The organism is Haloarcula rubripromontorii (assembly GCF_001280425.1).
GTDB lineage: Archaea > Halobacteriota > Halobacteria > Halobacteriales > Haloarculaceae > Haloarcula > Haloarcula rubripromontorii.
On sequence record NZ_LIUF01000006.1, the window covers coordinates 111,054 to 166,811 of the forward strand.

The 55,758-nt window shown below is 63.3% G+C and carries 55 protein-coding genes, 1 tRNA gene and 3 rRNA genes (2 of these 59 running past the window's edge); 26 read left to right on the top strand and 33 right to left on the bottom strand.

The genetic code is table 11. The features are described 5' to 3' along the window. Positions 1 to 579, top strand: partial view of an extracellular solute-binding protein gene (locus AMS69_RS16930; protein ID WP_053969235.1) — the 3' portion only. The gene continues 303 nt to the left of window position 1, outside the view; 579 of the gene's 882 nt are visible here — the last part of the coding sequence; its start codon lies beyond the left edge, outside the window; the stop codon is at positions 577 to 579. After that, positions 554 to 1,354 (top strand): ABC transporter permease, encoded by an 801-nt coding sequence (locus AMS69_RS16935; RefSeq protein ID WP_053969236.1) that lies wholly within the window; start codon positions 554 to 556, stop codon positions 1,352 to 1,354. The genes AMS69_RS16930 and AMS69_RS16935 overlap by 26 nt, the downstream gene beginning before the upstream one ends. Before the next feature lie 31 nt (positions 1,355 to 1,385). On the opposite strand, the gene AMS69_RS16940 is transcribed toward AMS69_RS16935, so the two are convergent. The 7 genes from AMS69_RS16940 to AMS69_RS16970 form a co-directional block, all read right to left on the bottom strand. After that, complete coding sequence (locus AMS69_RS16940; protein ID WP_053969237.1) at positions 1,386 to 2,213, bottom strand: molybdopterin synthase; 828 nt, start codon at positions 2,211 to 2,213, stop codon at positions 1,386 to 1,388. Positions 2,214 to 2,286: 73 nt separating this feature from the next. After that, positions 2,287 to 2,760: a cyclic pyranopterin monophosphate synthase MoaC gene (moaC, locus tag AMS69_RS16945; protein ID WP_053969238.1), complete on the bottom strand. Its 474-nt coding sequence runs from the start codon at positions 2,758 to 2,760 to the stop codon at positions 2,287 to 2,289. 44 nt (positions 2,761 to 2,804) lie between these two features. Beyond that, positions 2,805 to 3,419, bottom strand: a complete 615-nt coding sequence (locus AMS69_RS16950) for a MogA/MoaB family molybdenum cofactor biosynthesis protein (RefSeq protein ID WP_053969239.1) — start codon at positions 3,417 to 3,419, stop codon at positions 2,805 to 2,807. A 106-nt stretch (positions 3,420 to 3,525) separates the two neighbouring features. Beyond that, positions 3,526 to 4,038, bottom strand: a complete 513-nt coding sequence (locus AMS69_RS16955; RefSeq protein WP_053969240.1) for a TRAM domain-containing protein — start codon at positions 4,036 to 4,038, stop codon at positions 3,526 to 3,528. Between the two features lie 136 nt (positions 4,039 to 4,174). Then, entirely contained in the window at positions 4,175 to 4,492 is a 318-nt protein-coding gene (locus AMS69_RS16960) for a DUF5783 family protein (RefSeq protein ID WP_053969241.1), read from the bottom strand. A gap of 139 nt (positions 4,493 to 4,631) precedes the next feature. Then, positions 4,632 to 5,297 (bottom strand): HD domain-containing protein, encoded by a 666-nt coding sequence (locus AMS69_RS16965; protein ID WP_053969242.1) that lies wholly within the window; start codon positions 5,295 to 5,297, stop codon positions 4,632 to 4,634. A gap of 85 nt (positions 5,298 to 5,382) precedes the next feature. Continuing rightward, the gene (locus tag AMS69_RS16970; protein WP_053969243.1) at positions 5,383 to 6,042 is read right to left on the bottom strand and encodes a helix-turn-helix domain-containing protein; all 660 of its coding nucleotides are present in this window, start codon (positions 6,040 to 6,042) and stop codon (positions 5,383 to 5,385) included. 179 nt (positions 6,043 to 6,221) lie between these two features. Here AMS69_RS16970 and AMS69_RS16975 point away from each other — a divergent pair, with 179 nt between their 5' ends. The 12 genes from AMS69_RS16975 to AMS69_RS17030 all read left to right on the top strand — a co-directional run bounded on the left by AMS69_RS16975 (position 6,222) and on the right by AMS69_RS17030 (position 18,186). Continuing rightward, positions 6,222 to 6,797, top strand: coding sequence for a hypothetical protein (locus AMS69_RS16975; protein ID WP_053969244.1), 576 nt, complete (start codon positions 6,222 to 6,224; stop codon positions 6,795 to 6,797). Further along, positions 6,794 to 7,444 (top strand): QcrA and Rieske domain-containing protein, encoded by a 651-nt coding sequence (locus AMS69_RS16980; protein WP_053969245.1) that lies wholly within the window; start codon positions 6,794 to 6,796, stop codon positions 7,442 to 7,444. The genes AMS69_RS16975 and AMS69_RS16980 overlap by 4 nt, the downstream gene beginning before the upstream one ends. Next, the gene (locus tag AMS69_RS16985; RefSeq protein ID WP_053969246.1) at positions 7,444 to 8,838 is read left to right on the top strand and encodes a cytochrome b; all 1,395 of its coding nucleotides are present in this window, start codon (positions 7,444 to 7,446) and stop codon (positions 8,836 to 8,838) included. The genes AMS69_RS16980 and AMS69_RS16985 overlap by 1 nt, the downstream gene beginning before the upstream one ends. Then, entirely contained in the window at positions 8,835 to 9,017 is a 183-nt protein-coding gene (locus tag AMS69_RS16990) for a hypothetical protein (RefSeq protein ID WP_053969247.1), read from the top strand. The genes AMS69_RS16985 and AMS69_RS16990 overlap by 4 nt, the downstream gene beginning before the upstream one ends. Continuing rightward, positions 9,010 to 11,868 carry a nitrate reductase subunit alpha gene (locus tag AMS69_RS16995; RefSeq protein WP_053969248.1) on the top strand — a complete coding sequence of 953 codons (2,859 nt, stop codon included), beginning with the start codon at positions 9,010 to 9,012 and terminating at the stop codon, positions 11,866 to 11,868. The genes AMS69_RS16990 and AMS69_RS16995 overlap by 8 nt, the downstream gene beginning before the upstream one ends. Further along, the gene (locus tag AMS69_RS17000) at positions 11,865 to 12,938 is read left to right on the top strand and encodes a selenate reductase subunit beta (RefSeq protein WP_053969249.1); all 1,074 of its coding nucleotides are present in this window, start codon (positions 11,865 to 11,867) and stop codon (positions 12,936 to 12,938) included. The genes AMS69_RS16995 and AMS69_RS17000 overlap by 4 nt, the downstream gene beginning before the upstream one ends. Then, positions 12,931 to 13,764, top strand: a complete 834-nt coding sequence (locus AMS69_RS17005; protein WP_053969250.1) for an ethylbenzene dehydrogenase-related protein — start codon at positions 12,931 to 12,933, stop codon at positions 13,762 to 13,764. Before AMS69_RS17000 ends, AMS69_RS17005 begins: the two co-directional genes overlap by 8 nt. After that, the gene (locus AMS69_RS17010; RefSeq protein ID WP_053969251.1) at positions 13,764 to 14,444 is read left to right on the top strand and encodes a molecular chaperone TorD family protein; all 681 of its coding nucleotides are present in this window, start codon (positions 13,764 to 13,766) and stop codon (positions 14,442 to 14,444) included. The genes AMS69_RS17005 and AMS69_RS17010 overlap by 1 nt, the downstream gene beginning before the upstream one ends. Continuing rightward, positions 14,441 to 15,292, top strand: a complete 852-nt coding sequence (locus AMS69_RS17015) for a hypothetical protein (protein ID WP_053969252.1) — start codon at positions 14,441 to 14,443, stop codon at positions 15,290 to 15,292. The genes AMS69_RS17010 and AMS69_RS17015 overlap by 4 nt, the downstream gene beginning before the upstream one ends. Beyond that, positions 15,289 to 16,140: a HEAT repeat domain-containing protein gene (locus tag AMS69_RS17020; RefSeq protein WP_053969253.1), complete on the top strand. Its 852-nt coding sequence runs from the start codon at positions 15,289 to 15,291 to the stop codon at positions 16,138 to 16,140. Before AMS69_RS17015 ends, AMS69_RS17020 begins: the two co-directional genes overlap by 4 nt. Positions 16,141 to 16,142: 2 nt before the next feature. Beyond that, entirely contained in the window at positions 16,143 to 17,381 is a 1,239-nt protein-coding gene (locus tag AMS69_RS17025) for a P-loop NTPase (RefSeq protein ID WP_053969254.1), read from the top strand. Positions 17,382 to 17,574: 193 nt separating this feature from the next. After that, a complete protein-coding gene (locus AMS69_RS17030; protein ID WP_053969255.1) occupies positions 17,575 to 18,186 on the top strand; it encodes a trimeric intracellular cation channel family protein in 612 nt (203 codons plus the stop codon). 7 nt (positions 18,187 to 18,193) lie between these two features. Here AMS69_RS17030 and AMS69_RS17035 read toward each other — a convergent pair whose 3' ends face one another. From AMS69_RS17035 to AMS69_RS17065, 7 genes are all read right to left on the bottom strand, one after another. Further along, the gene (locus tag AMS69_RS17035) at positions 18,194 to 19,231 is read right to left on the bottom strand and encodes a YhjD/YihY/BrkB family envelope integrity protein (RefSeq protein ID WP_053969256.1); all 1,038 of its coding nucleotides are present in this window, start codon (positions 19,229 to 19,231) and stop codon (positions 18,194 to 18,196) included. A gap of 216 nt (positions 19,232 to 19,447) precedes the next feature. Then, positions 19,448 to 20,035: a TorD/DmsD family molecular chaperone gene (locus tag AMS69_RS17040; protein WP_053969257.1), complete on the bottom strand. Its 588-nt coding sequence runs from the start codon at positions 20,033 to 20,035 to the stop codon at positions 19,448 to 19,450. Continuing rightward, a complete protein-coding gene (gene nrfD, locus AMS69_RS17045; protein ID WP_053969258.1) occupies positions 20,032 to 21,327 on the bottom strand; it encodes an NrfD/PsrC family molybdoenzyme membrane anchor subunit in 1,296 nt (431 codons plus the stop codon). The genes AMS69_RS17040 and nrfD overlap by 4 nt, the downstream gene beginning before the upstream one ends. Then, positions 21,327 to 22,157, bottom strand: a complete 831-nt coding sequence (gene dsrO, locus AMS69_RS17050; protein ID WP_053969259.1) for a sulfate reduction electron transfer complex DsrMKJOP subunit DsrO — start codon at positions 22,155 to 22,157, stop codon at positions 21,327 to 21,329. The genes nrfD and dsrO overlap by 1 nt, the downstream gene beginning before the upstream one ends. Positions 22,158 to 22,159: 2 nt before the next feature. Next, positions 22,160 to 24,655 carry a molybdopterin-dependent oxidoreductase gene (locus tag AMS69_RS17055; protein ID WP_053969260.1) on the bottom strand — a complete coding sequence of 832 codons (2,496 nt, stop codon included), beginning with the start codon at positions 24,653 to 24,655 and terminating at the stop codon, positions 22,160 to 22,162. After that, on the bottom strand, positions 24,648 to 24,890 hold the full coding sequence (locus tag AMS69_RS17060) for a 4Fe-4S ferredoxin N-terminal domain-containing protein (protein WP_053969261.1): 243 nt from the start codon (positions 24,888 to 24,890) through the stop codon (positions 24,648 to 24,650). Before AMS69_RS17060 ends, AMS69_RS17055 begins: the two co-directional genes overlap by 8 nt. A gap of 229 nt (positions 24,891 to 25,119) precedes the next feature. Continuing rightward, entirely contained in the window at positions 25,120 to 25,758 is a 639-nt protein-coding gene (locus AMS69_RS17065) for a helix-turn-helix domain-containing protein (protein ID WP_053969262.1), read from the bottom strand. 305 nt (positions 25,759 to 26,063) lie between these two features. Between AMS69_RS17065 and AMS69_RS17070 the strand changes: the two genes are divergently transcribed. From AMS69_RS17070 to AMS69_RS17095, 6 genes are read left to right on the top strand one after another with little or no spacing between them, the layout of a single operon-like run. Beyond that, the gene (locus tag AMS69_RS17070; RefSeq protein ID WP_053969263.1) at positions 26,064 to 27,857 is read left to right on the top strand and encodes a vWA domain-containing protein; all 1,794 of its coding nucleotides are present in this window, start codon (positions 26,064 to 26,066) and stop codon (positions 27,855 to 27,857) included. Beyond that, positions 27,857 to 30,223 (top strand): VWA domain-containing protein, encoded by a 2,367-nt coding sequence (locus tag AMS69_RS17075; RefSeq protein WP_053969264.1) that lies wholly within the window; start codon positions 27,857 to 27,859, stop codon positions 30,221 to 30,223. Before AMS69_RS17070 ends, AMS69_RS17075 begins: the two co-directional genes overlap by 1 nt. Then, positions 30,220 to 30,882, top strand: coding sequence for a chromosome partitioning protein (locus AMS69_RS17080; protein WP_053969265.1), 663 nt, complete (start codon positions 30,220 to 30,222; stop codon positions 30,880 to 30,882). The genes AMS69_RS17075 and AMS69_RS17080 overlap by 4 nt, the downstream gene beginning before the upstream one ends. Continuing rightward, a complete protein-coding gene (locus tag AMS69_RS17085; RefSeq protein ID WP_053969266.1) occupies positions 30,882 to 31,838 on the top strand; it encodes a DUF7502 family protein in 957 nt (318 codons plus the stop codon). Before AMS69_RS17080 ends, AMS69_RS17085 begins: the two co-directional genes overlap by 1 nt. Then, positions 31,835 to 32,770, top strand: coding sequence for an AAA family ATPase (locus tag AMS69_RS17090; protein ID WP_053969267.1), 936 nt, complete (start codon positions 31,835 to 31,837; stop codon positions 32,768 to 32,770). The genes AMS69_RS17085 and AMS69_RS17090 overlap by 4 nt, the downstream gene beginning before the upstream one ends. 58 nt (positions 32,771 to 32,828) lie before the next feature. Beyond that, on the top strand, positions 32,829 to 33,695 hold the full coding sequence (locus tag AMS69_RS17095; protein ID WP_053969268.1) for a DUF58 domain-containing protein: 867 nt from the start codon (positions 32,829 to 32,831) through the stop codon (positions 33,693 to 33,695). Between the two features lie 21 nt (positions 33,696 to 33,716). On the opposite strand, the gene pyrI is transcribed toward AMS69_RS17095, so the two are convergent. The 4 genes from pyrI to AMS69_RS17115 all read right to left on the bottom strand — a co-directional run bounded on the left by pyrI (position 33,717) and on the right by AMS69_RS17115 (position 37,373). After that, entirely contained in the window at positions 33,717 to 34,184 is a 468-nt protein-coding gene (gene pyrI / locus AMS69_RS17100; protein ID WP_053969269.1) for an aspartate carbamoyltransferase regulatory subunit, read from the bottom strand. Next, complete coding sequence (gene pyrB, locus AMS69_RS17105) at positions 34,181 to 35,095, bottom strand: aspartate carbamoyltransferase (protein ID WP_053969270.1); 915 nt, start codon at positions 35,093 to 35,095, stop codon at positions 34,181 to 34,183. The genes pyrI and pyrB overlap by 4 nt, the downstream gene beginning before the upstream one ends. Positions 35,096 to 35,243: 148 nt before the next feature. Beyond that, the gene (locus AMS69_RS17110) at positions 35,244 to 36,401 is read right to left on the bottom strand and encodes an FG-GAP repeat domain-containing protein (protein WP_053969271.1); all 1,158 of its coding nucleotides are present in this window, start codon (positions 36,399 to 36,401) and stop codon (positions 35,244 to 35,246) included. 39 nt (positions 36,402 to 36,440) lie between these two features. After that, positions 36,441 to 37,373, bottom strand: coding sequence for a sugar phosphate isomerase/epimerase family protein (locus AMS69_RS17115; RefSeq protein ID WP_053969272.1), 933 nt, complete (start codon positions 37,371 to 37,373; stop codon positions 36,441 to 36,443). A gap of 258 nt (positions 37,374 to 37,631) precedes the next feature. On the opposite strand from AMS69_RS17115, the gene AMS69_RS17120 reads away from it, so the two are divergent. Continuing rightward, entirely contained in the window at positions 37,632 to 38,258 is a 627-nt protein-coding gene (locus AMS69_RS17120) for a MinD/ParA family ATP-binding protein (protein ID WP_053969273.1), read from the top strand. Positions 38,259 to 38,286: 28 nt separating this feature from the next. After that, positions 38,287 to 38,916: an RAD55 family ATPase gene (locus tag AMS69_RS17125; RefSeq protein WP_004515458.1), complete on the top strand. Its 630-nt coding sequence runs from the start codon at positions 38,287 to 38,289 to the stop codon at positions 38,914 to 38,916. Between the two features lie 2 nt (positions 38,917 to 38,918). On the opposite strand, the gene AMS69_RS17130 is transcribed toward AMS69_RS17125, so the two are convergent. From AMS69_RS17130 to AMS69_RS17140, 3 genes are all read right to left on the bottom strand, one after another. Then, positions 38,919 to 39,119: a hypothetical protein gene (locus tag AMS69_RS17130; RefSeq protein ID WP_053969274.1), complete on the bottom strand. Its 201-nt coding sequence runs from the start codon at positions 39,117 to 39,119 to the stop codon at positions 38,919 to 38,921. Positions 39,120 to 39,251: 132 nt separating this feature from the next. After that, positions 39,252 to 40,199 (bottom strand): FKBP-type peptidyl-prolyl cis-trans isomerase, encoded by a 948-nt coding sequence (locus tag AMS69_RS17135; protein ID WP_053969275.1) that lies wholly within the window; start codon positions 40,197 to 40,199, stop codon positions 39,252 to 39,254. A gap of 79 nt (positions 40,200 to 40,278) precedes the next feature. Next, a complete protein-coding gene (locus AMS69_RS17140) occupies positions 40,279 to 41,307 on the bottom strand; it encodes a threonine ammonia-lyase (protein WP_053969276.1) in 1,029 nt (342 codons plus the stop codon). 80 nt (positions 41,308 to 41,387) lie between these two features. On the opposite strand from AMS69_RS17140, the gene cyaB reads away from it, so the two are divergent. From cyaB to AMS69_RS17160, 4 genes are read left to right on the top strand one after another with little or no spacing between them, the layout of a single operon-like run. After that, positions 41,388 to 41,930: a class IV adenylate cyclase gene (cyaB, locus tag AMS69_RS17145; RefSeq protein WP_053969277.1), complete on the top strand. Its 543-nt coding sequence runs from the start codon at positions 41,388 to 41,390 to the stop codon at positions 41,928 to 41,930. 59 nt (positions 41,931 to 41,989) lie between these two features. After that, positions 41,990 to 43,192, top strand: coding sequence for a methionine adenosyltransferase (locus AMS69_RS17150; protein ID WP_053969278.1), 1,203 nt, complete (start codon positions 41,990 to 41,992; stop codon positions 43,190 to 43,192). Positions 43,193 to 43,239: 47 nt separating this feature from the next. Beyond that, positions 43,240 to 44,427: a tRNA sulfurtransferase gene (locus tag AMS69_RS17155; RefSeq protein WP_053969279.1), complete on the top strand. Its 1,188-nt coding sequence runs from the start codon at positions 43,240 to 43,242 to the stop codon at positions 44,425 to 44,427. A 27-nt stretch (positions 44,428 to 44,454) separates the two neighbouring features. Beyond that, on the top strand, positions 44,455 to 44,994 hold the full coding sequence (locus AMS69_RS17160; RefSeq protein ID WP_053969280.1) for a DUF5804 family protein: 540 nt from the start codon (positions 44,455 to 44,457) through the stop codon (positions 44,992 to 44,994). Between the two features lie 28 nt (positions 44,995 to 45,022). Here AMS69_RS17160 and AMS69_RS17165 read toward each other — a convergent pair whose 3' ends face one another. From AMS69_RS17165 to AMS69_RS17220, 12 genes are all read right to left on the bottom strand, one after another. Then, positions 45,023 to 45,934, bottom strand: a complete 912-nt coding sequence (locus AMS69_RS17165) for a PLP-dependent cysteine synthase family protein (protein WP_053969281.1) — start codon at positions 45,932 to 45,934, stop codon at positions 45,023 to 45,025. A 100-nt stretch (positions 45,935 to 46,034) separates the two neighbouring features. After that, entirely contained in the window at positions 46,035 to 46,454 is a 420-nt protein-coding gene (locus tag AMS69_RS17170) for a CopG family ribbon-helix-helix protein (protein WP_053969282.1), read from the bottom strand. A gap of 189 nt (positions 46,455 to 46,643) precedes the next feature. Continuing rightward, a 5S ribosomal RNA gene (gene rrf / locus AMS69_RS17175) occupies positions 46,644 to 46,766 on the bottom strand. 130 nt (positions 46,767 to 46,896) lie between these two features. Beyond that, a 23S ribosomal RNA gene (locus AMS69_RS17180) occupies positions 46,897 to 49,826 on the bottom strand. Positions 49,827 to 50,027: 201 nt separating this feature from the next. After that, positions 50,028 to 50,099, bottom strand: a tRNA-Ala gene (locus AMS69_RS17185). 105 nt (positions 50,100 to 50,204) lie between these two features. Beyond that, positions 50,205 to 51,676: ribosomal RNA gene (locus tag AMS69_RS17190) — 16S ribosomal RNA — on the bottom strand. The 16S, 23S and 5S rRNA genes sit together here with 1 tRNA gene alongside, the layout of an rRNA operon. 634 nt (positions 51,677 to 52,310) lie before the next feature. Then, positions 52,311 to 52,607: a translation initiation factor eIF-1A gene (locus AMS69_RS17195; protein WP_049919665.1), complete on the bottom strand. Its 297-nt coding sequence runs from the start codon at positions 52,605 to 52,607 to the stop codon at positions 52,311 to 52,313. 140 nt (positions 52,608 to 52,747) lie between these two features. Continuing rightward, positions 52,748 to 52,984 (bottom strand): UPF0058 family protein, encoded by a 237-nt coding sequence (locus tag AMS69_RS17200; RefSeq protein ID WP_053969283.1) that lies wholly within the window; start codon positions 52,982 to 52,984, stop codon positions 52,748 to 52,750. A 518-nt stretch (positions 52,985 to 53,502) separates the two neighbouring features. Next, complete coding sequence (locus AMS69_RS17205) at positions 53,503 to 54,252, bottom strand: DUF7289 family protein (RefSeq protein WP_053969284.1); 750 nt, start codon at positions 54,250 to 54,252, stop codon at positions 53,503 to 53,505. Continuing rightward, positions 54,249 to 54,713: a DUF7266 family protein gene (locus tag AMS69_RS17210; RefSeq protein WP_053969285.1), complete on the bottom strand. Its 465-nt coding sequence runs from the start codon at positions 54,711 to 54,713 to the stop codon at positions 54,249 to 54,251. Before AMS69_RS17210 ends, AMS69_RS17205 begins: the two co-directional genes overlap by 4 nt. After that, a complete protein-coding gene (locus AMS69_RS17215) occupies positions 54,710 to 55,600 on the bottom strand; it encodes a hypothetical protein (protein ID WP_053969286.1) in 891 nt (296 codons plus the stop codon). The genes AMS69_RS17210 and AMS69_RS17215 overlap by 4 nt, the downstream gene beginning before the upstream one ends. Next, positions 55,594 to 55,758: the end of a DUF7288 family protein gene (locus AMS69_RS17220; RefSeq protein WP_053969287.1), read on the bottom strand. 408 nt of this gene lie beyond the right edge of the window; only the last 165 of its 573 coding nucleotides appear in the window; its start codon lies beyond the right edge, outside the window; it ends in the stop codon at positions 55,594 to 55,596. The genes AMS69_RS17215 and AMS69_RS17220 overlap by 7 nt, the downstream gene beginning before the upstream one ends.

The following is a 55,758-nucleotide window of genomic DNA, read 5'->3' on the forward strand; positions in this document are numbered from 1 at the left end:
AACGAGATGGTGCTCGCGTACAACCCGGAGACGGACGGCGGAACACGCGTCGCCGCCGCGGAACCATGGTACGGTCCGCTCCGGACTGGCAGTGTTTCCCTGGGCCGCACCGACCCGAGGCTGGACCCACTCGGCTACCGGACGCTGTTTACGCTCGACCTGGCTGCCGACTACTACGACGAACCGGATCTAGCCGACGCGGTTCTCTCGCCAGACCAGACCTACCCCGAGACGCAACTGCTCGCGCAGTTCGAGACAGGAGCCGTCAACGCCGCGTTTGTCTACCGGAGCATGGCAATGGAGCGGGACTACCCGTTCCGGGAGTTCCCAGCCGAGATACACCTTGGCGACCCCGCACACGCGGAGCGGTATCGGACCACCAGCTACGAACTGCCAAACGGCACGGCAGTCGCCGGCAACCCAATCGAATACGGAGCCGTCCGCCGTGACGAACAAGAAGCGACACGTACAGCTTTCGAGACAGTCCTGTCCGGTGACTGGCTCGCACCACACGGATTTACCGTCCGTCAGACGTATCCTCGACTGGTGGGAGATGTCCCGAGCACTGTCACGCGGTGAGACCAGAGCCGGCCATACGGTCGGCGTGCGAGAGCTCGTTCCCGTTCTGGGAGCGGTGCTGCTCTTGTATTTCGTCGTTCCGGTGCTAGTGCTCGTTCTCACGTACTCCCCGACGGCGCTGCTGACGAGTCTGACAGAGACGTACGTCATTAACGCCGCAGTCACGTCTCTCGTTGCCGCACTCGGCAGTACGGCCATCGCTGTCGTGTTCGGCCTGCCGCTTGCCTACTGGCTCTCGCGGAACACGAGTGTGCTGGCGACCGTAGCGATGGGTGCCGTCGTCCTCCCGCTCGTCCTCCCGCCAGTCGTCAGCGGGATGTTGCTGTTGACAGTCGTCGGCCCGAACGGACTCGGCGGTCTCACCGACCTGGCGCTGACGCGGTCGCTACTTGGCGTCATCGCCGCCCAGACGTTCGTCGCGTCGCCGTTTTTCGTCGTTACTGCCAAAGCCGCCTTCGATGGCATTGACGACCGGCTCGAAGAAGCCTCACGGTCACTCGGGCGCGACTGGGTCGGGACGATGCGCTCGGTGACGGTCCCACTCGCAAAGCCCGGACTCCTTGCCGGCCTCGTCCTGACGTTTGCCCGCGCGATGGGCGAGTTCGGCGCGACGATGATGCTGGCGTACTACCCGCGGACACTCCCGGTCCAGATCTGGGCCTCGTTCATCTCTGACGGGCTGGACGCGGCGCTGCCCGTGGCAGTGATGCTACTCGGCGTTGCGCTCGGAACACTGCTGGTGGTGCATGCACTGCGGGCGACGCCGTGGCGGTAGCGGTCACTGCGGAACAAGTCCCACGGCCGACTTACCGCTCGTGAGCCCAGAACTCCTCGTCGACGGTGACCTCTTTCTTGAACAGCGGCACTTCCTCTTTCAGTCGGTTGATGCCGTCCTCGACCGCGCGGAACGCCTCGCCGCGGTGGCCGGCCAGAACAACGACGAAAACGATGTCCTCGCCGGCCTCGACCACGCCGGTCTTGTGGTGCAATCGGACCGCATAGACGCCGTCGCGGGCTTCGAGGTCCCGCCGGAGCGCGGCCATCTTCTCGGCGGCGACCTCGTCGTAGCGCTCGAACTCCAGCAGTTCCGTCGGCGGGTCCTCGGGCCCCTCCTGTGCGCGGACGCGCCCGGTGAAGGTCGCTATCGCGCCGGAGTAAACCTCGTCCGGTTCCCGCTTTACGTCCGCGACGAGTGTTTCCAGCGTGATGTATGGGTCTCGCTCCTCCAAGGCCGTGACAATCTCGTCAAGGTCGGCATCCGCGCCGTGGGACGCACGGTGGAGGACCGGGTCGGTGGCCTCGCGGTCGCCGAGGGCGACCTTCGGTATCGCCGCGTCCGAGTACCCCTCGACGAGCGCGTAGTCGTAATCGGGCGCAAGGGCGTCCAGCGTCTCTGTGAGCGTCCGCGACTGCCCTGTCGCGTACCATTCGCCGTCGTCGGTGAGCGCGACCGTCTCGGCCGCCCCGGCGTCGCGGTGTCTCGCGGTGTCCTTGCCCGCCGTGTCCACGTCCGGCGGGTGCGTACAGTGTTTCACCGTCGCGACGCGGCCGGTCCCGGAGAGCCGCTGTGTCAACCGCTCGACCAGCGTGGTCTTCCCCGACTCGGAGTGGCCGACGATACCGAGGACTTGCATGTATGCCAGTAACAGGGCGATGTAGATAGACCTTGTTCATAGCAGCGGTGCGGCTGGCGTCAGTCACCCCCTCTCAGCGTTCGACCGTTTTCTCGACGACGCGGATGTCCTCGATTGCCGTCGTCGGATACTCGCCGTCCGCGTCTTTCTCGTTTGCCTTCACCATGTCCCAGACGACGTTGAGGCCGGTCGTCACGCCCTCCAGCGCTTCCATCTCGCAGCCGGTTTTGCCGACCGTTTCGACGGCGACCGTAATTTCGACGGCCTCGTCGCCGACGGTGAATTCGACTTCGACGTTCGTGATGGGGATCTGGTGGCACATCGGCACCGTCTCCCACGTGTGTTTCACCGCCTGAATCGCGCCGATGCGGGCCGTCGTCAGCACGTCGCCTTTCTCCACCTCGTCGGCGTCGATGGCCGCAAGCGTGGATGCAGAAAGTCGAATCTGTCCGCGCGCGACTGCGCGGCGCTCGCTCTCGGTCTTGTCGCCCACATCGACCATCTGTGCGTCCCCTTCCTCATCGACGTGCGTGAACTCCTCGGGCATACCTCCCTGTAGCCGATGCCGGCCCAAAACCGTGCGGGTCCGTGCTACCGACGGACGAGGCCGAGCAGGTGGCCCACGGCTGGCGCGACGAGTTTCTCCGCACCCGTCCGAGCGGCGTTCTCGCTGCCGGGGAGACAGAACACCAGGCGGTCGTCGACGACGCCGGCGGTCGCCCGGGAGGCCATCGCCATCGGCCCGACTTCCTCGTAGGAGAGCCAGCGGAACAGTTCGCCGAAACCGGGGACCGGCCGGTCGAACAGCGGTTCGATAGCGTCGACGGTCACGTCGTCGGGCGTGAGGCCGGTCCCGCCGGTCGTCAGAACCACGTCGACACCGTCATCTAACAGGGCGGCGACAGCGTCTTCGATAGCGTCCATCTCGTCCGCAACGAGTCGGCGTTCGGCGATTTCGTGGCCCGCGTCCTCGCAGGCCGCGGCGATGATGTCGCCCGCGGGGTCATCATCGAGTGTTCTGGAGGTGGAAACTGTGAGAACCCCTATTTCAACCCCTTCGGCGTCGTGAGCGTGATGGCCATCGTGAGTGTGTTCCGCGTGGCTCTGGCCGTGGTCACTGTCGTGTTCGTGCTCTCCGTGTTCATGCTCGCCGTGGCTGTGACCCGCCTCGTCGTGGCCGGTCGTTTCGTCGTGGTCGTGTCCCATACAGGAGATGACAGTCGGCGGGAAAATATACCCTCGGCTGCGTGGCCGGCGGTCGCGCTAACTCCGGCAGCGTGCCACGGCAGGTGTCGGTCGACAGGCGCTGTGCTTATTCGTAGTAGGGGAGCCGTTCGACGATCTCAGCGAAGGCCACGTTCTCGCGGACCTGATTCATTTTGACACGGAGGCGCTCCCCCACATCAGCGTCGGAGACGATAACGACGTACCCGCCGTCGATGCGTGCGACGCCGTCGCCCTTGTCGCCGATGTTGTCGATCTCGACGACACGCGTTTCACCCTCGGCAACGGGCGGGGACGACGGTTCGAACTCCGGCTCCGGGCCCGGTTCGCCGGACCGCGAATCGGACCGCGGCTTGGATCGGGACTGTTGCTCTGACTTGGAGCTGGAACTGGGCTCCGGGTCGGGCCTGGTTCGGGACCCGGACTGTGACTGTGGTGTGGGTGCCTCGGCCGCCGACTGGAACAGTGCGATCCGGTACAGCGTCTCTGTGTCCAGTGTTCCCAGCTCGACTTCCTGTTTCGGAATCTCGATCACGTACGAGTCGTCCTGCTCCTCAACAAGTCCGGTAAAGAGACAGTGAAGATCTGAATCGGTCGCCATTAGTATAATTGATTCGGCTAGGATCGGAACTGCATTGATTCTGGTGTTTTCGATCCGCCGGGCCGGGCGCTGCTAGAGAGTGGCAAACTGGCTGTGTACGTCCGCTATTGAGCGAGCCATCGAGAGACTGCGGCGATTACTCGAATTCGAACAGCCGACGGAGTTCGCGCTCGATGGCGTCGGTAAACGCAGACAGCACTGTGTCGAACGTCTCTTCGTCACCCGGTAGCGATTGCGCACGCGCCTCGGTGTCGTCGGGCAGTCGGACGCTGAACGTGCCCTCGCCCTCGTACACCGGCTCGCTCTCGCTGAGAATCTGCCGGTCGATTCCGCGAAGGACTTCGGAGTCGTACTGCCCGTGCAGCTCCTGATACGCGTTCGAGTACGCCGTTTCGAGCTCCTCGAAGTAGTGGACGTACTTCTCGTCGAACTTGTCGGCGTCGAACTCGGTCATGAATCCAGTGTTGCCGGGGTGAGAGTAAAGGGTTCTGTGACGCCGGGGGAAGCAGACCCGGTCACGACCGCCGGTCTCAGTCGACACCGACGCGCTCGAAGCCGGGTTTCGCTGCCCATCGGCTCCGGCCGGACACCGTCTATCGCTCCCCCGTCACTCCGATTTCACCGGCGAATTGCGTGAAGAACTCGTCCATGAATTCCCGACGCCGCCGACCAAGACGCCGGCCGGGGTGGGTGTACAACATATCTACGCGTTCCTGCGCCCAGTTCCGGAGGAGTCCGATGTCCGGATAATCCGACGTTTCGAGGTCTGTGGCTGACGCATCATCGATAACGGCATACTTCTCGTCGGTCCGTCCAGACCGTTCGCCGACGATACAGGCCAGTCGGATGAGTCCGCGCGCGCCGGCAGCGTCCAGCTTGTCCGCGTCGAAGAGGAGTTTCGCCTCCAGCGTTTCCGGTTCCGGGGAGCTCGCCCGGATACTGTGTGCTCGGATACAGTGTTTCAGACGGCTGATTCGGTCGGATTCCACACCTTCGGCCGTGAGTAGCTGCGCGGCTTCCGCTGTGGCCCATTCGTCGTGATCATCGATTGCACCGGCCCGCTCCCGGGGCCGACCGATATCGTGGAGCCACGCCGACGCGGCGAGGACATCCCGGTCGACCGAGCCGTCGCAGTCGCCCGCGAGCCGAAGCGCGATGTCTCTGACTCGCTTGGCGTGAAACTGGTCGTGGGCTGGGAGGGCGTCTTCGTAGTACGGCACCGACAGTGTTCGAGCGAGCGGACCCAGTTCCTGTGTCATTGGCGGCGGTGGCACCTCGCGTTCCGGCTGAAATAACTGCTGTGAAATGCGTCCGCATCGCTGACATGTATCGGAGGCGTGCCACTCAACGGGCGTCGAGCAGGTCGTCGAGGAGCTTCCGCTGGGCGGCAGCAAGGTGCTCGGTGAACGTCGAAGTGGAGATGTCCAGCGCGTCGGCCACGTCGCCGGCGGTCGCCTCGCGCGGGTGTTCGAAGTACCCCATCTCGTGGGCCCGGGTCAGCACCTCATGCTGGCGGCCAGTCAGTTTTGCGCGGTCGAGGACGACCGGCTGGTCCGTCTCTGTGGACGTGTCCTCCAGTAGCCGCCGGAGTTTGACCGTCTCACCTTCCGACTGGAGGTCAGCGACGATCTCTCGCAGGGTTGGAACATCGTCAACGAGGAACGTGACGACGATGGAGTCGGTGTCCGCTGTGAACTTCTGGACGACACAGCCGGCCGCTTCGATGCGTTCACAGACACAGCCCTGCCCGGCCGCTCTGGACAGCTGGAACACGTGTCGCTGGTCGTAGGCGAACACGTGTTCGACGGTCGCGCTCTTGCCCTGAAGCGCGACCGGCGGCTCGTCGCCGCCCTTGAGCGTGAACTCTTCAACAACGCGACCAGCACCGCCACTCGTTGCGCTCCGGGAGACCTCCGACACCGACCACTCCTCGTCAGCGTGCGGTTGCACCTGACACGACCGAGGACCGAACACTTCGACCTCGGCAAGCATTCGGCCCGACATGTGTGGGGAATCCCCCGGCTGGCATAAAAGAGTCTGTGCGAACATGTTCGTATAAAAAACCGCCATATAATGGGCCTAAGATGTCGGGCTGGCAGTTCATCGGGGTGCTGGAACAAACCCCGAATACAGCGACGCAGATAGCCGTTCGAATCGCTGGCGAACCGAGATGACACAAGATTATGAGACGCAACACGATACTCATCGGTCTGTTGATAACGGCGGTGCTGCTGCCGATGTGGTACGTCGCCTTGCACGGCGAGCCACCGTCGGAGGAGATAGCCATCGACGAGAGCGTCAGCGACATCCGACCGCTGGATGGCCCGGTCGAGACGCCGAACAAGCTGTCGCCGAGCCAGGTCGGCGTCGTCGTCTGGGTCGCCCTGTTCGGCCTCGTGGGCGTGCTGACGGCCGCTCACCAGTTCATGAACAGAGCGGTCCGGCCGCCCGACGAGGCCGAGCCGGTCACTGACGGCGGGATGGTCTCGCTACCGTGGCTCAACACAGAGCACCGCTGGGTCGTCGAGTACCACGACGCCTCGGACGCGATAGAGGGGCTCGTCGCCATGAGCGGGCTAACGGTCCTCTCTATCGTCTTCGCGGCGCTGTTCACCGGCGAGTATCTCACGCTCGCCCGCACCCAGTACTTCGGGCTGTACGCGACCGGGATGTTCCTCTCGCTCGCGCTCTCGACGGTCACGTACTACGCCTGGTTCATGCCACACGTCGAAGTCGCCGAACTCAGGGGGCACGAATGATAGAGTATCCGAAACCGGACGACGACGAGGAACAGGGCGACGACTGCTCGTGTGACGAGGCCGGCACGTCCCCCACGCTGTACGGGGACGCCCGCGCGGAGCTTCGCCGCCGGGACTTCGCGAAGTTCCTCGCGACTGTCGGCGGCCTGACCGCCGTCGCCAGCCTCACCGCACCCCTTGCAAGCACCACGCAGGTGTTCGAGCGAGGGTACAAGGGGCCGGTGTACTCCGACGGCATCCACCTCGTCGACAGCGAAGGCGAGCGAATCACGGAAAGTCGGCTCTCTGAAGGCGAACACATGACCGTGTTCCCGGAGCCCCGGCCCGGCATCGAAGACGCACCGACGCTGCTGGTGCGCTACGCCGAGTCGGACTACGGGAGTGACATCTCGGAGGGGTTCACTGTCAACGGCTACGCCGCCTTCTCGAAGGTGTGTACCCACGCCGGCTGTATGGTATCAGATCGGGAGGAAGACCTGGTCGTCTGTCCCTGCCACTTCGGGAAATTCAACGTTCTGGAAGGGGCGGCGGTCAGCGGCGGCCCGCCGGGCCGCGCGCTCCCGCAGCTCCCGATTACGGTGACCAGCGACGGATTCCTCGTCGCCACGGGTGACTTCGAGGGGCCAGTCGGCCCCGGAGGTGGATAATGTCCCGCGCCAAAGCCGTCTACGACTGGTTCGACACCCGCCTCGATCTGGAGAACGGCCAGAAATTCCTCGGGAAAGCGTTCCCGGCCGAGGACTCGTTCCTGCTGGGGGAGGTGGCGCTGTTCTGTTTCCTCCTCTTGATTCTATCGGGGGTCTTCCTCGGGTTCTTCTTCGAACCCTCCACGTCCGACGTGGAGTACGACGGCAGCGTCCAGAAGTTCCAGGGCGAGGAGATGCCCGAGGCGTTCGTCTCGGTGTTGCACATCACCTACGACGTGCCCTTCGGGATGTTCATCCGCCGGCTCCACCACTGGGCGGCTCACCTCTTTGTCGCCTCGATAGGGTTGCACATGTTACGGGTGTTCTTTACCGGCGCGTACCGCAATCCGCGGGAGCCAAACTGGGTCGTCGGCACGGGCCTCGCGGCCCTGTCGATGGGCGCGGCCTACACCGGCTACGCCCTGCCGTTCGACGAGTTCGCCGCCACCGCCACGAGCATCGGCTACAACCTCACGATATCGATACCGCTGTTGGGTGATTTCCTCGGCCAAGTGGTGTTCGGGGGGGAGTTCCCCTCCAGCGCCACCATCCCGCGGCTGTACTTCCTGCACGTCCTCGTGATACCGGCGGCCATCGCCGTGGGGCTGGCCGTCCACATGGCCATCCTCATCCGGCAGAAACACACCGAGGCCCCGCGGGACGAGGACGTGACGGGCGGTCGCCAGCCCGTTGACGAGGAGGACGACGACATCATCATCGGCCTGCCCGCGTTCCCGAACCAGGCCGCGGTGTCGGCCGTCGTGTTCTTCGTCACGGCGGCGACGCTATCGGCGCTCGCGGGGCTACTGCCGGTCCACAACGTCGCCGAGTACGGCCCGAACGACCCCGCGTCAACGCCGGAACTCATCATGCCGGACTGGTTCCTGATGTGGGTGTACGGCTTCCTGAAGCTCCTTCCACAGATCAGCTTCAACGTCGGCCCCGCCCACATCAACGGGGAGTTCGTCGGCGGCATCGTCCTCCCGGGACTCGTGTTCGCCGCGGTTGCCGTCTGGCCCTTTATCGACCGGTCGGAGCCGACCCACTTCACCGCGGACCCGCTAGACCGGGCCTGGCAGACCGGCGTCGGCGTGGCCGCCGTCGCGTTCATCATGATCGCCTCCATCGCTGGGATGAACAATATCCTCGCGGGCCAGGTGCTTGGAACGACGACCGGCGTGGTCAACCCCATCCTGACGGCCGCGCTACTGGTCGTGCCGCCGGTGTTCGGCGGCATTACGTACCTGCTGTTGCGCGACGGCGAGCCGACGCCGTCACAGGAAGGCGACGTGGCCGCGGACGGCGGCGCTGTCGACGGCGACACAGACCGTACCGAATCGGAGGGAGACGGATGACAGCGAACGTCGAACTGACTGAGCGACAGTATCGGCTGCTGGATACGACGAGCAAGCTGGTCGGCCTCGTGCTAGTCGCCGCCGGCCTCGACGTCGGCGGCAGCACGCTCGCCGGCATCGCGCTGGCCGTGGCCGGCACTGCCTGCGCGACTGCGACAGTGTTCATCACCAATGAGTAGACACGACCTGACCGACGACGAAACGGACAGTGCGGGAATCAGTCGCCGCGACTTCGTGCGCGGCCTCGGAGCCGCGTCGCTGCTGGGCGCGACGGGGCTGTCCTTCGCTGACGACGGCATGGACGGCCTGCAAGCGGTCGACGACCCCATCGGCAACTACCCCTACCGGGACTGGGAAGACCTCTACCGCGACGAGTGGGACTGGGACTCCGTCGCCCGGTCGACCCACAGCGTCAACTGCACCGGCTCCTGTTCCTGGAACGTTTACGTCAAGGACGGGCAGGTCTGGCGCGAGGAGCAGGCCGGCGACTACCCCACCTTCGACGAGAGCCTCCCGGACCCGAACCCGCGGGGCTGTCAGAAGGGGGCCTGTTACACCGACTACGTCAACGCCGACCAGCGGGTCCTGCACCCGCTCCGTCGCACCGGCGAGCGCGGCGAGGGCCAGTGGGAGCGCATCTCCTGGGACGAGGCGTTGACCGAAATCGCCGACCACGTCATCGACGAGGTGCAGGCGGGCCGGTACGACGCCATCTCCGGGTTCACGCCGATTCCGGCGATGTCGCCCGTGAGCTTCGCCTCCGGCTCCCGGCTCGTAAACCTGCTCGGCGGCGTCTCGCACAGCTTCTACGACTGGTACTCGGACCTGCCGCCGGGCCAGCCCATCACCTGGGGCACCCAGACGGACAACGCCGAGTCCGCCGACTGGCACAACGCCGACTACATCATCGCCTGGGGGTCGAACATCAACGTCACGCGCATCCCCGACGCGAAGTACTTCCTCGACGCCGGCTACGAGGGGGCGAAGCGGGTCGGTATCTTCACCGACTACTCCCAGACAGCCATCCACACCGACGAGTGGCTCTCGCCCCACGGCGGCAGCGACACCGCCCTCGCGCTGGGCATGGCCCAGACCATCGTCGACGAGGGGCTGTACGACGAGGACCACCTCAAAGAGCAGACCGACATGCCGCTGCTGGTGCGAGAGGACACCGGGAAGTTCCTCCGGGCCAGCGAGGTCGGCCTCGCCGAGGACGCCGACGACCCCGAGAAAGTGTTCGTCATGGTCGACGCCGACGGGAACCTCCGTCGTGCGCCCGGCTCGCTCGGCGAGCGGGACGGCCAGAAGGACTACTCGGCGAGCATCGAACTCGACTTCGACCCGCAGTTGTCGGTCGAGCGCAGCGTCGACACCGACGAGGGCAGCGTCCCGGTCCGGTCGGTCTGGGAGAACCTCACCGACGAACTCAGCCAGTACACGCCGGAGTTCGTCCACGAGGAGACCGGCGTCGGCGAGAACACATACCAGCGGGTCGCCCGCGAGTTCGCCGAGGCCGACGCGGCCAAGATAATCCACGGCAAGGGGGTCAACGACTGGTACCACAACGACCTGGGCAACCGCGCCATCCAGTTGCTCGTGACGCTGACGGGCAACCTCGGCGACCCCGGGACCGGCCTGGACCACTACGTCGGCCAGGAGAAGATATGGTCGTTCCACGGCTGGAAGGTGCTGTCGTTCCCGACCGGCAGCGTCCGCGGCGTCCCGACGACGCTGTGGACGTACTTCCACGCCGGCATCCTCGACAACACCGACCCCGACACCGCCAAGAAGATACGCGAGTCCATCGACGAAGGGTGGATGCCGGTCTATCCCGAGGAACGGGACGACGGCGGCCGACCGGACCCGTCGACGATGTTCGTCTGGCGGGGGAACTACTTCAACCAGGCCAAGGGCAACGTCGCCGTCGAGGAACAGCTCTGGCCCAAACTCGACCTCGTGGTCGACATCAACTTCCGGATGGACTCGACGGCGATGTACTCCGACATCGTCCTGCCGGCGGCCAGTCACTACGAGAAACACGACCTCTCGGAGACGGACATGCACACCTACGTCCACCCGTTCACGCCCGCCGTCGAGCCGCTGGGCGAGGCCAAGACCGACTGGGAAATCTTCCGCCTGCTCGCCGAGAAGATACAGGAGCGGGCCCGTGAACGCGGTGTCGAGCCGGTCGAGGACCGGAAGTTCGACCGGACCATCGACCTCACGACCATCCACGACGACTACGTCCGCGACTGGGAGACCGGCGAGGACGGGGCGCTGGAAGAGGACCGGGCCGCCGCGGAGTTCATCCTCGAACACTCCGAGGAGACCAACCCCGAGGACAGCGACGAGCAGATTACCTTCGACGACATCGACGACCAGCCCCAGCGGTTCCTCGAAGCTGGCGACCACTGGAGCTCCGACATCAAGGACGGGGAGGCCTACGTCCCGTGGCAGGACTACGTCCACGACAAGAACCCCTGGCCGACCTTCACCGGCCGCCAGCAGTACTACATCGACCACGACTGGTACCTCGAACTCGGCGAGGAACTGCCGACCCACAAGGAGGGGCCGGAGAACACCGGCGGCGACTACCCGCTGTCGTACAACACGCCCCACGGCCGGTGGTCCATCCACTCGACGTGGCGCGACGACCCCAAGATGCTCAGGCTCCAACGCGGCGAGCCGGTGGTGTACATCAACCCCGAGGACGCCGACGAGCGCGGCATCGAGGACGGGGACACCGTGGAGGTGTACAACGACCTCGGGAGCGTCGAGGTGCAGGCCAAAATCTACCCGTCCAGCGAACCGGGGACTGTCAGGCACTTCTTCTCCTGGGAGAAGTTCCAGTACCCTGACCGGGACAACTTCAACACGCTCGTCCCGATGTACATGAAGCCGACCCAGCTGGTACAGTACCCGGAAGACACCGGCGAGCACCTGCACTTCTTCCCGAACTACTGGGGGCCGACGGGGGTCAACAGCGACGTCCGCGTGGACGTGCGACCGACCGGAGGTGACAGCGAATGAGCACCGACCAACAGGACGAGGGAGAGGAGGACACGCTGGTCAACGTCGCCGACGGCGTCGACCACCAGGTCGCCATGGTGATGGACCTGAACAAGTGCATCGGCTGCCAGACGTGTACCATCGCCTGCAAGAGCCTCTGGACGGAGGACGGCGGGTCGGAGTACATGTACTGGAACAACGTCGAGACCAAGCCCGGCGAGGGTTACCCGCGGGGCTGGGAGGACTCCGGCGGCGGCTGGGAGTCGAGCGAGCACAAAGAGCGCTCGCCCGGCGAGATTCCGGACGAGGAGGACTACGGCCGCGCCTGGGAGTTCAACCACAGCGAGATAATGTACGAGGGCAGCGACGAGCCGCTCCGGCCCCGCGAGGGCGCGGAGTGGGGCCCCAACTGGGACGAAGACCAGGGGGCCGGCGAGTACCCCAACAGCTACTACTTCTACCTCCCGCGCATCTGCAACCACTGCACCCACCCCTCCTGTGTCGAGGCCTGCCCGCGCTCGGCGCTGTACAAGCGCGAGGAGGACGGCATCGTCCTCGTCGACCAGGACCGCTGTCGGGGCTACCGCTACTGCGTCGAGGGGTGTCCCTACAAGAAGGTGTACTACAACACCGTCTCGAAGAAATCGGAGAAGTGCATCTTCTGTTACCCCCGCATCGAGGGCGAGGGCCCCGAGGGGGAGACGTTCGCCCCAGCCTGTGCCGAGGAGTGTCCGCCACAGCTCCGGCTTGTCGGCTTCCTCGACGACGAGGAGGGCCCGATTCACAAGCTCGTCAACGAGTACGAGGTGGCGCTGCCGCTGCACCCGGAGTTTCAGACCCAGCCGAACGTCTACTACATCCCGCCGTTCGCGCCCGGCCAGCACACGGAGAACGGGGAGACGGTCGACATCGACCGCATCCCGCGGCAGTACCTCCGGGAGCTGTTCGGCGACGGCGTCGACGAGGCGCTCGACACCATCGAACGGGAGCGCCAGCGGGCCCGACAGGGCGAGGACAGCGAGCTGATGGAACTGCTCCAGGACAAGAACCCGGCGAAACAGTACCGGTTGGAGGTCTTTGACGATGACTGACCACCGACGCACGCTCGCACTCACGGCGGTGCTGGCGGGGCTCATCGTCGTTTCGACGGTGGCCGCGCCGATGGCCAGCGCCCGGCCAGCACACGAGATTCCGGTCGCGGAGGTATCGACAGCCGACCTCGCACAGCCGAACGCCGACGGCTGGACGGAGGTCCCGGCCTCGGACGTGCCACTCGCGAGCGCCCCGAGTAGCGTCCCGAACGCCGACGACACGTCCGTCGAGACGGTCGACGTGCAGGCGGCCCGCACCGAGCAGCGGCTGTACGTCCGTCTGCAGTGGCACGACGCGACACGGGACACGAACGCCAGCGCAACGCGGGCGTTCGCTGACGCGGTTGCGGTCCAGTTCCCGGCCAACACGAGTTCCCGGCCGCCGATAGCGATGGGCGGCCCGGACAACCGAGTCAACGTCTGGTACTGGAGCGGGGCGACCGGGACGCAGGAGCTGCTGGCCGGCGGTGCCGGCTCCACGACGGCGTTCGAGAACCCAACCGTCTCGGCCAACGCGAGCCACACCGGGACCGGCGGCAACGCCACCTGGACGGTGGTCTACTCGCGCCAGCTTGACGCCCCGAGCGAGAACCGGACTGACCTGCGGACCGACGGTGACCTCGACGTGGCCTTCGCTGTCTGGAACGGCTCCAACGGCGAGCGGTCCGGCCAGAAAGCGGTCAGCGAGTGGCACTACTACCCGTTCAGCGGTGGCCCGCAGGGGCCGCCCTACGAGACGCTGCTGTGGACCGTCGCCGGCATTGCCATCGTCGCCGTCGTCGGCGTCACCAGCTTCGGCATCTACCGCACGCGGGGGGTCGAGTGATGGCGACCACGCCGACCGACCCAGTCGACGACGTAGACGAGGACGCGGCCGCCCGCGGCGCGGTGTACGCGACGCTGGCGAAGGCGTTCGAGTACCCCGGGGAGTCGTTCCACGAGGCCGCCGCGAACGGCTCGCTCGAAGCCGACCTCCGGGCCTGTCTCGACCGCACCGCGCTGGACGTGGCCGTCCCGTCGCTGACCACCGACGACGACTACGAGACGCTCGCGGCCCGCTACAACGACATCTTCGAACTCGGCTACAGCGAGTACACGGACCGGACCGACGGCTCGCTGGAGGCGGAGGGGCCGCCGGTCCCGCTGTACGAGTCCAAATACCGGCCGGACCACTCCTGGAACGACGTGAACCTCGACCTCGCGCGGGCCTACAGCCACTACGGCCTGGAAATCGACCAGGACGAACGTGACAACCACGACGCCGTGACCTACGAACTGGAGTTCGCGGGGTACCTGGCCCGCCGGGAGGCCGCCGTCGGTGACGACGCCGCGACGGCCCGGCTGGACTTCCACGACCGCCACCTCGGCCACGCGGCGGCCGGCGTCGCGGACCGACTGGCCGACGAGCCGGGAACCGACGTCTACGGCGGCTTCGGCGAACTGCTGGAGGCGTTCGTCCGGGCCGACCGCAACGACCTCGCGGCGCGTCTGGAGGGGCAGCGATGACAGCCACGCTCCAACAACGGCTCCGACCACTGATACGCGGCGGCGACCACTCGCTCGCAGACCTCGCGGTCGGCACGGCGGCCGTCGCAGTTGCCGCCCGCTACCTCGCCGTTCTGTTCGTCAACGCGCCGGGGTACGGGGCCCCGGTCGCGCCCGGCCTGGCGACGGGCGTGTCCACGGCCGTCGTCGCCGTCGCGGCAATCGCCGTCGCCGTCACCGACGCCGACCCCCTGACCGGCGTCGGCCTGCTGTTCGTCGGCGTGTTCGGCCTGCTGTCGCTGGTCAGTAGCGCGGCAGCGCTCCCAGCGGCCACCGCGGTCGTCCTCGGGACGGCGACCGTCGCCGCCGTCGCAGGCCGGCGGCTGGACCTCGTCTCGGCCGGCGCGACCGCCCTGCTCGTCGCGGCCCTGAGCGTCGGCCTGGCCAGCGGCGTCGGCGGCTGGACCGGCCTCCGACCGGCGGCCTCGACCGTCGCGCTGCTCGGGGTCGCGTCGACGCCGGCCTTCGCGGCGACGGACTGGCGGTCGCTGTCGACGGCGGACTGGGGCGCGGTTCTGGGCGGCCTCGCCGCCTTCGCGGTCGTCCTCGCGGTCGGCCGCGCCGTCCCGTTCGTCGCGGGCGCGGTCACGCTCACCGGCAGCGGCGTCGTCGGGACGAGCCTGCCGGTCGTCGCGCTCGCGGCCGCCGGCGCGGTGACGACGGCCAGCGCCGCGAGCCGAACCCGCCGATGGACGCTACTGGCCGGGGTCGCGCTCGTCGCGTTCGCCGGCGTCCCGGCCACGCTCCCGCGGGCGCTGCCGTTCGCGCTCGGGGTCGCGGCACTCACCGCACGGGAGGGGCAACCATGACCGGCTGTCACGACGACGACGAGTTCGAGAAGCACCTCGAAGAGGACCCGGACCCGCAACTGGACCCCGAGCGCAGTCCGGGCCTGCACACCGACATCGAGGCGCTGGAGGACATCGAGGTGAGCCGTGAGGACGTGACCATCGGCGAGGCCACGCCGGAGGAACTGGCCGCCAGCGACACCGAGCCTGTCGAGGACGACGCGGTGGCGTCGCTGCTGGCCGACATCGAACACGGTTCGAAGACCGACCGACGCCGTGCTGCGCTCGAACTCAAAGACCGCGCGTCCACCGACGAAATCGTGGCGGCGCTGGCCCGCGCCGCGACGACCGACGACGACAGCGACGTGCGTCAGTTCGCCGTCGAGGCGCTGACGGCCCACGGCGGCGAGCGGGCCGCGGCGGTCGCGGTGGAACTACTCGACGACCCCGACCCCTGGGTCCGGGCGGAGGCCGTCGTCACGCTGGACAACGTCGACCGCGAGGCCCACGAGGACGACATCGAAGACGCGGTCCACGACGACCACCACGCCGTCCGGCGCAACGCGGCCATCTCGCTGTTCAAACTCCGCGGTGAGGCGATGGCCGATCTGCTGTTGGAACAGAGCCGCGACGACAGCGAGCGGGTCCGCGAGTGGGCCGCCCACATGCTCGGCGGCGTCGACGAAGACCGTGCCTGCGAGCGACTGCGTGAACTCACCGACGACCCCGCGACCGTGGTCCGCCAGACCGCCGAGCGGTCCCTCGACGCGGACCCCGGAACCTTCCGCCGTCAGTTCGGCAGCGCGCTGGAGAACGACGCCCGACTGCTGCCCGGCGAAGACAGACTCAACCGGATGCCCGACCTCTGACGATGACTGATGGAACGTCCACCACACTGACCGACCGCATCGAAGCCGCACTGCGAGACGTGCGCGACCCGAACGCCGACCTCTCCGTGTTCGACGCGGGCTTCGTCGAGAACATCGACGCGGCCGACGGCGAGGTGACAATCGAAGCGGACCTGACCGCACTGGACGGCCAGACGAGCACGCAGGTCGTGCAGGCGATGCTCCGCGCGGTCGACGAGGTAGACGGTGTCGAGAGCGTCCACGTCGAGCGGACGACACCGACGAGTGAGGACCACGCAAGCGTCGAGTCGTTCGACCACGTGATCGCCGTCGCCAGCGCGAAAGGCGGCGTCGGCAAGTCGACGGTCGCCACGCATCTGGCCTGTGCGCTGGCCGCTGACAACGATGTGGCGCTGTTCGACGCCGACATCCACGGGCCGAACGTCCCCGAGCTGCTGGACGTGAGCGGGCCGGTCCACTCCAGCGAAGAGGGTGACCCGCTCCCGGTCCGGGCGGGCGACATGGACGTGATGAGCGTCGGCCTGATGGAAAGCGGCGCACCGCTGGCCTGGCGCGGCGCGATGGCCCACGACGCGCTCGACGATTTGTTCGAGAACACCGCCTGGCGCAACGACGACGTGCTGGTGCTCGACCTGCCGCCGGGAACGGGCGACGTGGTGCTGACGACGCTTCAGGAGGTCCCCGTCGACGGCGTGGTCGTCGTGACGACGCCGTTTCACGCGAGCGTCAGCGACACCAGCCGAACGGTCGAACTGTTCCGGGACAACGACGTGCCGGTGCTGGGCACCGTCGTCAACATGGCCGAATACGTCTGTGACTGCTGTGGCGAGCCAAACGACCTGTTCACGGGGGACGCGCTGTCGGACCTCGACGCCGAAGTGCTGGCCGAACTGCCGTTCTCACACGACCTGCAAGGGACGCCAGCGCCCGGCAGCGTGCCCGACGCTGTCAGCAGTTTGGGAGACGCTGTCGAATCCGCCCTCGACACCGCCGGCGTGGTGTCAGTCGATCCCACGGTCGACATCCGCGACTTGCCGCCACAGGAGCGCAAAGACCGGGTTCGGGAACGGTTCACCGCACTGGACAGTGGCGAGCCGTTCGTCCTCGTCAGCGACCGCGACCCGACCCCCGTCGGACAGTTCCTGGGCCGGCTCGCAGAGGCCCCACGAGAGGCCTTCGACCCGTTCGAGGTCCGACGGGAAACGCCCGAGGCCTGGGTACTGGAGACGGCCAAGCCGTGAGTACGGTCGCTGGCAACCAACAGTGACAGCCGGTAACAGGCCACCGGAGCAGGACTAAAGGCATAATTGTCCGCAGCCGTAGGAGTACGATAATGACCCCTATACTCGTGACAGCGGGTCGACTCGCCCGCGGTCGCGCACGCGGCAGGTCCCGGCGGGCCGGAGGGACAGCGTGACCGACGCGTTTGCGGTGATGAACGCTATCGGGCTGGTCGGGTTCGCGTTCGTCGGCGCGGCGAAAGCCATCGAAGAGCGATACGACGTGTTCGGCGTCACGGTCGTCGGCGTGATGACGGCACTGGGTGGCGGGACGACGCGGGATCTGCTGTTGAACAGCGTTCCGAACTCCCTGCAGTCACCCGGCGAGGTCGCTCTCTCGCTTCTCGGCGTCACCGCCGCTGTGCTGTTCGTACATTTCCTCGACGACGGCCACCAGCACCCGGTCGTCCTGACGGCCGACGCCATCGGGCTGGCGGCATTTACGACCACTGGTGCGCTGCTGGGCCAGCAGGCCGGCCTTCCGGTGTTTGCCGTCGTCGCGCTGGCGACCGTCAACGCAGCCGGCGGCGGTGCCATCTCGGACCTGCTGTTGGGCCGAACGCCGTTTATCCTCCGCGAAGACTTCTACGCGTCCTGTGCCGTTATCGGCGGCCTCGCCTTCTGGGCGCTGGCACAGATGGGCGTGCCGCTCAGCGTAGCATCGGCCGGGTGCGCGCTCGCGGTGCTGTTGGCCCGAGGACTGGGCCTCGGCCGTGGGTGGTCGCTTCCGACGGTGCAGGCATGGGAGCGACGCGACGCACAGTAAAACGGCGCTATTTTTCGGTTGGCCACCATCTGAGCGTGAGCGCGACCGACTGGTCCAGACCGAACACGTCCGACGAACGGTCGACGGCCGCGGTTTCCGGGCAGTCGATTTCGGTGCGCTCGTCGGCGACCTCGATGGTTATTACATCTTGCCCGTGCCGGAGGTGGGCAGCCAGCGTATCAAGTTCGGCCAGCAACGCCTCGCGGGACATCGTCGTCTCGCGCGCGGTGTTCTGCTGGGAGTGGTCGCCGACGACGGGGTCGATATCGACATCCTCTGAACGATTCGATAGAACGGCGTTGATCGCCGCCCCGAGCAAGATCAGCAGGCCGATGATGTACAGCCAGCTCAGCAGGACGAGGATGCTGGCGATAATGTTCCCGCCCGTCGAGCCGGATTTGAACGCCGTAAAGAGAACCTGTGCAATCGTCAGACCAACGGCAGCGAAGGCGACACCCGGGACGACCTCAAGCGGCGAGACATCCGTGTCCGGAAAAACGTAGTACATCGGGTAGAAGACGATAAACAGGCCAGCGGCCCGGACCAGCCCGCTTGCGACCGTCCACGGGAGGCCGCTCCCGGACTCGGGCAGGACGCTGCCGAGCGCGCTGGCGCTGAGTATCGCCACGGCGACGGTCACGAGCAGTAACAGGCCGTCGCCGAGCTGGTCGAGGAACGTGTTCGACGCGCCAGTCTCGTAGATATCGGAGAAGGCGGTGTCCAGCCCTCGAAAGATTCGTAGCGACCCCCAGAGGAGAAATCCCACACCCAGCGCCGACACGGACGCGTCGGCTTCGGTCAGCCCCTGCTGGATGATGCCGCTGGCCTGTGCGGTCAGGACAGCTTCCATGATACCGACGACGGAGGCCCGTAGCGGGGCGTTTTCCGTCCGCTGGACGAACGTCAACACAAGCAGTAACAGCGGGAGAATCGACAGGAACGCGTGGTAGGCTATCGAGCCAGCCATGAACGTGAGCCGTTCCGCCCGGATTTCGTGAACGAGAGCCCGCAGAACCTCCTCCGTGCGAGCGCGACTGAAACGCATACGGAGCGTTCAACGCCGGGACTCATATAGACGACCCCGTTGTGGACACCCCTGACATCGTCTGCGAGGCGGGCGTCGGCCCAACTGCTGAGAGTTGCGGGTCGCCACCACGGACCCGGCGACACGGTCTGTCAGCCCGAGTGAGCATAGTAGTTCCCGAGCGTGGAGAACCCGTCTGGTCGCGACGACAACTCCAGGGAGCGCTCCAGGAAACCGCTACTGATAGAGTACCTCCCGGGTCGTCGTTGCCAGCGACGCGTAGAACGCGTCGCGTGACTCTGTCTCGACTTGCTCGAGGAACTCCTCGGCCCAGACAGCGAGGTGCTCCTCGAAGAACTGGTCAAGCTGTTCGTCGAGGCCTTCTTCTGCGAGGTAGGCGGCGAACTCCAGTTCCGTGGCGATGTGGTCCGGGAGGTCCGAATGGGCAGCCGCGGGCTGGACGCCGAACTCTCGGTACCAGCGCACGACAGCCGTCGTGGCTGGGCCCTTGACTGGCCCAAGCGCATCCGGGTCGTCGCCGTCGCGATAGACGCTCTCGTAGGGCGGACACGGTGGTCCCGCCGGACCGATGAACAGTCGGGTGTACTCGGTCCTGAGGCGATCCCGGCCGACCGAGCCGATGTCGCCGACCACCGGGGCCAGCTCGCCGGCCTCGATAGCCTCGACCAGCTGCTCGGTCGGTTCCCGCCAGCATTCGGCGAGGACGGCATAGGTCGCTGCGGCGTCCGACCGAAACCCGTCACTCTCGGTGTCGCGCTCGGATGCTTGCTCACGCACGGTAGAGGTGTCAGTCTGTCCAGTCATTGTCGTTCCTGGGTCCCGCCGTCAGTCGCGTACTGTCCGTCGACTCGCTGAATCGGGACGTATTTCAGGCCGAGCGTGACGATGAGCGCACCGAAGGCGACGATACCGAGGGTGACAACCACCTCGACCAGCGTCGGGGTGTAGGCCCCCGCAGTCGCCCAGATATCGGTCGTGACGCCGGCATACTCGCCACCGACCGAGATGCCCGGTGGGAGGTCGATGTTAGCGACTTCGTAGCCCGTAAACACCAGTCGAACCCCTTCGAACATCGTGCCGAAGACCGCGAGGAGGCTCGCGGTGAAGATGGCCGACACGCGCTTGCGGAGCGACGGAATCATCAGCATGACAAGCGGGACTGCGCCGCCGACAACAGTCCAGAGCCAGAAGTAAACGGACTCCCCGATGAGGAAGCCACTGGTGATGGCCCAGAACTCGAAGTGGCTCGCCCAGGCGTGTGGCAGTCGTTCGGCCGCGAGCAGGTACACCACGTGAAGCGCGAGGAAGACGCCGAGTATCTTCCCGAGACTCGCGAGTTCCTCGCGGTCGACCTCGTAGTTCGTGAGCCGGTCTGCGAGTATCGACACGACCAGCAGCAATCCGAGGCCGGAGACGAGCGCCTTGGCGATGAACACCGGTGCAACGAGGGGGCTGAACCAGTCGCCACGTCCGATCTGCGTCGCGAAGATCCACCCGGTCACCGAGTGGAGGGCGACTGCGGTCGGGAGCGCGAGCGCTGCAGTCCAGAACATGAGCGTGCGGTCACGCTCGCGCCCGGCGTCAGTGTCATCGACGCCCAGTGCGAGCGGCGACCCGCGCGCAGCCAGATCGCGGCGGGTCAGCAGCCACAGATACCAGAGGTTTAGCACGCCATAGAGGATGACGATGCCGAAGTCCCACACCATCGGCGAGCGGAAGTCCGGCGACGTGACAAACTGGTAGAGTCGCTCGGGCCGACCGATGTCCGGGAGGATGAGCAGGCCTGCGACGGTGATACACGCGAGACTGACCAGCACTCCGAGCCGTGCGAACCCTTCGTAGCGGTGTGAGTGGAAGAACTTCGGTGCGCTGGAGATGATGAGCCCCCCAGCAGACAGCCCGACGAACAGGACGAACATCATGATGTACAGTCCCCACGAGAAGACGTTACGCATCCCTGTGGCGACAAGCCCCGTGGTGAGTTGGTAGCCCCAGGCTGCCAACCCAGCGACTATCAGGGTCGCGAGCAGCCCGAGCCACAGCCGACCTTTCGTCCCGAAGGCCGGAATCGCGATCCGGGAGGAGTCAGCAGCCATCAGTCGTCACCTCCAGACCCCACTGCTGGGACGTGTGGAACGGCATCACCCTCGATGGAATGATGGCCTCCACCCGAGTCACTACTGTCGCTGCCACTGGCCTCAGATGGCACGTCCTCGGTCCCATCGGACCACGGAGAAACATCGTCGAGCTCACTCTCCAGTTTATCCGACGTTTGCGGCCGACCGGGACTCATCTCGCCGCTGATGTAGTGCGTCTTCGGGTTCGTCCCGCGGTCTTCGAGGAGCTGGTCCGTCTCGTACTCGTTGATGTACTTCGAGACGGTGCTGCTCTCATCGTCGAGGTCGCCGAAGATGCGTGCGTCGGCGGGACAGTTGACGACACAGGCCGGGTCGAGTCCCTCGTCGACGCGGTGGCTACAGAACGTACACTTCTCGACGACGCCCTGTGGCCGTGCGGCAACGTCGCCCGTCCCCTCCTCGGGCATGTGTTCGGGTTCGTCCCAGTTGAACACCCGCGCGTTGTACGGACAGGCGGCCATGCAGTAGCGACAGCCGATGCACTTGTCGTAGTCGATCTCGACAATTCCGTCGTCCCGCGTGTACGTCGCGTTGACCGGACAGACCTTCACACAGGGCGCGTTTTCGCAGTGCTGGCACGCCGTCGGCTGGTACTGCATGTCAAGCGACCCGCTGCCACCGTCTTCGGGGTAGCCACCCGACGGGGTGTCGATCTTGTCGCCGCCCTCCGTCAGGACGCGGTTCCAGAACTGCCCCATCGGGACGTTGTTCTCCTGTTTACACGACACTGCGCATGCCTGACAGCCGATGCACCGTTCCTGGTCGATTACAAGGCCATAGTTCGTCATCGTTAGTCACCTCCTGCGCGTGGTGCGTCGGCACCAGCCCCGCGCGGGTTGTCCGCGTCGTACGTTTCGGTGTCGAGGTCGTCGGGAGCCGGTTCGACTGCCACGCGGACGTCGTAGAACGCCATCGTCTGGCCGACGTCGCTGACCTCGTTGTGCGTGAGGTCGTTATGGTGGCCCCTGAGGTAGTCACGCGACCACCATCCTTGGTCAGTGTTTACCAGCCCCGGCTGGAACGCCTCGTTGTACTTCGCTTTCACGACCATCTCGCCCCGGTCGTTGTACACGCGGACGTACTCGCCGTCCTCGATGCCGCGAGCCTTCGCATCCGACGGATGGATGTCCAGCTGTGGTTCGGGGTTGACCTCACGCACCCAGTTCAACATCTCGTACTGCGAGTGAATGCGGAACCGGCTGTGCTTCTGCATGAACATCAGCGGGTACTCGTCGGCCTTCTCGTAGTCGTCGGCTGTCCGGTCTTCGAGTGGCTTTGGGAGGTCAAACGTGACGCCTTCCTCGCTCGGTGCGTCGTCGTCGTACATCTTGATGCGCCCCGTGTCAGTGGGGAACTCGTCGGTGTACTTGACGATGGGAACGGTCTGTTTCTTCTGCGTCCCCTGTTCGAACAGCGTCTCGAAGTCGATTGCATCGTCTCGGCTGGCGAGTTCCCGGAGCATTTCGCGTTTCGTCTCCGGGAAGTAGTCACCGAACCCGAGCCGCTCTGCGAGCCCGCGGATCGCGTAGTAGTCGTCTCTGGCCTCCCACATCGGTTCTTGGACCTTGTGTCGATAGCTGATGTGTGGATGGGACCCCCAGCTGGACGTGATGTCCTCCTGCTCGAACCAGTGTGGGGCCGGGAGGATGATGTCCGCATGCTGGACCGTATCCGTGTGGTGCATATCCGCGACCACGTACAGTTCGAGGCTCCTGATGGCCTCTCTGAACCGTTGCCGGTCCGGGAACTGGTTGCCCATCATGTTCGACTCGATCGAGTAGACGGCCCTGACCTTGTGCGGATCACCGTCGAGTATCGCGTCCGGGTATTCGGGGAAGAACAGCGACGGCCCGGGGTCAGCGTCCTCGGGAGTGCCCCAGCCACCGGTGCTGAGCGTCGCACCGCCGGCGTGGTGCGCGTGGATGTTCCCGTGCCGGCCGTAGTCACCGGTCAGCCCCATCAGCATCGCATAGGTCTGGCCGAAGATGTGCCCGTGTTTGTACCGTCCGAGCGCGTAGCTCGGGGCGATGCCACCGGGGCCGCGAGTCGCCAGCCACCGGACTGCAGTGCGGATGTTCTCCGCGTCGACACCGGTCTTCTCCGCGACTTTCGATGGAGCGTAGTCAGCTACGTGGTCACGGAGCCGGGTCAGTGCTGTCTCACATTCGATGCCGTCGACTGTGAACTCCCCGAAGAGCGCATACGGGCCGTCGGTCTCGGGTTCGAGTTCGACTGGCGTGTTGCTGCCCCGTTCGACGGCGACGACCTGGTCGTCGCTGCCGTCGTCGAAGACGGTACTCGACTTGAGCAGGTCGCCGGTGTCTTTCCGGATTAGCGCGGGACCGGTCGTCCGCTTGCGAAGGAACTGTTCGTCGTACGTCCCGTCCTCGAAGACAGTGTGCATCATCGCAAGCGCGAGATGCACATCTTTCCCGGGCTTGACCGGGAGCCACAGGTCGGCTTTCGACGCCGTTGTCGTGTACACCGGATCCACCACGACAAGTTTCGCCCCGCTCTCGACGGCGTCGAGAACTTTCGAAGCGTCCATCTGGAACTGACTGGAGAAGATGTCCGACCCCCAGACGATGATGGTGTTCGCGTTCTCCCAGTCCTCGGCCTCGTTCGTCGGCGGCAGGAAGAACCCAGTCCCGGTGACCCGGTTGAATCCGCGACCGACGTTGGCGTCGATACCCCAGGCAGACTGGGTTGCGCCAAACAGAGCGGCCAGGCGGCTGAACGACTTGCCCGTCTGCCCGTAGTTCCCCGACCCCTCGTGGAAGAGGACGCTCTCTGCGCCGTGGTCGTCTTTTAGCGACTGCATCTTGTCGGCGACCAGATCGAGCGCCTCGTCCCACGAGACGCGCTCGAACTCGGCATCCGGGCCACGTCCGCCGGGGTTTGGCTCGTCGGGCGACCAGTCCGTGCGCTTCATCGGGTACTTCAGTCTTGTCGGGTCGTACACGCGCTGGGTGTGTGAGAGCCCGAGCACACAGGCCCGCTTGTACTGCTCGTCTTCCGGCGGGTGTGGCTCGACCTTCTTCACCTGTCCGTCGCGGACGTGGACGTCGATGGGACACTTCCCGCGGCAGTTCGGCGAGCAGACGGTCTGGATGACGTCGTTCTGCCCGACGTAGTTCTCGATACCCGGGTCGCGGGTTGACGCCGCCGTTTCGTCTCCGCGTTCGGCCAGCCCCTGGAGGAACTCACCGCCGCCGAGACCGAGGGCAGCAGCCGCTCCTCCGGCTTTCAGTACGTCGCGCCGATACAGCCCATCGGTGTCAGTCATCGTCGAATCCCTCAGGTTTGGTCGGCCGCTCGTCTTCACCGAACTCCGCCAGTACCTCATCGTGGTACTTTTCGTGGAATTCGGCGTCGCTCAGTTCCCCATTCGAGACACGAATCGCGTCACGAGCCATCCGTAGCCCCAACTCAGTGTCGTACTCGACGCCGTCAAGCATCGCTGTTGCTTCATCTTCCCACTCATCAATCGGCGTCAATCTCGGCTGCTGTGGGTTATTCATGGCTCTAGTTGTCGATTTCTCCCGGAACTCGGTAGGACGCGCGCTGAATTATGAAGGGGTTTAAGTACCGACAGGTGTGTCCGTGCGCCGTCAGACCGATCGAGCGTCTGCCAGAGAACCGGGAAATAGCCGAACCAGACACTCGGAGAACGCTCTGTTCACGCGCAAGTCGTTCGGTGGCTGAGGGGAGTCTCTCCGTCGCCAGTGCACCCAGCCGGAAAAGGCGAGTCTACGGATCGAAGGCGGCCGTCGCGAGTTTCGATTCGACGGCCTTCAGGCGCTGAGAGAGGGCAGACTTCGTGATACCGAGTGTCGATGCGAGTTCGTCGAGGGTCGTCTGTCGTGGTGTCTGATAGTATCCTTCGTCGACCGCAAGTATCGCTGCTTCCCGTTGTTTTGCCGTGAGACAGGAGAGGTCGACAGTCGCAGGCTCCGACTCTGTCTCGTCGTCCTGACGGGATGTCAACCGTCGCAGACGGACTCGGTCGGCGGCGGATTGCAACTGGTCGACTAGCTCGCTGATGACGCTTCGGTCTGAGACGTACGTCTCGATAAAAAGGGAATCACCGTCTACGCGTCGGGTTCGTGGGACACACCCGACCTCGCTAAACGCGAGACAGAGACAGGCGTCCCCGACCTGATTTGTCGAATGGAGGACTCGTGCGGCTCCGCTCTCGTCAGTGACAGTCACCTCCGCGTGACAGACGCCGTCATCGATCTGGTTCTGAGCGTTCTCGATGTCTGCATCCGGCTCCGAAAGTGGACACGAACAGTCATCGGGCAGTTCAATTTCGAACAGAACCTTGAGGGTTCGCTCTTTCGCGGTCCCCGATGTCGTCCCTGCAGGCCCGCTTTCGGATTGTCCCATTCTGACTGTCACTCGACTATCTTCAGTTAAATGCATTTTGTCATCGCCGCCGAAATCCGCAGACTGAGGGCGTATTTTGCCTGTTTTTCTATGTGAAGAATCCCCCTCTCGGAGCCCCAGCGGCGTCTCTCACTGCGGCGGTGACAGCGTTCGTCTGCTGTCGGACGACCGAGGGATAACGACGGTGGTGCCCGGGTAGGCCGTCACCGGCGATACGCCAGCCGGGAGACGCCGTCGTCAGGTGCCCGCACAATGGTGTCACCAGAGTCACAAGATAAATGCCGCCTCCGCCTGATACACAGGTAATGGTCCTCTCGGACGTTTTCCTTGCCCCCCTGGGACTAGCTGCCCTCCTTCTTGCGGTGCCGATTGTGGTGTTGTACCTCATTCGACCGGACCCCAAAGAGCTCACGCTGCCGACGTTCCAGTTTCTCGTCGCCGGAGAGCGCCAGCAGTCGGCGACGCCGTTTCTCGAACGGATTTCACGCAGCCTCCTCCTGCTGTTACAGGTGCTGGTCGTGCTGGTGCTCGCGGTCGGACTGGCGACCCCGTATGTCACCGTCTCCGAGCGGGCGACAGTGGAGGAGACCGTCATCGTTGTCGATACGAGCGCGTCCATGCAGACCGACGCTGGCGGCCAGACACGCTTCCAGCGGGCCGTCGCAGCCGCCCGGGAGGAGGTGACGGGGACGACCTCTATCGTCACCACAACCAACGGTGGCGAGGTGGTACTCCAGCGCGGTACGCCGACAGCGGCGGCGGGAACGCTTGACGGACTCAGCCCGACAGACACGCCGGAAGCGCTCAGCGGTGCCATCTCGCAGGCGACCTCGCTCGCCGGCGAGAACGCCAGAATCGTCGTTCTGAGCGATTTCGCGGGCGATGAGTGGACCACGGCGGTCACGACAGCCCGTGGACGCGGCCTCTCCGTGGACCTCCAGCAGTTCGACGGCGGGGGCGACGCGAACGTCGGCTTCATCGACCGCCGGTTCTCCGGCTCATCGGTGACGCTGTCGGTGAAAAACTACGGCGACTCGTCGGTCGCCCGGACCGTTCGGCTCGGCAACACCCAGCGAGAACTACGACTCGGGCCCGACGACGTGGGTTCAGTGACGCTACCGGTCCCCACCGGCGGGAGCGAAGCCCGGCTCAGCCCGGGCGACAGTTTCGCGACGGACGACAGCGTCTATATCGCCGCGCCGGCTGACGCGGCCGTCGACGTGCTGGTGCTGACAAACGACCGGAACCGGTACCTGACCACCGCGCTGTCGGTCGTCGACCGCGTGAACGTGACAGTCAGGCAGCCGCCGACGACGATTCAGGGCGACTACGACGTGATTCTGTACAGCAACGTCGACAGGAGTTCGTTGCTCCCCGGGAACGTCGAAACCGGGCGCGAACTGGTCGAAGACGGTGGCGGCGTGGCGGTGCTGGCGCAGGACAATCTCCCGCAGCGATACCGGGATCTCCTCCTCATCGAGCCCGGCGAGACTCGGACGGGCGCGACGGTGGGCCAGACGGCACAGACACAGCTCACTCGCGGCATCGACTTCCAGCCCCCGGACGAGTACATTGCCGGGTCGCTACGGTCCGGCTCCGCGCAGGTGCAACTGGGCGACGGGACGCCGCTCATCGCGACCGAGGATCGAAACGGCGGGCGTGTCATGTACTACGGCTACATCGAGGATCGGTCCAGCTTCAAGTTCAATTACCAGTACCCCGTGTTCTGGAAACGGGCGGTGTACTACCTCGCGGACAGGGACCAGCTCCCGGCACTGAACCACGAGACCGGTGAGACCGTCCGGTTCGGTAACGCCACGGTCGATGGACCGACCGGTGCCGTCTCCGGAGACACGGTCCCGCTCCAGCGCGCCGGCTTCTATCGCACCGAGAGTCGGCAGGTGAGCGCCTCACTGCTTGACGAGAGTGAGTCAAACACCAACGTCGAAGCGCTCGACCAGCGCGCCGGGACGGCTGGGAATCTCACCCGGACCGAACAGCGGTCGGTGCCACAGCCCTTGACCGAGTACCTCGCACTTGGCGGGCTGGTGCTTGCACTCGCTGAGGTCGGCTATCTGCGCCGGCGAGGTGACCTCTGATGGCGGTCTCATACACCCTCGCGGAGGGACTGACCGTCGGTGTCGAGCACCGCTGGCCACTGCTGGCCCTGCCGGTCGCTATCGGCCTCCTCGCGTATCTCATCCGGCGTGGCGACGCCGGCCCGCGGTCGGCTTCGAACCGGAGTCGCCGGCTCCTGCTTGCCAGCCGCGTACTTATCGTCTGCCTGCTCGTCCTCGGCGCGATGGGACCGTACACCGTCCAGACCAGAGAGACGCCGGGCGAACCGGGTGTGACACTGCTGACGGACGAGTCCGCAAGCATGGGCGTCTATCCGAACACGACCGACGCGCTGGTACGGGACATCGAGGACGAGGGTGTCCCGGTGACACGAGCGACAATCGGCAGCGGGTCGAGTTCGCGGCTCGGCGACGGCGTAGCGGCAAATCTCCAGGAGAACGGGACGGTCGTCGTCGTCTCCGACGGCCGCGTCACAGAGGGGCGGAGCCTGTCGAGGGCCGCAGAGGATGCCGGTGCGCTCAATGCTACGGTCCACAGCGTCCGGCCACAGTCGCCACGCACCGAGCGCGCTGTGGCGATAGCGGGGCCGTCAACGGTGAGCCGCGGCGTCCAGTCGCAGTACACAGTCTCGATGGCCGGCGTGAGCGTCCTCGAACCAGTACCCGTCGAAGTGACGATCGACGGCGAGACGGTCACCGAGGGCGAACTCCGGCCGGACGGCACGCTCACCGTCGACTACGCGTTCGAGGAGATTGGTTCACACCGCGTGACGGCGACACTCTCCGGCGACGACGAGTACGCACGAAACGACGTGTTCTACAAGAGCGTCCGCGTCGTCGAACAGCCCGACGTGCTGTACGTCTCGCAGGGCCAGTACCCACTGCGGAACTATCTCGACTCGCTGTACAACGTTTCGACGGCCTCGTCGGTCCCGGCGGACCTCGATGACTACGCCGCCGTCGTCGTCCAAGACACACCGTCGAGCAGTATTGGGAACACGACCGCACTGCAGGACTTCGTCATCAACGGCGGCGGGCTGGTCGTCGCAGGCGGCGACAACGCCTACGAGAACGGCGGCTACGAAACGTCGCCGGTGGCCTCGATGCTCCCGGTCCGCGTCGGGAACGCGACCGGCGGCGAGTCGAACATCGTCATCCTCGTCGACGTGTCCGGGAGCGCCGAGAGCGGCCTCTCGATACAGAAAGCCGTCGCACTGGACGTACTCGACCAGCTCGGCGACGAGAACCGGGTTGGTGTCGTCGCGTTCAACCAGAACGCGTACCGCGTCTCGGAGATGCAAGCGCTCGGTCAGAACCGCGCGGAGACTGCCGACAAGATACGGCGGCTCAACAGCGGCGGCGCGACTGATATCGCCGTCGGCCTTCAGGGGGCCGACGAACTACTGGGCGACCGCGAGGGGACGATAATCCTCCTCAGCGACGGCCAGGACCGGCTCGGCCCGCCGGCGGCCGTTGCCAACCAACTGGGTCGTGAAGGGACCCGCGTCATCTCGGTCGGTGTCGGCAAGCGCGTCGGCGTCGCGACAATGCGCCAGATCGCCGGCGAGTCCGGCGGCTCGTACTTCGCCGCCGACGAGACCGAGCGGCTCCGGCTCCTCTTTGGCGGCTCCTCGCGGCGCTACCAGGGGGAGAACCTCACCATCGTCACTGAGGACACGTTCATCACCTCGGGCGTCGAGCTGACGGCCAATCCCGGGCAGGCAAACAACGTGCAGGTCAAACCCGGGGCCGACTATCAGGTCGCCACCGCCGACGGAAAGCCGGCCATCGCCTCCTGGCGGTTCGGGCTGGGCCGCGTGGTCTCGATTACCGCCTACGACTCGGACAACACGATGGGCGGTCTGCTCGACCGGCCGGATTCGCTGGTGGTCACCAAATCGGTCAACTACGCGGTGGGTGACCCCATGCGCACGCAGACCGGCGTCATAGCGGTCGGCGATGCCCGGGTCGGGAGTCCGACGACGCTGACCTACCAGGGTGACAGTCGCCCTGATGCGCCGAACATCTCCTTCCGCCAGGTCGGTGATGGGCGATATCGTGGTGAGTTCACGCCCAGAGAAGCGGGGTATCAGACGGCACTCGACACCGAATACGCGGCGAACTACCCCGTCGAGTACGCTTCGTTCGGTCCGAGTGAGAGCCTCGATGCACTCGTCGAAGCGACCGGCGGGCAGACGTTCAGTCCGAACCAGGGCGAACAGATAGCCAGCGAGGCACGCCAGAAATCCACCCGGGTCCGCACCGTTCGAGAGAACTGGGACTGGGTCGCCCTGCTCGGCGCGCTCCTGCTTTTCACCGGCGAGGTGGTCGCACGGCGTGTTCAAGTGTACCGCGGTCGCACCTCCCTGGAGAGTGGTCTCCCGTGAGCGCCATCGGCCGCCGTATCAACCTCGGACTCGTACTGTTCGTCGTCCTCTCGATGGTTGGCACCGGTGGAACGACGGTTCTGTACCAAGATTCTGCAGGCGAGCTGCGGTCGCAGAACCAGGAACTCCGACAGCAAAACGCTGAACTCCGAGAAAATCTGGATGCCACCAGGAGTGAACTGGAATCTACCCGGACCCGCGTCGGCGAACTCGAAGACCAATTGGAGACGCGGTCGGAAGACGTCGATCAGGTCGCGACTAACCTGAACCAGACGGAGGAGCAACTGAACGCCACGGAGAGCCAACTGGCGGAGACCCGACAGTCGCTCCGCGAGAGCGAGGACCGCGTCGAAGAGCTAGAGGGGACAGTCGGTGACCTGCGAGACGAGCGCGACACGCTCGAGAACGAAGTCGAAGACCTCGAATCGACTATTGACGATCTGGAGAGCGAAAACGAGGAGCTAGAGGACGAGCGTGCCGAACTCGAAGACCAAGTGTCCGACCTACGGGACGACATCGAAAGTCTGGAATCGCGGATAAGTACGCTTGAAGACGACATCGACGAACTCAAAAACGAGAACCAAGCGCTGCGAGACGATATCGAGACGCTCTGCAGCCAGCCGGAGAACCAGGGCAAAGCCGCCTGCGAGGACTACTGATGAACGAGCCAAACACAACCACCGGAAAGAACGGCGTCGAAGAGCCGTCTGCAAACGGACGGGCACAAGCCCGCGAGCGAATGGCCGCCGCCATCGCCGAGGTGAGACGCGAGGGCAAGAAGGCGGCGTTCGTCTACGCCGTCGTTGACGCAGTGCTGGTCTTTCTCCTGGTGAACATCCTCCTGACTGTCCTCTCGCCGGCCGAACTCCCGACACAGGTGTCGGTTCCCGCGTCGGTGACGGACCCGGTCAGTGCGGCTGTCGGCCGCTCGATACCGAAGCTGTCCTTCCCGACGGGGGCGGTTGTCGGCATGGCCGTCGGAGTGGGCTGGTTCATCGGCGAGTATCTGCACCGGGTCCGTCAGCCGCTCGTCGAGCAGTTCGAGGCGGCGAACGCGAACGTCACCGACGCGCTCCGGACGGCGCGGGACGCGGTCGAGGACGGAGCCGAGACGCGGATGGCGGCGCGGCTCTACGAGGATGTCCTCGACGGGCTGAAACAGAGTTCGAGCGTCGCCCTTGTCGATAGCCGGCGGCTGCTCGGGACGCTCGTCGTCGTTATCCTGCTGAGTCTGGCGACAGTGCAGGTAGCCGTCGTCGACATCGGGCTGCTCGACCGCGACACAGTCGAGACGGACGCGCCAACCGACCGGCCAAGCGAGTACGAGGGGCTGGAGGACGGCGACGCGATACTCGGCGACAGCGAGGACGTGCAAGCGGGCGACGAGAACCTCACCGCCGAGATCGAGTCGACTGGCGGCGAGGAAGAGATCGACCGGAGCCAGTCGTTCCCATCCTCGCCGACCGCCGGGGAGCCGGGGAGCGGCGGCGGCACAGTCGACAGCCAGCAGGCCGGGTTTGCCGGCCAGGAAGACATCGAGGACGCGGACCTCATCCGCGAGTACAACCTCAGGATTCGAGATCAGGACACGGACGACGAGGATACCGACCCATGAGCCAAGACATCGACGAACTACAGCAGAAGATCGCAAACGCACGTGAACAGATCAGCACGCGAATCGTCGGCCAGGAGGAGGTACTGGAGCAACTGCTCATCTGTATCCTGGCTGACGGCAACGCCCTGCTCGAATCGAACCCGGGGCTGGGGAAGACGACAATGGTCCGGACCGTCGCAGAGGTGACCGACCTTCAGTTCTCCCGGATTCAGAACACCCCCGACCTGATGCCGTCCGATATTACGGGCACCGAAATCATCCGTGAGACCGACAGCGGCCGCGAGTTCGTCTTCGAAAAGGGGCCGGTGTTCGCCAACGTGGTGCTAGCTGACGAGATTAACAGAGCGACGCCGAAGACACAGGCCGCCCTGCTGGAAGCGATGCAGGAGAAACAGGTGACCGCTGCGGGCGAGACCTACGAACTACCGCGTCCCTTCTTCATCCTGGCGACGCAGAACCCAATCGACCAGTCGGGAACCTACGCGCTCCCGGAGGCCCAGACCGACCGCTTCATGCTGAAGCTGCTGGTCGATTACCCCGACTACGACGAGGAGCGGACTATCGTCGATATGTACACTGCCGGGGCAGAACAGGTCCCCGTCGAGCGCTCGCTGACCCGCTCGGAAATTCAGGAGATTCAGCAGCTGGTCCGCGAGATGCCCATCGCCGACGACCTGCGTGACAGGGCGGTCCAGCTCGTCCGCCGGACCCGCGAGGCCGACGACATCGAGTTCGGCGCCAGCCCGCGAGCGAGTATGGCGCTCGTCCAGACGGCGAAAGCGCGGGCCTTCCTGCAGGGCCGCTCGCACGTCACGGGCGAGGATATCGAGGCGCTGGCCGCGCCCGTCCTCCGGCACCGGATTATCGTGGACTTCCGTGCCGAGCGGGAGGGTCGGACGGCGGACGACCTCATCGCGACCCTGCTGGAATGAACGATCCAGTGACCGCGGTTCAGTCGGCGGCGGGCCAACGAGAACGGGAGGGACAGCCGTGACTATCGAGCCAGATTTCCTGGACGAACTCGGCCGGTTCACCGCCGCGCTGAACCGCCAGACGACCTCGATCCGGCAGGGCGATCAAGAGTCCCCCAGGGTCGGGGAAGGGCTCACGTTCAGCGATTACCGGCGATACTCGCCGGGAGACGACACGCGGCGTATTGACTGGAAGCTGTTCGCCCGGACGGAGGAGTACTTCATCAAGCAGTACGAGGAGGAGCGGAGTCTGACCGTCCACCTGCTTGTCGACACGAGCGCGTCGATGGATTTCGGCGAGGGGGCGAGTCACAAGTTCGAGTATGCCGCCAAACTCGGCCTTGGCTTCGCCTACCTCACCGCGGAGGAGAACAACGACTTCCAGTTCTGTACGTTCCGTGATCAGGTCGAGCGTATCGACACCGGCCAGTCGAACCGCGGCGAGATACTGTCGCTTATCGACCAGTTGAACGGGGTGACACCCGAAGGGACAGCGGACTTCCGATCGTCGCTCGAAGGGTACGCCCAGCGCATCCGCTCGCGCTCGCTTGTCGTCGTGTTCAGTGACTGCCTGGCAGAGCCAGAGGCGCTCGAATCGGGTATCGCCGCGCTCGCCCGCAACAACGCCGACGTACTGTTGGTCCGCGTGGTCGCCCCGGAGGAGCGAGACCCCGGCGTCGTCGGCGACGTGTTGTTCGCCGATCCGGAAAGCGACGAGACACGCCGGTCGTACTTCAGTGGTTCGCTGGCCGAGACGTATCAGTCGCGACTCGACGCCCACATCGACTCGGTGTCGAACCGCGTGACCGCGCTGGGCGCGGACCATGTGCTGGTCGATACCGGTGACGAGTACTTCGACTCGTTTGCGAGCATCTGGCTGCAGTAGCCAGATGGCAGCAGGGTCGGCTTACTCTGCGAGGATGTGTGCCGGCAGGTCGTCGCGGATGATCGTATCGCAGTACTCACAGCGAACGCCGTCGTCGCCGACGGCAAAGCGTGAGTCGACGGGTTCGTCCTCGGTCGTGATGCAGTTGTGGTTCGGGCATTCGAGGACGCCCTCGACGACCGACGGCCGCTCGACGCGGCGCTTCTCGACGACATCGTAGTCACGGATGATGTTGATCGTCGCCGCGGGGGCGATGAGCGAGAGCACGTCGACCTCATCTTGTGAGAGTTCGCGGCCCTCGACTTTGACCACGTCTTTGTGTCCAAGGCGGTCCGAGGGCATGTTCATTGCAACGGAGACAGAGTCGCCGCTGGTCCCGTCGATGCCGAGAATCGCCAGGACGTTCAGCGCCTGTCCGCCGGCAATGTGGTCGATGACGGTACCGTTCCGAATCTTCGAGACGCGGAGTTGCTGGTCGTTGTCGCTCATTGGTCGCCTCCGAGCATCAGGTCAAGCAGGGCCATCCGCACCGGGACGCCGTTGTGGGCCTGCTGGAAGTACTGCGCGTGCGTGGTCTCGTCGACGTCGTGGGCGATTTCGTCGACGCGCGGGAGCGGGTGCATCACGGTCAGGTCGTCCTTGGCCGCCGCAAGCGTGTCGGCGTCTATCTGGTACTGGCCGGCGACCTCGCGATACTCGCTCTCGTCGGGGAACCGCTCAGCCTGGATACGCGTCACGTAGAGCACGTCCAGTTCCGGGAGTATTTCGCCGAGGTCGGTGTGCTCTCGGACCCCCGCGCCGGCCTCGTGGAGGTCGTAGCGGACCGACCGCGGAAGCTGAAGCGACTCCGGACTGATGAAGTGCTGGCTGGCGTCGACGGTCGTGAGTGCGTGGGCCAGCGAGTGGACCGTCCGTCCGTACTTCAGGTCGCCCATGATACCGATAGTCAGGTCGTCGAAGCCCGCGTTCTCCCGGATGGTATAGAGGTCGAGCAGGGTCTGGGTCGGGTGCTGGCCGGCCCCGTCGCCGGCGTTGACGAGCGGGACGTCCACGAACTCGCTCGCCATCTTCGCCGAGCCTTCCATCGGGTGCCGGAGGACGAGCGCATCGGTGTACCCCTCGACGACGCGGACGGTGTCGGCCAGCGATTCGCCCTTCTTGACGCTCGAAGACTCGACAGAGCCCATGTCGACGATGTCGCCTCCCAGACGCTTCATCGCCGTCGTGAAGCTCATCTTCGTCCGGGTGCTCGGCTCGAAAAAGAGCATGCCGAGCAGCGTGTCGGTGTGTCGGTCCGCGAACGCCCCCGGGTCAGCCGCGATGTCAGCCGCGTGGTCGAGCACCGTCTCGATGTCGCCCCGCGAGAGTTGTTTCGCGCTGATGATGTGGTCGTGCCGCATTTCACTCGGTACCGCGCTCCGGACGGTCTTGAATCTCCCGACACGGGAATTGAACGGTCGCTTACATCATCAGGGCCGGCTTCGAGAGCGTCGGTACTGGCTTCGAAAACGAGGGCAGAAAGGCCAGCGGCAGAAATAGCAGTCTGGGTCAGGGATTACTCTGCCAGACATCGACGCGTGGCTCTGTGTACGCCTTGCCGACGATGTCGGGAATGCCGTCACCGTCGAGGTCGACGACTTTCGCCTCGTGGGTGGGGATGCCGGTGTTCAGTTGTTTGGGCTCGAAGTTCCCCGTTCCGTCGTTGTGGAACACGAACTGTCGCGGTTCGTGTCCGTCCTCAAGGCCCATTTCCGCGACGAAGATATCGGGATGACCGTCGCCGTCGAAGTCCGCCACGTCAAGGCTGTGTGGGTTCGAGAGGTCGTCGTGCAGCAGGGTCCGGTCCCACTCGGGCGGATCGAACACGCCTAGCCTGGCCGGGCGGTCGTCGAGATACGGTTCGTCGCCCTCGACGAGGATTATTTCTAGGTCGCCGTCGCCGTCGATGTCCTCGATAGCGACGCGGGTACACTGCCAGCCCTCGGCGATCTGCTCTCGGTCCCAGCCGTCGGCCGTCCGATGGAAGACGTTCGGGCCGGCGACGATCTCGACCTCGCCGTCCCCGTCGACATCCTCGACAGCGACACCCTCGACATCGAGGCCCTCGGCGACGACGTGGCGGTTCGCCACCGGCCACGGTTCTCGCGTTGGGTCTTCGGGAATATCGTAGTAGAATACCGTCTTGGACTCCTGAGACAGTCCGGCGACTTCGTTTTCCCCGTCGCCGTCCACGTCCGCCACGGCGGTGTCGTGATACTTCTCGAAGTCGTCGGTAATGAGCCGACGCGTCCACTGCTCTCGTGGGTCGTCCGGTATCTCGAACCACCACAGTTTGTGCCGGTAGATGTTCTGACCGGCTACCATGTCCGGGCGGCCGTTGCCCGTGATATCGCCGAGCGAACCGCCGACGGAGAGTTCAGGTGCGCTGGCCACGTCGTGTCGCTCCCAACCGGGGTTTTCGTACCAGAACACGTTCGTCTGGAGCCAGCGGGCCAGCGGCCCCATGCCGAACACGGACAGCAAGTCGACTGACTTATCGACGAGTGGAAACTCAACCTCGTGCTCGTCGCCGAGCGCCCCGACGATGATGTCCGGCCGACCGTTCCCCGTGAGGTCGGTCGTGAGACAGAAGCTCATCGTACTCGCCGGTGGCGAGGCTTCGATGCGCTCGTGATATAGATTCATGTGCCAGCCGTTCGGGTGCATCGGTATTGTTATACCCGGGCTAACACCGGCGGAAAGCGGTCACGAACTCGTGGCGGGCATCCGTGTAGGGCTCCGCGATAGGTCACTCCTATCGAGAAGACGCTCCAGTGTTTCCATCCCGTGGTCAATCTTCGCCGTCGGGTCGCTGTCGAGTTCGTTTTCGTAGATCACCCAGTCGACACCAGCGTCGCTCGCGGCGTCCAGAACTCCATCCATGTCAACTACCCCCACACCGTGCGGGACATCCTCGTAGCCCTGGAACAGCCCGGCCGGGGACACGTCCCGGAGGTGGACCATGCTGGTTCGGTCGCCACACAGCGAGAAGAGGGCACGCGGGTCGTAGCCTGCTTCACGGATTTCCGCGACCTCCGGCTCAAACATGAGTTCCGCCGGCGTGGTCCGGGCAACGAGATTCCACATGGGCGTCTCGCTCGGTATCGTTGTCGGGTCGGGTGCCCGAAGGGTAGTCAGCAACTGGTGTGTGTACTCCCCGACAGCGATGGGCACCGGCGTTTCGTCGATGAGCTGTCCCGCCGCGTCTGGAAGGAAGGGGCGGAACGTCCGCCGTCCAGTATGATACCCCAGCTGCATATCACACGCTTCGAGACCGGCTGCGGCGTCGCGGAGCCGGTGGCAAAGCGACCGGATGTCGCTCCGAGTCCGTAGCTCGGACGCCGAAAGATGTGGGATAACGAGCGTATCACACCCCACTGTTCGACACCGGACTAGCAGGTCTGACTCACCGTCCAGCGCAGCCTCAACCTCAGGCAGGTCCGCGTGGACAGCGACCGGTTCGAGACCGATGTCATCAAGTGCCGTTGCGATATCTCTGGGCGATTCCTCCTGGAACCGGTGTGCGAATTCGACTCCGTCGTAGCCTGCAGCCCCGACACGGCGGACGATTTCAGGGAGCGGTTCGGATAAGCTGCGGATACTGTATAACTGAAGGGCCGTGTTTAGTCCACTGCCCATAGCCACAGTTGGAGTGTACTCATTATTGTTACACACACGTTATCAAACCTCACTGAGAACGGGCTCGAACAGTTCGACTGTCGGGACCGTCATCATCGAAGGCACAGACCTGCCGCGGACAGGGAACTGCGGCATACAACGACCGTATAAAAGTAGGCAACAACCAACCGTGGTAAGTCAGACCTTTCAGCCCACGGTAGGCACTGTTCGTGACGGCCGACACAAGGGTTCAAAACCGATAGACAGTCCATCCACAGTATGCTCGCGATCGCTGGCGGCAAAGGTGGCTGTGGCAAAACGACCATCGCCCTCGGCGTTGGGCAAGCACTGGGGACGTCAACCAGACCGTCGCTGGTTGTGGACACCGACCGTGATATGCCAAACCTCCACCGGCGTGCTGGGGTCAATCCGACGCCCGGAATCGCAGATGTTGCGGCCTCGGCTGAGCCGACCGCAGTTGCACAGCGCGCGACGACCGTCCAAAACGTCGACGTACTCCCCTGTCAGACCGCATCGGGGGCCGCTATCGACAATGCCATCAACAGGTTGTCCCGACGTGATCGGCCCGTGGTACTCGACTGCCCGGCCGGCGCTGGCCCGGACGCCGCCCGTCCGTTACGGGGAGCTGACAGAACAGTGCTCGTGAGTGCACCAACACGCCAGAGCCTCACCGACACAGCCAAGACTGCGGCGATGGCCCGTGCGCTCGATGCACCGCCCGCGCTTACGGTCCTCGTCGGCAGCGACGGGTCCGTAGACCCATCTGCCCTGCTGTGCTGTCCGGAAACGATTCATGTCCCGTCGGTGTCGAAGCCACTGGAATCGGACCGGTCGAGGGTAAAATACGTCGAGATAGCGGCCGTTCTCACCAAGCGGAATACTTAATCTCGTGGGAAAATAATCTCTCAGTGGTATGGCCAACCGGTTGCGAACGGGGATTGATGTCCTCGACAGAAAGCTCGATGGTGGCATCCCTGCGGGGAGTATCGTCGTGCTCTCTGCCCAGCCGGCTAGCCAAGCGGAGCTGTTCCTCTACGAACTCACCGCCACGCGCGGGACGCTGTGGCTGTCACTCGACCGGACCGCCGAATCAGTCATCGCGAGCATCGAGCAGACGCCGGCCAACACCGGAGATCCGACGGTGCGGCACATCTCCGGCGAAGCACCCCTCGATAACGCCGGAAAGCTCGTCTCGGCGCTGCCGGAAACCTCGAACCTCATCGTTGACCCACTGGACGTACTCGAAGCACAGGAGCCACACTCGCGTTTTCGGGCCTTCATGAACGACCTACAGAACCACATCGTCAATACCGGCAGCCTCGCTATTGTTCACTGTCTCGATGGTCGTGACGTGCCACCGCTCCGGGATACGACCGAGCACTTCGCGGACGTGGTGTTCCAGCTCAACACCACAACGACCGGTGACGAGGTGGAAAACCGTCTCGCGATTCCGAAGTTCCGCGGCGGGCGCGCCCCCACTGACATCATCAAGCTCAATCTCGTCGAAGAGGTCAGCATCGACACCAGCCGCGACATCGCCTGATTCTACTCGCCGCCGGGCCGTGGTTCTCTGTCTGTCGAGCCGAACTCTGTTCCGACGAGTATCAACAGGAACAGTCCGAGACCGACACCGGCACCCGCTGCCAGTCCAGTGCCGATGCTTCCAGTCAACACGACCGTTCCGACGCCGAAGGCGATCCCCGGCGGAAACGCGAGCAGTGACGGGTACACCAGCGACACTCGCATGTGTAGTGATGGCGTGTCGTGCGTATAACGGTTCGCCCGTAGTGGTCGTCAGAAGATAGCAGTCGCTCGGAACGATACAACCGCTCGCTGGCGCACAGCACTGCAGAACCGCTCAGCGTGCTCGCTGTGCAGTTACTCTTCGGCGCCTTCGATCTCTTCGACGATCTCCTCGGCGTCCACGTCGGCGTCTTCCAGCGCGTCTTCGATGTCAGCGCCGCCGGCACCGCCCATGCCACCCATCATGCCGGGCATGCCCATGCCGCCGCCACCGATCTCCTCCTGCACGATGATGCGGTCGATGTCGAGTAGCTGAGTGAGCTGCTGGGCGATCTGCTGTTTGCCCATCATCCACTGCTGGTTCATCGTCAGCTGCGGCGTCGCCTCGATGTAGAGCGTCTCCTTCTCGACTTCGACGGTTTCGTACTCAGGCTCGGACTCTTCGTCCTCGTCTTCATCGTCCTCACTCTCGACGAGCTGTTCTTCCTCGACGGTGTCAGTCTCGAACCACACGTCGAGTTCCATGTCGAGCATCATCTGGATGATGCCCTGTGCCTTCTCCTCGCGGTCGGTGACCTCTTCGAGAATCTCGTAGTCGTACTCGACGTCCTCGCCGGCCAGCGGGTGGTTGAAGTCCACTCGCGCGCGCCCGCCGATGATGGTCTCGACGTGACCGTGCTCGCCCTCAATGTCGACGTGGGCGCCGGGGTAGCGGTCATCCTCGGGGATCTTGTCCTTTGAGACGGTCCGGACCTCTTCCTCGTCGTACTCGCCGAAGGCGTCGGCGGCCGCAACGGTCACGTTGCCCTCGTCGCCGACCTCCTTACCGTAGATGTCCTGCTCGACATCCGGGAAGATGTGGTTCTCGCCCAGCACGATGGTTCGCGGGCCGAACTCCTGCTGTTCGGTATCGATGCCGTCCTCCTCGGCGACCGCTTCGTCAGTCGTGTCGACAAGCTGGCCGCCGTCGACGGTGCGGGCGGTGTAGGCGAGCTTGACAACATCGCCCTTCTGGAGTCCCTCCGCCTGTTCTTCTTCGTCTGCGGTTTCTTCATCGACTTCAGTCTCAGACTCGTTGCTCATACCCTGTTCGTCAGTCGTGGCACTCTTAAGCACAACGTTTCCCGGTCGACAGCGGGCGAGCAACTTCGGAAGTGACCAGCTAATACTCGCTTTCGGCCAGCAGTCGGTCGAACTTCTCTCGGTCGATGTTCCGCCCCGAGATAGGGAGGACAACCGTTTCACCCCGTAGTTCGTCTCCAGCCTGAAGCGCCGCAGCGACAGCCGTCGCACAGGCCCCTTCCATGACAATGCGGTCTGTCTCGAACAGGCGTGCCACGGCGTCCGCAATTGCGTCTTCGGAGACGAGCCGGAAGTCAGCGAGTCCCGCCTGCAGTATTTGCGTCGGGAGCGCGAACGGCACCCGGGTCGCGACGCCCTCGGCGATGGTGTCGACGCTATCGAGGGGCTCCAGCGTCTCCTCGTTCCAGGCGCGGTACACCGCGGGCGCACCCGCCGCCTGGACACCGACGACGGCGGCGTCGGTCATCGCCCCGAGCGTGAGAGAGTACCCGGCCGCGGCGGTGCCGCCGCCGACGGGACAGAACACGCGGTCAACGTCGGGTCGCTCGTCGATGATTTCGAGGCCAGCCGTTCCGACGCCGGCGAGCAATTTCGGTTCGTTGCCCGAGTGGACGTAGCGCGCCGCACGCTGGGTCGCCAGGTCCTCGATGTGTTCGCGGGCCTCGTCGTAGTCCTCGCCATGCTGAATGACTTCTGCGCCCAGTTGCTCCAGCGCATCGACTTTTCCGGCGTTGGCCCCTTCCGGGACACCGATAGTGACCGGCACGTCGAACTCGCGGCCGGCCCAGGCGATAGACTGGCCGTGGTTCCCCGTACTTGCGGCGAGCAGTCCAGCGTCCTGGAACTCCTCATCGAGGGACGCGACGAGGTTTACACCGCCACGGACTTTGAACGCACCAGTCGGGAGCGTATCCTCCCGCTTGAGCAGAACATCCGCGTCGAGGGCTTCGGAGAGGGCTTCGCTGCGGACCAGCGGCGTTTCCGGGAGATGCTGCCGGATGCGTTGCCGGGCGCGCGTGACCGTGGCAACTGTCGGCGGTGTCAGGTCGTGGTACGGAAAGAGGGTCGTCTCGTCCGGGGAGTCGATCGGTTCGTAGCGACCGGCCATACTACTACCCGGGAGAGCGGACACAGTAAATGGCGCGGTCGACGGGAGCGTTTTTCAGCGGCCCGGCCCAGTCCCACAGTATGTACGAAGTCGAGGTGAAAGTGCCAGCGGACATCGAGACTGTCGCGGAGCGACTCGACGAACTCGGTGCCGAGAAGGTCGATACGGTGGTACAGACGGACACGTACTACGATGCGCCCCACCGGAATTTCGTCGAGACAGACGAGGCGTTCCGGGTCCGCCGCGAAACCAGAAAGGGGGAAACAAACGCGAAAGTTACTTATAAGGGCCCACTCCTCGAAGCGGAGTCGAAGAGCCGAGAGGAGTTCGAAACAGGCGTCGAGAACGGCGACGATATCGACGCAATCGTCCAGCGCCTCGGCTTCGAGCCGGCGGCAACCGTCCGGAAGAACCGCCGGGTGTACAAAGTCCGGGAATACGACGTCACGCTCGACGCAGTCGACGGCGTCGGCGAGTTCGTTGAAGTCGAAGGAGAGACCGACGGCGACATCGAACCCGTGCGAGAGGGGGCCTACGAGGTGCTTCGGGACCTCTGTCTGAATCCCGACGAGCAGGAACGGACCTCCTATCTCGGCATGCTACTTAGCGATGCGAACGAGTAATCATTCAGCCCTTATCTGTTCCCGTAAGTTATAGAACCCGGCCAAACGAAGTCGAAGCAATGACTGAGCGGAACATCCACGTCCAACCTGCGAGCGGGCTCGCCGTCGAAGATCAAGACATCGAAGTCGTAGAGCGCAAGGGTATCGGCCACCCGGACTCCATCTGTGACGGCATCGCGGAGACGGTGTCGCGTGCGCTGGCACAGACGTACATCGACCGCTTTGGCACAGTCTTACATTACAACACAGACGAGACACAGCTCGTCGCCGGCACTGCCGCCCCGGCGTACGGCGGCGGCGAAGTGCTTGAGCCGATCTATATTCTGGTCGTCGGTCGAGCGACGAAGAAGTTCGACGGCGAACGCATCCCGGCCGAAAGCATCGCCCTCCGAGCCGCACGCGACTACCTCGACGAGCAGTTCCCACATCTCGACCTCGGGTCCGATGTCATCGTCGACGTTCAGTTCGGCGAAGGGTCGGGCGATCTCCAGACAGTGTTTGGCGAGGAGGCAACAGTTCCGATGGCAAACGACACGAGCTATGGCGTCGGCCACGCCCCGCTAACGGAAACAGAACAGATAGTTCGCAACACTGAACAGAAATTGACCGGCGAATACGCCGAGGCAAACCCGGTCGTCGGACAAGACGTCAAGGTGATGGGCAAGCGCGAGGGCGACCACATCGATGTGACTGTGGCCGTCGCGATGGTCGACGAACACGTCCCGGACCTCGAAGCGTACAAAGCCGCTGTTTCGGACGTTCAGGCGTTCGTTACCGACCTCGCAGAGGAGTACACCGACCGTGACGTAACGGTCCACGTCAACACGGCCGACGACTACGACGCCGAGTCCATCTATCTCACGACCACTGGAACCAGCGCCGAGCAAGGCGACGACGGCTCCGTCGGGCGCGGCAACCGCGCGAACGGGCTTATCACGCCGAACCGCCCGATGAGCATGGAGGCGACATCCGGTAAGAACCCAGTTAACCACATCGGGAAGATATACAATCTTCTCTCGACAGAAATCGCACAGTCCGTCGCGAACGAGGTTGACGGCATCCGACAGGTCCAGATGCGCCTGCTCTCACAGATCGGGTCACCGATTGACGAACCCCACGTCGCCGACGCCACAGTTGTCACCGAAGACGGCATCGCAGTCGGCGACGTCGAATCGGAGATTCAGGCCACGATTGACCACGAACTGGCCGACGTGACCGACATTACGCGACAAGTCATCGAAGGGAACCTCTCGACGTTCTGAGACGGCCAGGCGATATCCCTTTACTTGCTGGTAGTCAACTCGCAGACATGCATCCCCCAGACGCCGACAGCGTACTCGTCCGCCACGGCGAGCTCGGCGTCAAAAGCGACCAGGTCCGTCGGAAGATGGAACACCAACTGGCGGACAACCTCCGTGCGATGCTCGACGCCCGCGACCTGTCGGGAGATATCGACCAGCGGCGGAACCGACTGTTCATCCACACCGATCACCCAGAGGGCGTGACTGCGGCCGCGGCCGACACGTTCGGCGTCACCTCCGCATCGGCAGTCACGACGACCGACGCGACGCTATCCGCAATCGCAGACGCACTGGCCACGACCGCGCGCGAGCAGTACGACGGTGGCACATTTGCCGTTGAGGCCCGCCGGGCGGGGCCACCAGCGGCACATCCCTTTTCCAGTTCCGACATTGAGTCTACCGGCGGGACCGCTGTCGGGGAGACAATAGCGGGACTGGGCGGCGAGCCCGTTGTCGACCTCGACGACCCCGATTTCGAGCTGTTCGTCGAGTGCCGCGCCGACAAGGCGTACGTCTTCTGCGAGCAACGTGCCGGCCCGGGCGGCCTCCCACTCGGAACCCAGCGACCCGTCGTCGCGCTCGTCAGCGGCGGCATCGACTCGCCCGTCGCCGCGTGGAAGCTGATGAAACGCGGCGCGCCCGTGATTCCGGTCTACGTCGACCTCGGTGACTACGGCGGCCCCGACCATCGGGCGCGAGCCGTTTCGACTGTCAAAACACTCGCTTCGTACGCCCCCGGACACGGTCTGTCCCTCAACGTCGTTGACGCCGGTGATGTCGTCGCCGACCTCACTCAAAATTACGGCTCGCTCCGAATGCTCGTTCTCCGCCGGTTTATGCTCACAGTCGCTGAGACTATCGCACACGACTGCGACGCTGTCGGCATCGTCACCGGCGAAGCTATCGGGCAGAAGTCCAGCCAGACGAGCGCGAACATCGCAGTCACCGATGCTGTGACCACGCTCCCGGTGTACCGACCGAACCTCACTGTCGATAAGTCCGAAATAACCAATCACGCGCGAACCATCGGGACCTTTGAAGACTCGACAATCGACACCGGTTGCAACCGTGTCGCGCCATCGCACCCGGAAACCAATGCCTCGCTGGAAGCGGTTCGAGCAGCCGAGCCCGACGACCTGTTCGAGCGCGCCAAGATCTGTGCGCAGGACCGCGCTGTCGTCCCCATCGAAAGCTAAATTTCCGGGGCGGGCCAGGGTTGAGCCATGACGCAGGTCTGTCTCGTTGGGAACGAAGACGTGAACCTTCGATACGAACTCCTCTCTCGCGAGACCGCGCGGAACGCACTCGCCACCTACGACCTGCGGGAACCGTTCGTGAATACTGTCGCCGTCGACACCGTGAGCCTCGGGGCGGCAGTGGCACTGCTCAACGATCTGAACTGGTATCTCGTCCGCTTCGCCGACGGCGCGTTCGTCCGTGACCCGTCGATTAGCGAGACGGAGTGGCTTTCCCGGAACCTCGCCGCGGCTATCCGCGACGACGATGTCGCGCCCGAGGAGACCGGTCGGTTTCTCAAGGTGTACGGTATCGTCGAGTCGGCCAAGACAAGCGATGCTGATAACGAAGCCACGTCGGAAGGAGCGTCTCCGCCTGACACACAGGCGACGGAAGCCAACAGCCCACCGGAACTGGTCGAACCAATGCTCCTGACGCGGACTGGCGATACAATTCCTGAGTACGATCTCCAAGCCGTGGACGAAACGCTCATCGTCAGAGTGACCGAGTCTGAATTCGGGGCCTGATTCGGGCCACACCGCGCACAGAGCGCCCTCAGTCGAACATCCCGGTCGACATGTACCGCTCCCCGCTGTCCCAGTAGACTGTGACCACGAGCGGGTCGTCGACGCCGTCCGCGACGAGTCGCTCAGCGACCTCTCTCGCGGCGAGGTTCGACGCGCCCGAGGACTGTCCGACGAGGATACCCTCCTCGTGGGCGAGTCGTCTGCACTCGTCTTCCGCATCCGGGAGTTCGACCGTCAGCACGTCGTCCAGCAGATCAGTGTCTAAATTGTCGCTGACAAATCCCGGCCCCATCCCCTGGAAGCTATCCTCGCCAGCACCCGGGTCCATGCCCGAAAGAACAGCGTTGTCCGCTGGCTCGACCGCGACGATGTCCATCTCGGGGAACGCCTCGCAGAGTCGACGGCCGGTGCCAGTGAGTGTCCCACCGGTCCCGACGCCCGCTACTAAGGCGTCGACGGTCCGGTCGCCCACCTGTTCGAGTATTTCCCTACCTGTCGTCTCGTAGTGTGCTGTCGGGTTCGCCGGATTCTCGAACTGCCGGAGCTGGACGTAGTCATCGCGCTCACACAACTCGTCCGCACGATCTTTCGCGTCGGAGATGTCCCCCTCGACAAGCTCAATCTCCGCCCCGTACGCCTTCATGATCTGGCGGCGCTCCGGCGACTTTGAGGACGGCATCACCAGCACCACGTCGTACCCCTTTGTTGCCCCGACCATCGCCATCCCGATGCCGGTGTTCCCACTCGTCGGTTCGACGAGCGTATCACCCGGTTCGAGTGCCCCGTTTTGCTCGGCGTCGTCGATCATGTACTTAGCCGGCCGGTCCTTCGCGGACCCGCCAGGGTTGAACGACTCGATCTTCGCTGCAACGGTTGCCCCCTCCGGTGCACGAACCGAGACCAGCGGGGACCCGATTGTATCGAGAACAGAGTCTTTCATCGCCGCCGCCTACGCGGCCCCGACTTAAACGCCTACTGAAGGTCCCAAACAGTTCGTAGAGTTGCGATACAGGGCAGTGCTTTCCGGTTCCGTCGACAATTCACGAGAACATGTTGATATCGTCGACCGGTAGCACCGAGTAATCGACCGATAGCGTGTCCTTCGTGGCCCGAACTTTGCCGACAAACGCGGAAATGTCCTCTAGTTGCCCCTCCAACACGAACAGTTCCATGCAGTACCGGTCGCCGACGTGGCTGTGGAAGTTCGACGCAACGATTGACTCGTGGTCGTGGCGGAGATGCATCATCTTCTCCTCAACCGTGGTCGTCTCGTAATCGAACAACACAGTGACCACCGCCATCAGTTCACGATCCTCCAGTCGCTTGTCCTCGAACTCCCCCATCAGATTCCGGACCGCTTCACGAACTACTTCGCTGCGACCCGTGTACCCATGTTCGTCTGCAAACGTGTCGATTCGCTCCTCCAGTTCGTCCGGCATCGAGATACTTACAACGCCCATGTATTAACTCGGCGCCGTTAGAGTATTAATAGTTCATATCTGTCCGCATAGACTGGAACGACGACGGTTAGCGCTGCTGCTAGCTCGTATCTTGTGACTGTCTGGCGTGTTGTACAGGGCCCGCTGTACAAATACGGAAAGCCCACTCGGGAGAGAAGTCTCTCCTGAGTGGGCTATGAAAGGTATGAATGGTGGCGGCGAACCGCGTTTCCCAGAGGCTCGCGCACTCCAGTACTCCCCGGAACGCTGGTGGGCTTATCTTCCGTGTTCGGGATGGGTACGGGAGGCAACCCCACCGCTATGGCCGCCTAACGTCGAGTCGCGGAATCGAACCGCGAGGGTACCAGTCTCGATTGACTCCACCGTGTGTCCGTGCGATCCAGTTTGCGCCTGGACTCGTTCAGCGACGAGTAAATCGTCGGTGAATGAGTCACAGTGCGTATGAATGATGGCTTTGGTCTGTTAGTGCTCGTGGGCTTAACGTCTCGTTACCTCGACGCGCACACCCCGAGTCTATCGACCGCGTCTTCTACGCGGGACCTCGGCGGTGTCTCTTTTCCAAGTGGGTTTCGAGCTTAGATGCGTTCAGCTCTTACCCCGTGTGGCGTGGCTACCCGGCACGTGCTCTCTCGAACAACCGGTACACCAGTGGCCACCAACCGTAGTTCCTCTCGTACTATACGGTCGTTCTTGTCAGACACCATTACACACCCAGTAGATAGCAGCCGACCTGTCTCACGACGGTCTAAACCCAGCTCACGACCTCCTTTAATAGGCGAACAACCTCACCCTTGCCCGCTTCTGCACGGGCAGGATGGAGGGAACCGACATCGAGGTAGCAAGCCACTCGGTCGATATGTGCTCTTGCGAGTGACGACTCTGTTATCCCTAGGGTAGCTTTTCTGTCATCAATTGCCCGCATCAAGCAGGCTAATTGGTTCGCTAGACCACGCTTTCGCGTCAGCGTTCCTCGTTGGGAAGAACACTGTCAAGCTATCTTTTGCTCTTGCACTCTTCGCCGGGTCTCTGTCCCGGCTGAGATAGCCATAGGGCGCGCTCGATATCTTTTCGAGCGCGTACCGCCCCAGTCAAACTGCCCGGCTATCGGTGTCCTCCTCCCGGAGTGAGAGTCGCAGTCACCGACGGGTAGTATTTCACTGTTGACTCGGTGACCCGCTAGCGCGGGTACCTGTGTAATGTCTCCTACCTATGCTGCACATCGGCGACCACGTCTCAGCGACAGCCTGCAGTAAAGCTCCATAGGGTCTTCGCTTCCCCCTGGGTGTCTCCAGACTCCGCACTGGAATGTACAGTTCACCGGGCCCAACGTTGGGACAGTGAAGCTCTGGTTAATCCATTCATGCAAGCCGCTACTGATGCGGCAAGGTACTACGCTACCTTAAGAGGGTCATAGTTACCCCCGCCGTTGACAGGTCCTTCGTCCTCTTGTACGAGGTGTTCAGATACCTGCACTGGGCAGGATTCAGTGACCGTACGAGTCCTTGCGGATTTGCGGTCACCTATGTTGTTACTAGACAGTCCGAGCTTCCGAGTCACTGCGACCTGCTCCGTTCCGGAGCAGGCATCCCTTCTTCCGAAGGTACGGGACTAACTTGCCGAATTCCCTAACGTTGGTTGCTCCCGACAGGCCTTGGCTTTCGCCGCCATGGACACCTGTGTCGGTTCTCGGTACGGACATCATGCTCGTCTTTTCATGGGCCCCAGGTTGAATCACCTTGCGCTGTGCCGCCGTTCGTCCGCTTCGTGCCATTACGGCTTCCACGGAGTTGGACGGTTCGACCGGGCGAAGGCCCGGCGTGATCGACCCCAGGGCGTCGACTTTCACTGCATAGTGGCACGGGAATATTAACCCGTTTCCCATTTCGTCTCAGTCGAGTTGCGGTGAGACTTAGGACCGGCTAACCCTCAGCTGATCAGCAGTGCTGAGGAACCCTTATCCATTAGGCCGTCGGGGTTCTCACCCGACTATCGCTGCTACTATGGCCAGGATTTTCGTCACGCATCGGTCCACAGGAGCTCTCGCCCCTGCTTCCATCCAATGCGAGCGCCAATCTACTCGATCACCCTGTGACGGGTGCGGACAGGTCTCGGTGGTGGATTTGAGTCCCGATCATTTTGGGCGCCTCAAACCTCGGCCGGTAAGCTGTTACGCTTTTCTTAGAGGGTAGCTGCTTCTAAGCTCACCTCCCGGCTGTCTAGGGCTCGAGACCACCTTCAGAGGATTACACTTAATCCACACTTGGGGACCTTAACCTATCTCTGGGTTGTTCCCCTCCTGGTACACAGGCTTACCCCGCGCACCGGAATCCCCGCGTCGAACGGCGTCTGTAGGTTTGGAGTTTGACAGGTGTGCCGACTCCTCTCGGAGGCGGACACACCAATCGGTCGCTCTACCCCACAGACTACCTCGGCGGAGGTCATGCTTCGACATGTTTCGATTGGAACCAGCTGTTGCCGGACTCGATGGGCCTTTCACCCCTACACATAGATCACGAGAGGGTATTGTAGGACACCAACTCTAACAGACTTCCACGTGCCTTTCGGCACGCTTCATCTTGTCCATGCGTAGATCGTCCGGATTCGGGTCGTGTCCGTGTGGCTCCCCGCGCTTGAACACGGCGGCCCTCGGGCAAAGCCCTGCGGCCATGTCGGTTTCCCTGTGCCTCCCCGGATGCTCCGGTTAGACTTGCCATACAGACACACTCCCTGGCTCGTTTTTCAAAACGTACGACAGAACATCGGCTTCCTGTAAGTCTTACTGGACGCTCGCGCGTCGGTCATTCGTTACAGGACCTTGTATGCCCTGTCGCTCGATCGCCAACTGATTTCATGCTCTATTTCGCCTCCCTTCTGAGGGTACTTTGCAGCGTTCGTTCACACTACTTGTTCACTATCGGTCTCAGGTTGTGTTTAGCCTTCGCAGTCGATGCCTGCGTTATTCGCGAGGGATATCCAACCCCCGCTACTCTGGCACTACCGCACAGCGTACTGGTCTCGAGTACGGGGTTGTCACCCTGTATCACGCTCTGTTCCAAGAGACTTCGTCGAGACGGTCGGCTGATGAGAGGTAGCCCKGACACCACATTGCCCGTGAGGGCTTCGGTTTGGGCTGTATCGCGTTCACTCGCGGTTACTGACGACATCACRTTGCGTTTTCTGTTCCTCCCGATACTGAGATGTTTCAGTTCTCGGGGTTCCTCATTGCGCGAAGCAATTGTTAGAGAGATTCTCATTCGGAAATCTGTGGTTCTTCGCCTCCGTGCGGCTCCCCACAGCTTATCGCAGCTTGGCACGTCCTTCATCAGCGCCTGAGCCGAGCAATCCACCAGCTGGCATAGTAGCCAACGTCGTTGTGACTCGTTCAACTGAACGAGTCCAGTGGACGCCTGGATCGCACGTACACACGGTTTCATACACGCCCCCGAGGTGGAGATGGTGGGCGTGTCGACCCTTCCCAGGCTCGGTTTCACCCGGCCTGGTGCATCTGTCGTCGTACCATATCCCATCGCCGTCCCACACTTAAGGGGCACGGTTCGGGACCGGCACGTCGTATGGACCCACTGGGATTTGAACCCAGGGCCTCCGCCTTGCAAAGGCGGCGCTCTCCCGCTGAGCTATGGGCCCGGCAGATCCGCACGGTTGTTAGCCCTGATAGTTCATAGGTGCCCGGTCGACGGAGTTCTCGAACACCGAAAGGTGGGTTGGGGCAGCGCCCCAATCCCGATCAGTAGGAGGTGATCCAGCCACAGATTCCTCTACGGCTACCTTGTTACGACTTAAGCCCCCTTGCGGAGCCCAGATTCGACCGTCGCATGACGGCCTCATCCGGACCCCACTCGGGTGCTTTGACGGGCGGTGTGTGCAAGGAGCAGGGACGTATTCACCGCGCGCTTCTGACACGCGATTACTACCGAATCCAGCTTCATGCGGGCGGGTTTCAGCCCGCAATCCGAACTACGACTCCGTTTGGAGATTAGCTTCGCCTCTCGGCGTTGCATCCCACTGTCAGAGCCATTGTAGCCCGCGTGTTGCCCGGTCCATTCGGGGCATACTGACCTACCGTTGCCCGTTCCTTCCTCCGCTTTAGCAGCGGCAGTCCTCCTAGTGTACCCAACTACCTCAAGGGTATTGCTGGCAACTAGAAGTGCGGGTCTCGCTCGTTGCCTGACTTAACAGGACGCCTCACGGTACGAGCTGACGGCGGCCATGCACCTCCTCTCAGTAGCGTCGGGTAAAGTCGTCAACCTGACCGTCATTACTACTGTCGGGACCGGTGAGATGTCCGGCGTTGAGTCCAATTAAACCGCAGGCTCCTCCGGTTGTGGTGCTCCCCCGCCAATTCCTTTAAGTTTCATCCTTGCGGACGTACTTCCCAGGCGGCTCGCTTATCGTCTTCACTACGGCACATCACGTGCTCATGGCGCGTGACATACCTAGCGAGCATTGTTTACAGCCAGGACTACCCGGGTATCTAATCCGGTTCGAGACCCTGGCTTTCGTCCCTCACTGTCGGGTCCGGTCTCTCAACGTGGTTTCCCCATTGGTGGTCCGTCCAGGATTACAGGATTTCACTCCTACCCCGGACGTACCCGTTGAGTCTCTCGGCCCCAAGCTGTGTAGTTTCCACCGGACGCCGACCAGTTGAGCTGGTCGATTTCCCAATGGACTTACACAGCAAGCTACGGACGCTTTAGGCCCAATAATATCGGCCATCACTTGGACTGCCGGTATTACCGCGGCGGCTGGCACCGGTCTTGCCCAGTCCTTGTTCCTGTACCACCTTACGGTACAGAAAAGCGAGGGCTATATGCCCTCACACTCGGAGTCCCCCTATCGCACTGTCGTGCAGTGTAAAGGTTTCGCGCCTGCTGCGCCCCGTAGGGCCCGGTATCTTGTCTCAGATACCGTCTCCRGGYTCTTGCTCTCACAACCYGTACCGATTATCGGCATGGTGGGCCGTTACCCCACCATCTACCTAATCGGCCGCAGCCACATCCTACAGCGCCGGAACGTTTCTCACTCTCGGCACTCCAGCGTGAGAGTGATATCCGCTATTGGCCTCAGTTTCCCGAGGTTATCGCGGTCTGCAGGGTAGTTTGGCCACGTGTTACTGAGCTATATGCCACGAATCTAAATTCGTGCGACTAGCATGGCTAAATCGGACTCCGATAGCAATGGCCTCCGGCAGGATCAACCGGAATGTGCTGATATACATCAGCGGCGGAAGTGGTTGCACTCCGTCGGAAGCTAAACTCATCGATTCCTACGTCGATGAGGACTACTGCATGGGTCCGTGGGCTCACATCAGATTCCATCTTGACGGCGGACCGCAGGGGTGGAATCCTCATAGTGTGGATCTCGCCAGCCCCAGAAGGGAAGACGAGTTCCGTTCGTTGCTCGGGCCGACCCAGGTGGCCGACCGAGCATGTCGACCCGGGCTCGCTGCCCGGTGCGACCTTCGCATTAGTTCAGAAGACGGGGGAACATATAAATGAATCGTCTCGGACCCGCCCTGTGCAGCACACACACGACGCATACGTAACGTGATGCCGTGACACGCATAACCGCAGGACAGCGACAGGGTATCTATTATCCAAGGTGTCTTTATGTATAGACTCTGACACAGGGGCCAGCGGCCAAAGGCCGGCAATCCATTATATATCAATTGGGAGGAATACGAACCTGACGGTAGACAGTTGTAGTGTACTAGACGGTGTGACAAAACAATCCTCAGGACACCGGGGAAGCTAGCGGTCAGAACAGGGGTCAGCGCGGATCACGACAGAGAAATATCTCACCGTCATCGTGAATCAGGACGCGGGTACAGTGGTAAAATCAGGCGGTCAGCGAGTCAATGTGGCCTTCCGAACGGAGCTGGTCAGCGTCTTGCCCCTTGTAGCGCCATTCAATGTTGGCCTTCTCGTCTTGCCAGTCCCACGGTTCAGCGAGGACGATGTCGTCCTCGTTAATCCAAGTACGGAACTTCATTCGGCCCGGAATTCGACCGAGTCGAGTTTCGCCGTCCTCGCAGCGAATACGGACGTGATTCCCGCCAAGGTGCTCTGTTACCACTGCAAACATCTCGTCACTTGTAGGCATGCGGAGATTCCGCCGCCCTGAATCGTCGCTCACAGTACAGATACGGCCGCCGCCCGTATAAGTCGTTTGAGAGGTGAGATAGCGTGTCCCATGCGCCATGCAACAGCAGTAACTGACCAGTGGCTATCGAAAACAGTGAAACGAGAAAAACGGACTGACGACAGGACGGCGATTCAGTCGGCAGTCAGCGCCTGCGGTTCGTCGGCTTCCTCGGACATCGCATCCGTCAGTCCGGAAGCGAGCGCAAACACCGCTTCCTTATGATCTGTCTTGGATTTGTGGATCGATGTCGGTTTCACGCCAAGGTCAGCGTACAGGTCGTGCTGGACGTTCGTGTCCGCCTCGTGCTCGTAGTGGTGTTGTACCTGCGCGAGAAGGCTGTGAAGGTGAATGAGCTCTTGCTTCTTCATTAGTGTCCAGTTTTATGATGTGGAGGGTAATAGTAGTACCCTGCCAATGACCCACATGTGGAGACCATTCGGATACAATCATCATCAGTCTCAGAGACAAATAGGGGGTCAAATACCAGCGCAATAGCTCCGACAGCCAAGCATTTCGGCTTTGGTTGGTAATATTCATATATTTGTTGCTGATAATAAATGAAACGGCCCAAGCCCAATATGACAGATTTTCGTCGCTTCTGTTCAAAGAGATTAACCGACTACTGACCTGCGAAGCGCTCTCAATCATGAAAGACCGCGAAATATATTAGATGTCGAACACTTAATACCCTCTGAGCACGTACCCACGGCCGTGATGAACTGGAAACACCCACGAGACAAGACTGCGGCTATGGCGAAGCAAGAAGAAACAGACAGCGGGACAGAGTGGTCATTCATTGCAGCGCTGATGGCTGCTGCATAGCGGCTTTTCCCTGTTCAGGGTCGATTTCTGTAGCGGCAGGTGTATGCACCGCAGACAGAGATCATCAGGTGATAGTCCGGACATCGACCGACGTATTGTGGACAACAGCGCGGCTGATGCCAGTACACTGGTACGTATGCGGTTCCGAGTGGGCCGACCAGTGCGATAGTTCCTCCTCGAACAGCCGGTGCCACGCATCCGGATACGCAGTCCTCGAGACGTTGACTGAGACGGTTGTTGCGGAAGGCGACTTGCCAGCCCGTGGCGAAACAAGTGTTTTGTTCTGGATAGTGGTCTCGATCGTGACGCGGCTCGACGACGAGAAATCCGTCTGTCCGTCAAGCGAAAGGACAGAAAGGTAGACACTGCCACTATCGGGAGTACACCGAAAGCTAGGTTTCCGTGAGACAACTAGGCCCTCCTCCTGAACCCGGTACACAGCACCGCTGGTGTAGACAATATCAGTTCCCGAATCGGTTTCCCGGATGAACGCTCCGGTGGAAATGTTCGTTGACTGCCCGTCAACAGTTACGTTCAGGGTTGACGGCCGGATGGAGAGTCCATGGCCCTGTAGTTTCATACTCGTGGTTCGTCGTGGAGCGCCGCTCTGGATATGGTCGTCCGTCGTCTCCGCGAACCCAATCATCGACGTTTCGGCGACATCAGTCGTCGCTCCCTGTTGAATGGCGTCGAAGGCACCGAGCCCACCGAGCGTCACCAGCGCGATCCCGGTGATGATGATACTGAACGTGAGCGTAAACGCGAGCAGGTCGGACACACCGCGGTCATGACCGCTTGACGGTAGCGGGATCATCCACGCGTCACCTCCATACAGTCGGCTGTCGCATTATACGAGACCGCCAGCGGGCCGCTGGAGACGACAGACGGGCAGACGTTAGTTTCATTCTCGAACCGGACGACAGCGTACCGATTCAACCCTGATGCGTTCACGTACACGCGCGTGCGTGATGCATCTCCAGTGACCTCGACATTGTACGACTGATCGGCGATCCGTTCCGGGTATGTCGCACGAAACGACACTGTCGAATTGAGGGTCTCAGTATCGAACGCATCCAGACGAATCAGGTCGCGCGCGATACCATCACCGACGTTCTCCAGAGCTTCCTCCGTCACGCGCTCACGCTGTGAGTCGACCATCTGGCTCCCACCGATAAGGAGGCCAGTCACCAGGAGGGACGTGATGCCGATAGTGAGCGCCTGCGTGACCGCGGGCGAGACGCCGCGGCTGTCAGACAGCAGTCGGTCAAGGCTCATCCGTCGTCCACCTCCACCAGAACTGTTCGGTTGTAGCTCGCAGACGGTGTGTCGTAGGTCACGTCTATAGCAGGGACAACGGGATAGTTGACACGAGCAACTGGAGAGGCATAGTTCGAGGACGGGAACGTCCCAACCGCCGCAAACCGGTATCGCCCTTCAGCTTTATTTCCGTTCTTTATTTCCACTGAGTACGGCGGATCAAGGCTGTGGTAGCTATCGAAGGAGCTGCTGTTACTTCCCACAGTACATGACCCGGCAACCAGGTCGACGTTGACATCACCGCTACCATGACAGTACGTCTTTCCGTCGACTGTGACGTTGTTCCCACTACCAACTGTACTCGGCTCAATTGAGAGTGGTAGATCCGTAGAGCCGTTTCGAATGATGAGAGTGAAAGTATTCATCGAGCCACCAACGACATCGGCAGTAAGGTTGAACACCGCAATACGAGAGACGTCATGGGCGACCACCCAGTCGTTTTGCGGACCACCCGATGGGTCTGGTCGCTGGAACTTGGAGGATGTGCCCGTTTGGTTTACTTCAGTGCCGAGCGACGCGGACTCGTTCAGCGTCGCATTGAAATAGACCCCGTCGCGTGTCCCAACAACACGGTTGTGCGTCCGCGTATAGTTCTCCAGCGCGTATTCGTATCGCCCCTCGAATCCGTCGAGATCGTCACCGCGTGCCTCGGTTGCAAGCACGCCGAGGTCCCGCTCCACGGAGGCTTCGCGGTCAGCCGACCGCTCAATAGTATCTGCACCCCCGGTGGTCGTGATACCGTCAGTGACAGCGAGGCTGTGGGCAAACAGTATCGTACTGAACACGACGATAGCGATGGCGACGCCACCGATCAACAGCAGTTGTCCGCGTTCATTGGCTACCATACGACCAGACGCACCTCCACGACATTGTAGACGAGAGAGTCGGGCTCCGCGTCGGGAGCGAAATACCCGTCGACGGCCGAGAGGGACGGGCCGGTGCCGCTGCAGTCGCCGATCCGGGCGGGCATATTGTCGGTCAGTGTCACTGTTTCGGTTGCGAC

Excerpts from the sequence above, each read along its gene's own strand:
- AMS69_RS17205 (WP_053969284.1), bottom strand. The coding sequence starts at position 54,252 with ATGATCCCGCTACCGTCAAGCGGTCATGACCGCGGTGTGTCCGACCTG.
- AMS69_RS17135 (WP_053969275.1), bottom strand. The coding sequence starts at position 40,199 with ATGAGCAACGAGTCTGAGACTGAAGTCGATGAAGAAACCGCAGACGAA.
- AMS69_RS17150 (WP_053969278.1), top strand. The coding sequence starts at position 41,990 with ATGACTGAGCGGAACATCCACGTCCAACCTGCGAGCGGGCTCGCCGTC.
- AMS69_RS17005 (WP_053969250.1), top strand. The coding sequence starts at position 12,931 with ATGACTGACCACCGACGCACGCTCGCACTCACGGCGGTGCTGGCGGGG.
- dsrO (WP_053969259.1), bottom strand. The coding sequence starts at position 22,157 with ATGACGAACTATGGCCTTGTAATCGACCAGGAACGGTGCATCGGCTGT.
- AMS69_RS16965 (WP_053969242.1), bottom strand. The coding sequence starts at position 5,297 with ATGACACAGGAACTGGGTCCGCTCGCTCGAACACTGTCGGTGCCGTAC.
- AMS69_RS17020 (WP_053969253.1), top strand. The coding sequence starts at position 15,289 with ATGACCGGCTGTCACGACGACGACGAGTTCGAGAAGCACCTCGAAGAG.
- AMS69_RS17030 (WP_053969255.1), top strand. The coding sequence starts at position 17,575 with ATGAACGCTATCGGGCTGGTCGGGTTCGCGTTCGTCGGCGCGGCGAAA.
- AMS69_RS17070 (WP_053969263.1), top strand. The coding sequence starts at position 26,064 with ATGGTCCTCTCGGACGTTTTCCTTGCCCCCCTGGGACTAGCTGCCCTC.
- AMS69_RS17110 (WP_053969271.1), bottom strand. The coding sequence starts at position 36,401 with ATGCACCCGAACGGCTGGCACATGAATCTATATCACGAGCGCATCGAA.
- AMS69_RS17160 (WP_053969280.1), top strand. The coding sequence starts at position 44,455 with ATGACGCAGGTCTGTCTCGTTGGGAACGAAGACGTGAACCTTCGATAC.
- AMS69_RS17055 (WP_053969260.1), bottom strand. The coding sequence starts at position 24,655 with ATGACTGACACCGATGGGCTGTATCGGCGCGACGTACTGAAAGCCGGA.
- AMS69_RS17065 (WP_053969262.1), bottom strand. The coding sequence starts at position 25,758 with ATGGGACAATCCGAAAGCGGGCCTGCAGGGACGACATCGGGGACCGCG.
- AMS69_RS16985 (WP_053969246.1), top strand. The coding sequence starts at position 7,444 with ATGTCCCGCGCCAAAGCCGTCTACGACTGGTTCGACACCCGCCTCGAT.
- AMS69_RS17215 (WP_053969286.1), bottom strand. The coding sequence starts at position 55,600 with ATGGTAGCCAATGAACGCGGACAACTGCTGTTGATCGGTGGCGTCGCC.
- AMS69_RS17085 (WP_053969266.1), top strand. The coding sequence starts at position 30,882 with ATGAACGAGCCAAACACAACCACCGGAAAGAACGGCGTCGAAGAGCCG.
- AMS69_RS17115 (WP_053969272.1), bottom strand. The coding sequence starts at position 37,373 with ATGGGCAGTGGACTAAACACGGCCCTTCAGTTATACAGTATCCGCAGC.
- AMS69_RS16955 (WP_053969240.1), bottom strand. The coding sequence starts at position 4,038 with ATGGCGACCGATTCAGATCTTCACTGTCTCTTTACCGGACTTGTTGAG.
- AMS69_RS16980 (WP_053969245.1), top strand. The coding sequence starts at position 6,794 with ATGATAGAGTATCCGAAACCGGACGACGACGAGGAACAGGGCGACGAC.
- AMS69_RS16960 (WP_053969241.1), bottom strand. The coding sequence starts at position 4,492 with ATGACCGAGTTCGACGCCGACAAGTTCGACGAGAAGTACGTCCACTAC.
- pyrB (WP_053969270.1), bottom strand. The coding sequence starts at position 35,095 with ATGCGGCACGACCACATCATCAGCGCGAAACAACTCTCGCGGGGCGAC.
- AMS69_RS16990 (WP_053969247.1), top strand. The coding sequence starts at position 8,835 with ATGACAGCGAACGTCGAACTGACTGAGCGACAGTATCGGCTGCTGGAT.
- AMS69_RS17120 (WP_053969273.1), top strand. The coding sequence starts at position 37,632 with ATGCTCGCGATCGCTGGCGGCAAAGGTGGCTGTGGCAAAACGACCATC.
- AMS69_RS17000 (WP_053969249.1), top strand. The coding sequence starts at position 11,865 with ATGAGCACCGACCAACAGGACGAGGGAGAGGAGGACACGCTGGTCAAC.
- cyaB (WP_053969277.1), top strand. The coding sequence starts at position 41,388 with ATGTACGAAGTCGAGGTGAAAGTGCCAGCGGACATCGAGACTGTCGCG.
- AMS69_RS17075 (WP_053969264.1), top strand. The coding sequence starts at position 27,857 with ATGGCGGTCTCATACACCCTCGCGGAGGGACTGACCGTCGGTGTCGAG.
- AMS69_RS16970 (WP_053969243.1), bottom strand. The coding sequence starts at position 6,042 with ATGTCGGGCCGAATGCTTGCCGAGGTCGAAGTGTTCGGTCCTCGGTCG.
- AMS69_RS16995 (WP_053969248.1), top strand. The coding sequence starts at position 9,010 with ATGAGTAGACACGACCTGACCGACGACGAAACGGACAGTGCGGGAATC.
- AMS69_RS17010 (WP_053969251.1), top strand. The coding sequence starts at position 13,764 with ATGGCGACCACGCCGACCGACCCAGTCGACGACGTAGACGAGGACGCG.
- AMS69_RS17165 (WP_053969281.1), bottom strand. The coding sequence starts at position 45,934 with ATGAAAGACTCTGTTCTCGATACAATCGGGTCCCCGCTGGTCTCGGTT.
- AMS69_RS17200 (WP_053969283.1), bottom strand. The coding sequence starts at position 52,984 with ATGAAGAAGCAAGAGCTCATTCACCTTCACAGCCTTCTCGCGCAGGTA.
- AMS69_RS17170 (WP_053969282.1), bottom strand. The coding sequence starts at position 46,454 with ATGGGCGTTGTAAGTATCTCGATGCCGGACGAACTGGAGGAGCGAATC.
- AMS69_RS17210 (WP_053969285.1), bottom strand. The coding sequence starts at position 54,713 with ATGAGCCTTGACCGACTGCTGTCTGACAGCCGCGGCGTCTCGCCCGCG.
- AMS69_RS16950 (WP_053969239.1), bottom strand. The coding sequence starts at position 3,419 with ATGGGACACGACCACGACGAAACGACCGGCCACGACGAGGCGGGTCAC.
- AMS69_RS16975 (WP_053969244.1), top strand. The coding sequence starts at position 6,222 with ATGAGACGCAACACGATACTCATCGGTCTGTTGATAACGGCGGTGCTG.
- AMS69_RS17025 (WP_053969254.1), top strand. The coding sequence starts at position 16,143 with ATGACTGATGGAACGTCCACCACACTGACCGACCGCATCGAAGCCGCA.
- AMS69_RS17140 (WP_053969276.1), bottom strand. The coding sequence starts at position 41,307 with ATGGCCGGTCGCTACGAACCGATCGACTCCCCGGACGAGACGACCCTC.
- AMS69_RS16940 (WP_053969237.1), bottom strand. The coding sequence starts at position 2,213 with ATGCAAGTCCTCGGTATCGTCGGCCACTCCGAGTCGGGGAAGACCACG.
- AMS69_RS17040 (WP_053969257.1), bottom strand. The coding sequence starts at position 20,035 with ATGACTGGACAGACTGACACCTCTACCGTGCGTGAGCAAGCATCCGAG.
- moaC (WP_053969238.1), bottom strand. The coding sequence starts at position 2,760 with ATGCCCGAGGAGTTCACGCACGTCGATGAGGAAGGGGACGCACAGATG.
- AMS69_RS17125 (WP_004515458.1), top strand. The coding sequence starts at position 38,287 with ATGGCCAACCGGTTGCGAACGGGGATTGATGTCCTCGACAGAAAGCTC.
- AMS69_RS16935 (WP_053969236.1), top strand. The coding sequence starts at position 554 with ATGTCCCGAGCACTGTCACGCGGTGAGACCAGAGCCGGCCATACGGTC.
- AMS69_RS17130 (WP_053969274.1), bottom strand. The coding sequence starts at position 39,119 with ATGCGAGTGTCGCTGGTGTACCCGTCACTGCTCGCGTTTCCGCCGGGG.
- AMS69_RS17035 (WP_053969256.1), bottom strand. The coding sequence starts at position 19,231 with ATGCGTTTCAGTCGCGCTCGCACGGAGGAGGTTCTGCGGGCTCTCGTT.
- AMS69_RS17015 (WP_053969252.1), top strand. The coding sequence starts at position 14,441 with ATGACAGCCACGCTCCAACAACGGCTCCGACCACTGATACGCGGCGGC.
- nrfD (WP_053969258.1), bottom strand. The coding sequence starts at position 21,327 with ATGGCTGCTGACTCCTCCCGGATCGCGATTCCGGCCTTCGGGACGAAA.
- pyrI (WP_053969269.1), bottom strand. The coding sequence starts at position 34,184 with ATGAGCGACAACGACCAGCAACTCCGCGTCTCGAAGATTCGGAACGGT.
- AMS69_RS17090 (WP_053969267.1), top strand. The coding sequence starts at position 31,835 with ATGAGCCAAGACATCGACGAACTACAGCAGAAGATCGCAAACGCACGT.
- AMS69_RS17155 (WP_053969279.1), top strand. The coding sequence starts at position 43,240 with ATGCATCCCCCAGACGCCGACAGCGTACTCGTCCGCCACGGCGAGCTC.
- AMS69_RS17060 (WP_053969261.1), bottom strand. The coding sequence starts at position 24,890 with ATGAATAACCCACAGCAGCCGAGATTGACGCCGATTGATGAGTGGGAA.